Annotated in this window: 54 protein-coding genes (1 of these 54 running past the window's edge); 20 read left to right on the forward strand and 34 right to left on the reverse strand. The window is 57.0% G+C overall.

The genetic code is table 11. The annotated features are described in order from the left end of the window. Positions 1-1,064, forward strand: a 1,064-nt coding sequence (locus G516_RS24870) for a hypothetical protein (protein WP_036535910.1), incomplete at its 5' end; no start/stop codon positions are given. Then, a complete protein-coding gene (locus tag G516_RS0110670) occupies positions 1,061-1,957 on the forward strand; it encodes a hypothetical protein (RefSeq protein ID WP_028293644.1) in 897 nt (298 codons plus the stop codon). The genes G516_RS24870 and G516_RS0110670, both read left to right, overlap by 4 nt. 26 nt (positions 1,958-1,983) lie before the next feature. On the opposite strand, the gene G516_RS0110675 is transcribed toward G516_RS0110670, so the two are convergent. Genes G516_RS0110675 through speB form a run of 7 tightly spaced genes read right to left on the reverse strand, consistent with a single transcriptional unit; the run spans position 1,984 to position 9,118 of the window. Further along, positions 1,984-2,931, reverse strand: a complete 948-nt coding sequence (locus G516_RS0110675) for a 2-hydroxyacid dehydrogenase (protein ID WP_028293645.1) — start codon at positions 2,929-2,931, stop codon at positions 1,984-1,986. Between the two features lie 21 nt (positions 2,932-2,952). Next, on the reverse strand, positions 2,953-3,705 hold the full coding sequence (locus G516_RS0110680) for a class II aldolase/adducin family protein (RefSeq protein WP_028293646.1): 753 nt from the start codon (positions 3,703-3,705) through the stop codon (positions 2,953-2,955). A gap of 4 nt (positions 3,706-3,709) precedes the next feature. Next, the gene (locus tag G516_RS0110685) at positions 3,710-5,260 is read right to left on the reverse strand and encodes an amino acid ABC transporter permease/ATP-binding protein (RefSeq protein ID WP_028293647.1); all 1,551 of its coding nucleotides are present in this window, start codon (positions 5,258-5,260) and stop codon (positions 3,710-3,712) included. A 45-nt stretch (positions 5,261-5,305) separates the two neighbouring features. Continuing rightward, a complete protein-coding gene (locus G516_RS0110690; RefSeq protein ID WP_028293648.1) occupies positions 5,306-6,133 on the reverse strand; it encodes an ABC transporter substrate-binding protein in 828 nt (275 codons plus the stop codon). A 46-nt stretch (positions 6,134-6,179) separates the two neighbouring features. After that, the gene (locus tag G516_RS22050) at positions 6,180-7,292 is read right to left on the reverse strand and encodes an isopenicillin N synthase family dioxygenase (RefSeq protein ID WP_051219294.1); all 1,113 of its coding nucleotides are present in this window, start codon (positions 7,290-7,292) and stop codon (positions 6,180-6,182) included. Beyond that, complete coding sequence (locus G516_RS0110700; RefSeq protein WP_028293649.1) at positions 7,289-8,140, reverse strand: sugar phosphate isomerase/epimerase family protein; 852 nt, start codon at positions 8,138-8,140, stop codon at positions 7,289-7,291. The genes G516_RS22050 and G516_RS0110700 overlap by 4 nt, the downstream gene beginning before the upstream one ends. Positions 8,141-8,167: 27 nt before the next feature. Next, positions 8,168-9,118 carry an agmatinase gene (speB, locus tag G516_RS0110705; RefSeq protein WP_028293650.1) on the reverse strand — a complete coding sequence of 317 codons (951 nt, stop codon included), beginning with the start codon at positions 9,116-9,118 and terminating at the stop codon, positions 8,168-8,170. Positions 9,119-9,280: 162 nt separating this feature from the next. Here speB and G516_RS0110710 point away from each other — a divergent pair, with 162 nt between their 5' ends. Both G516_RS0110710 and G516_RS22055 read left to right on the forward strand, forming a co-directional pair. Next, positions 9,281-10,177, forward strand: coding sequence for a LysR family transcriptional regulator (locus G516_RS0110710; protein ID WP_245582654.1), 897 nt, complete (start codon positions 9,281-9,283; stop codon positions 10,175-10,177). 114 nt (positions 10,178-10,291) lie between these two features. After that, entirely contained in the window at positions 10,292-11,275 is a 984-nt protein-coding gene (locus G516_RS22055; RefSeq protein ID WP_051219271.1) for an MBL fold metallo-hydrolase, read from the forward strand. A 20-nt stretch (positions 11,276-11,295) separates the two neighbouring features. Here the strand turns inward: G516_RS22055 and G516_RS0110720 are convergent, their stop codons facing one another. Continuing rightward, positions 11,296-11,952, reverse strand: a complete 657-nt coding sequence (locus G516_RS0110720) for a glutathione S-transferase family protein (protein ID WP_028293652.1) — start codon at positions 11,950-11,952, stop codon at positions 11,296-11,298. 91 nt (positions 11,953-12,043) lie between these two features. On the opposite strand from G516_RS0110720, the gene G516_RS0110725 reads away from it, so the two are divergent. Beyond that, positions 12,044-12,682, forward strand: a complete 639-nt coding sequence (locus tag G516_RS0110725; protein ID WP_028293653.1) for a TetR/AcrR family transcriptional regulator — start codon at positions 12,044-12,046, stop codon at positions 12,680-12,682. 122 nt (positions 12,683-12,804) lie between these two features. On the opposite strand, the gene ahpF is transcribed toward G516_RS0110725, so the two are convergent. The 7 genes from ahpF to G516_RS0110760 all read right to left on the reverse strand — a co-directional run bounded on the left by ahpF (position 12,805) and on the right by G516_RS0110760 (position 23,691). Then, entirely contained in the window at positions 12,805-14,367 is a 1,563-nt protein-coding gene (gene ahpF / locus G516_RS0110730) for an alkyl hydroperoxide reductase subunit F (RefSeq protein WP_028293654.1), read from the reverse strand. A gap of 771 nt (positions 14,368-15,138) precedes the next feature. Then, entirely contained in the window at positions 15,139-15,696 is a 558-nt protein-coding gene (gene ahpC, locus G516_RS0110735; protein WP_028293655.1) for an alkyl hydroperoxide reductase subunit C, read from the reverse strand. Between the two features lie 379 nt (positions 15,697-16,075). Then, entirely contained in the window at positions 16,076-17,356 is a 1,281-nt protein-coding gene (gene stpA, locus G516_RS0110740) for a glucosylglycerol 3-phosphatase (protein ID WP_028293656.1), read from the reverse strand. Between the two features lie 199 nt (positions 17,357-17,555). Next, positions 17,556-18,716, reverse strand: coding sequence for a mechanosensitive ion channel family protein (locus G516_RS22060; protein ID WP_051219273.1), 1,161 nt, complete (start codon positions 18,714-18,716; stop codon positions 17,556-17,558). Positions 18,717-18,911: 195 nt separating this feature from the next. Beyond that, a complete protein-coding gene (locus G516_RS23935; protein WP_051219275.1) occupies positions 18,912-21,995 on the reverse strand; it encodes an ATP-binding protein in 3,084 nt (1,027 codons plus the stop codon). Further along, complete coding sequence (locus G516_RS0110755) at positions 21,992-23,092, reverse strand: response regulator (protein ID WP_028293657.1); 1,101 nt, start codon at positions 23,090-23,092, stop codon at positions 21,992-21,994. Before G516_RS0110755 ends, G516_RS23935 begins: the two co-directional genes overlap by 4 nt. Beyond that, positions 23,089-23,691, reverse strand: coding sequence for an Hpt domain-containing protein (locus G516_RS0110760; RefSeq protein ID WP_028293658.1), 603 nt, complete (start codon positions 23,689-23,691; stop codon positions 23,089-23,091). Before G516_RS0110760 ends, G516_RS0110755 begins: the two co-directional genes overlap by 4 nt. Before the next feature lie 381 nt (positions 23,692-24,072). Between G516_RS0110760 and G516_RS22070 the strand changes: the two genes are divergently transcribed. After that, on the forward strand, positions 24,073-24,903 hold the full coding sequence (locus G516_RS22070; RefSeq protein ID WP_084644997.1) for a hypothetical protein: 831 nt from the start codon (positions 24,073-24,075) through the stop codon (positions 24,901-24,903). Between the two features lie 71 nt (positions 24,904-24,974). Here the strand turns inward: G516_RS22070 and rlmB are convergent, their stop codons facing one another. The 3 genes from rlmB to G516_RS0110780 all read right to left on the reverse strand — a co-directional run bounded on the left by rlmB (position 24,975) and on the right by G516_RS0110780 (position 29,442). Next, positions 24,975-25,712 (reverse strand): 23S rRNA (guanosine(2251)-2'-O)-methyltransferase RlmB, encoded by a 738-nt coding sequence (gene rlmB / locus G516_RS0110770; protein WP_028293659.1) that lies wholly within the window; start codon positions 25,710-25,712, stop codon positions 24,975-24,977. A gap of 503 nt (positions 25,713-26,215) precedes the next feature. Further along, positions 26,216-28,882, reverse strand: coding sequence for a ribonuclease R (gene rnr / locus G516_RS0110775; protein ID WP_051219277.1), 2,667 nt, complete (start codon positions 28,880-28,882; stop codon positions 26,216-26,218). A gap of 188 nt (positions 28,883-29,070) precedes the next feature. Next, positions 29,071-29,442: a gamma-butyrobetaine hydroxylase-like domain-containing protein gene (locus G516_RS0110780; protein WP_028293661.1), complete on the reverse strand. Its 372-nt coding sequence runs from the start codon at positions 29,440-29,442 to the stop codon at positions 29,071-29,073. 167 nt (positions 29,443-29,609) lie between these two features. Here G516_RS0110780 and G516_RS0110785 point away from each other — a divergent pair, with 167 nt between their 5' ends. Next, positions 29,610-31,250 (forward strand): methyl-accepting chemotaxis protein, encoded by a 1,641-nt coding sequence (locus G516_RS0110785; RefSeq protein WP_028293662.1) that lies wholly within the window; start codon positions 29,610-29,612, stop codon positions 31,248-31,250. A 160-nt stretch (positions 31,251-31,410) separates the two neighbouring features. On the opposite strand, the gene hslU is transcribed toward G516_RS0110785, so the two are convergent. Continuing rightward, positions 31,411-32,751 carry an ATP-dependent protease ATPase subunit HslU gene (gene hslU / locus G516_RS0110790; protein ID WP_028293663.1) on the reverse strand — a complete coding sequence of 447 codons (1,341 nt, stop codon included), beginning with the start codon at positions 32,749-32,751 and terminating at the stop codon, positions 31,411-31,413. Further along, positions 32,748-33,299: an ATP-dependent protease subunit HslV gene (hslV, locus tag G516_RS0110795; RefSeq protein WP_028293664.1), complete on the reverse strand. Its 552-nt coding sequence runs from the start codon at positions 33,297-33,299 to the stop codon at positions 32,748-32,750. Before hslV ends, hslU begins: the two co-directional genes overlap by 4 nt. A gap of 206 nt (positions 33,300-33,505) precedes the next feature. Between hslV and G516_RS0110800 the strand changes: the two genes are divergently transcribed. From G516_RS0110800 to G516_RS0110815, 4 genes are all read left to right on the forward strand, one after another. Then, positions 33,506-33,991, forward strand: a complete 486-nt coding sequence (locus tag G516_RS0110800; protein WP_028293665.1) for an FKBP-type peptidyl-prolyl cis-trans isomerase — start codon at positions 33,506-33,508, stop codon at positions 33,989-33,991. Positions 33,992-34,182: 191 nt separating this feature from the next. After that, complete coding sequence (locus G516_RS0110805; protein ID WP_036535917.1) at positions 34,183-34,758, forward strand: LPP20 family lipoprotein; 576 nt, start codon at positions 34,183-34,185, stop codon at positions 34,756-34,758. A gap of 75 nt (positions 34,759-34,833) precedes the next feature. Continuing rightward, entirely contained in the window at positions 34,834-36,324 is a 1,491-nt protein-coding gene (locus G516_RS0110810; protein ID WP_156879019.1) for a hypothetical protein, read from the forward strand. Positions 36,325-36,468: 144 nt separating this feature from the next. Then, positions 36,469-37,110 carry an MBL fold metallo-hydrolase gene (locus G516_RS0110815; protein ID WP_211225101.1) on the forward strand — a complete coding sequence of 214 codons (642 nt, stop codon included), beginning with the start codon at positions 36,469-36,471 and terminating at the stop codon, positions 37,108-37,110. Positions 37,111-37,278: 168 nt separating this feature from the next. On the opposite strand, the gene rpmE is transcribed toward G516_RS0110815, so the two are convergent. Further along, entirely contained in the window at positions 37,279-37,488 is a 210-nt protein-coding gene (gene rpmE, locus G516_RS0110820) for a 50S ribosomal protein L31 (RefSeq protein WP_028293669.1), read from the reverse strand. Between the two features lie 201 nt (positions 37,489-37,689). On the opposite strand from rpmE, the gene G516_RS0110825 reads away from it, so the two are divergent. From G516_RS0110825 to G516_RS0110835, 3 genes are all read left to right on the forward strand, one after another. Next, complete coding sequence (locus tag G516_RS0110825) at positions 37,690-39,900, forward strand: primosomal protein N' (protein WP_028293670.1); 2,211 nt, start codon at positions 37,690-37,692, stop codon at positions 39,898-39,900. Positions 39,901-39,977: 77 nt separating this feature from the next. Continuing rightward, positions 39,978-40,805 (forward strand): CZB domain-containing protein, encoded by an 828-nt coding sequence (locus G516_RS0110830; protein WP_028293671.1) that lies wholly within the window; start codon positions 39,978-39,980, stop codon positions 40,803-40,805. An 87-nt stretch (positions 40,806-40,892) separates the two neighbouring features. Then, a complete protein-coding gene (locus G516_RS0110835) occupies positions 40,893-41,363 on the forward strand; it encodes a phosphatidylglycerophosphatase A family protein (protein ID WP_036535922.1) in 471 nt (156 codons plus the stop codon). Between the two features lie 36 nt (positions 41,364-41,399). On the opposite strand, the gene G516_RS0110840 is transcribed toward G516_RS0110835, so the two are convergent. Then, positions 41,400-42,077, reverse strand: a complete 678-nt coding sequence (locus G516_RS0110840; RefSeq protein ID WP_028293673.1) for a zinc metallopeptidase — start codon at positions 42,075-42,077, stop codon at positions 41,400-41,402. Between the two features lie 241 nt (positions 42,078-42,318). Here G516_RS0110840 and ribA point away from each other — a divergent pair, with 241 nt between their 5' ends. After that, entirely contained in the window at positions 42,319-42,957 is a 639-nt protein-coding gene (gene ribA, locus G516_RS0110845; RefSeq protein WP_028293674.1) for a GTP cyclohydrolase II, read from the forward strand. Positions 42,958-42,994: 37 nt separating this feature from the next. Here the strand turns inward: ribA and G516_RS0110850 are convergent, their stop codons facing one another. The 5 genes from G516_RS0110850 to G516_RS0110870 form a co-directional block, all read right to left on the reverse strand. Next, entirely contained in the window at positions 42,995-44,326 is a 1,332-nt protein-coding gene (locus tag G516_RS0110850; RefSeq protein WP_051219279.1) for an HD domain-containing phosphohydrolase, read from the reverse strand. Continuing rightward, the gene (locus tag G516_RS0110855) at positions 44,319-45,386 is read right to left on the reverse strand and encodes a sensor histidine kinase (RefSeq protein WP_156879020.1); all 1,068 of its coding nucleotides are present in this window, start codon (positions 45,384-45,386) and stop codon (positions 44,319-44,321) included. The genes G516_RS0110850 and G516_RS0110855 overlap by 8 nt, the downstream gene beginning before the upstream one ends. Before the next feature lie 227 nt (positions 45,387-45,613). Further along, on the reverse strand, positions 45,614-47,497 hold the full coding sequence (gene dxs, locus G516_RS0110860; RefSeq protein WP_028293677.1) for a 1-deoxy-D-xylulose-5-phosphate synthase: 1,884 nt from the start codon (positions 47,495-47,497) through the stop codon (positions 45,614-45,616). Positions 47,498-47,640: 143 nt separating this feature from the next. Then, complete coding sequence (locus G516_RS0110865) at positions 47,641-48,540, reverse strand: polyprenyl synthetase family protein (protein WP_028293678.1); 900 nt, start codon at positions 48,538-48,540, stop codon at positions 47,641-47,643. Further along, a complete protein-coding gene (locus G516_RS0110870; RefSeq protein WP_028293679.1) occupies positions 48,537-48,785 on the reverse strand; it encodes an exodeoxyribonuclease VII small subunit in 249 nt (82 codons plus the stop codon). The genes G516_RS0110865 and G516_RS0110870 overlap by 4 nt, the downstream gene beginning before the upstream one ends. A gap of 146 nt (positions 48,786-48,931) precedes the next feature. Between G516_RS0110870 and pomA the strand changes: the two genes are divergently transcribed. The 4 genes from pomA to G516_RS0110890 are packed head-to-tail and all read left to right on the forward strand — an operon-like array spanning position 48,932 to position 52,077. Then, positions 48,932-49,690, forward strand: coding sequence for a flagellar motor protein PomA (gene pomA, locus G516_RS0110875; protein WP_028293680.1), 759 nt, complete (start codon positions 48,932-48,934; stop codon positions 49,688-49,690). Between the two features lie 5 nt (positions 49,691-49,695). Then, positions 49,696-50,676, forward strand: coding sequence for a flagellar motor protein MotB (locus G516_RS0110880; RefSeq protein ID WP_028293681.1), 981 nt, complete (start codon positions 49,696-49,698; stop codon positions 50,674-50,676). Further along, entirely contained in the window at positions 50,663-51,298 is a 636-nt protein-coding gene (locus G516_RS0110885; protein ID WP_028293682.1) for a PilZ domain-containing protein, read from the forward strand. The genes G516_RS0110880 and G516_RS0110885 overlap by 14 nt, the downstream gene beginning before the upstream one ends. Positions 51,299-51,315: 17 nt before the next feature. Beyond that, complete coding sequence (locus G516_RS0110890) at positions 51,316-52,077, forward strand: 16S rRNA (uracil(1498)-N(3))-methyltransferase (RefSeq protein ID WP_245582655.1); 762 nt, start codon at positions 51,316-51,318, stop codon at positions 52,075-52,077. A gap of 109 nt (positions 52,078-52,186) precedes the next feature. Here G516_RS0110890 and G516_RS0110895 read toward each other — a convergent pair whose 3' ends face one another. Beyond that, positions 52,187-52,882 (reverse strand): Frag1/DRAM/Sfk1 family protein, encoded by a 696-nt coding sequence (locus tag G516_RS0110895; RefSeq protein ID WP_028293684.1) that lies wholly within the window; start codon positions 52,880-52,882, stop codon positions 52,187-52,189. Positions 52,883-52,958: 76 nt separating this feature from the next. Here G516_RS0110895 and radA point away from each other — a divergent pair, with 76 nt between their 5' ends. Next, positions 52,959-54,329: a DNA repair protein RadA gene (radA, locus tag G516_RS0110900; protein ID WP_028293685.1), complete on the forward strand. Its 1,371-nt coding sequence runs from the start codon at positions 52,959-52,961 to the stop codon at positions 54,327-54,329. 8 nt (positions 54,330-54,337) lie between these two features. On the opposite strand, the gene G516_RS0110905 is transcribed toward radA, so the two are convergent. The 6 genes in view from G516_RS0110905 to G516_RS0110930 are tightly spaced (at most 11 nt apart) and all read right to left on the reverse strand, a layout consistent with a single transcriptional unit that may run on beyond the window. Then, complete coding sequence (locus G516_RS0110905) at positions 54,338-54,730, reverse strand: Na+/H+ antiporter subunit G (protein ID WP_028293686.1); 393 nt, start codon at positions 54,728-54,730, stop codon at positions 54,338-54,340. Positions 54,731-54,741: 11 nt separating this feature from the next. Continuing rightward, positions 54,742-55,011, reverse strand: coding sequence for a K+/H+ antiporter subunit F (locus tag G516_RS0110910; protein ID WP_028293687.1), 270 nt, complete (start codon positions 55,009-55,011; stop codon positions 54,742-54,744). Continuing rightward, entirely contained in the window at positions 55,005-55,493 is a 489-nt protein-coding gene (locus tag G516_RS0110915) for a Na+/H+ antiporter subunit E (RefSeq protein WP_051219281.1), read from the reverse strand. The genes G516_RS0110910 and G516_RS0110915 overlap by 7 nt, the downstream gene beginning before the upstream one ends. After that, positions 55,490-56,998 (reverse strand): monovalent cation/H+ antiporter subunit D, encoded by a 1,509-nt coding sequence (locus tag G516_RS0110920; RefSeq protein ID WP_036535929.1) that lies wholly within the window; start codon positions 56,996-56,998, stop codon positions 55,490-55,492. The genes G516_RS0110915 and G516_RS0110920 overlap by 4 nt, the downstream gene beginning before the upstream one ends. After that, positions 56,995-57,381 (reverse strand): Na+/H+ antiporter subunit C, encoded by a 387-nt coding sequence (locus tag G516_RS0110925; protein ID WP_028293690.1) that lies wholly within the window; start codon positions 57,379-57,381, stop codon positions 56,995-56,997. Before G516_RS0110925 ends, G516_RS0110920 begins: the two co-directional genes overlap by 4 nt. Next, positions 57,381-57,671, reverse strand: partial view of a monovalent cation/H+ antiporter subunit A gene (locus G516_RS0110930; protein WP_028293691.1) — the end only. The gene runs 2,505 nt beyond the window's last position; 291 of the gene's 2,796 nt are visible here — the last part of the coding sequence; its start codon lies beyond the right edge, outside the window; it ends in the stop codon at positions 57,381-57,383. The genes G516_RS0110925 and G516_RS0110930 overlap by 1 nt, the downstream gene beginning before the upstream one ends.

Genomic DNA, 57,671 nt, shown 5'->3' on the forward strand with positions numbered 1-57,671 from the left:
CCAGCCGCTACAGCAACCAGGCATTGCCAAGCCTTGAGATGGATCAGGTGCTGGCGCCTTATTGGGACGACTTGATCGATGCTGGCAATGGTAGCTACTCCTACGCCATCACAGGTACGGCACCTGACCGCAAACTGGTCATTAATTACAACAACATCAACTATTTTGGGTCCAGATCCAGCACGGTCACCTTCCAGGTTGTGTTGAACGAGTCCCTGCCCGTTGTCATGTTCAACTACCAGTCGGTGGTGTCCTCAGACAGTCGTGTCAGCAACGGCGCTTCGGCAACCGTCGGCCTTGAGTTTGATGGCTACGGTGAAACCTACAGCCACAACAACCCGCTGCTGCAAGACGAGATGTCGCTGATGGTTGCTGGAGCAGATATTGAATACCCTCAAATCAGCCGCTTTGATTACTCCGGCCTGCCGCGCGTTGGCTATCCAATGACCTTCGTTGCAGAGCTGTCCTCTGACTCACCGGAAAGCAGCTATTTGCTGCTGGACCTGAACGATGGCAACGGTCCACAAGCGTATGAATCCGGTACCGAAGTGACCGTCAGCTACGACGCTGAAGCCATTTATACGCCATCGGTGCAGGCTCTGACCGACAATGCCAGCACCTCTGCCAGCCTGACCATTTCGGTTCTGAACCTGTCCGATGTGGAGCAAGCTCTGATTGACCAGGCTGCGGCAGAGCGTGAAAGCGCCATCATCGCCAGCCCTGGCGATTATGGCCTGGTAACAACCGATGCGCTTGATGAACAAATCAGTGCTGCCGTTCAGGCAGTGCTCGACAACCCGGCAGCCTACGGTCTGGCTGTTGTCATGAACACCTCGGAAGACATTGCCGCTCTGGAAGCCGGTACGCACCTGCTGGGAGCATCAACGGACATTACTGACCTGGACAGTTTCTTTACCGACGTGCGCTTTGTGTGGGTCTATGAAGACGGTGCTTTCAAAGGCTGGTCTCCTGACGCGAACCTGCTAATCCAGCTGCAGAACTCCGGCTACAGCGTGCTCGACAGCATTGAATCCGGTCAAGGCTTCTGGGTGACCAAACAATGAACAAGACCATAAGCAAGAAAGCCATGTTGCCAGCACTGCTGGCAACCATCGGACTGACCGCCTGTGGAGGCGGTTCCGGTGACTCCGGGAACAGCACCGAGAGCCTGCAAGGCAGCGTCAGCAAAGGGCTGGTGGTCGGCGGCCAGGTAGACATCCTGACGTCAGCCAATGGCGAGTTACTGGCGCAAGCCACCACCAACAGCAACGGCGTATTTACCGTCGAACTGGACGCCATGCCGGATGTCATCTTCGTACGCGTTACCGCAGCCTCAGATGGCTCCACCATGATGCAGTGTGACTGGTCAGAATGCGGAGCGACCAATAGCCAGGACGAAGACAGCAACAACAACGGTGTGATCGACTTTGGTGAATGGCAACAGGTCGATGAAAGCTTTGAACTGACAGGCTGGATAACTGCCGAACAGGCACGCCAACAGTCGTTCAGCATCAACCCGTTTACCCATGCTGCCGCCCAGCAGTTCAGCAGTGCACCGTCTGGCAGCGCGCTGGACGATGCCTATGCGGATATCCAGAGCACCTTCTCGCTGTACAGCCGTCCGGACCAGATTCAGGTACAGGACGTGGCAGACTCCAGCCTCGACACGGCTCAACTGCAAGACCAGTTAATGGCCGCCAGTGTATTGAGAGTCTATGCACCGCAGAGCAGCAGTGTCGAGGAAGCCTTGCAGGCTGTCACCGAGAGCAATCAGGCGGTGACGGATATCAGCATGACGGATGTCACCAACATCGTCTTGCAAGCCGTCATGACACAAGCGTCCAACGACGATTATGCCGATATGACAGCCTCCCTGACCGAAGCCAACAACGAAGCGTCAGAACAGGAAAATCGCCTTTCCAACAGCGACCTTCCAATGCTGCCGCCCTTGCAGTAACAGCCAGGGCACCAATAACAAGAGCCTTAATAGCCCTTCGCTGTATCCACCGGATGCAGCAAGGGCTTGCCTTCCAGGATGTGACGACCATTGTCCACCAGCTGGCCAAGAATGGCTTTGCCGGAGGCCGCTGAGGCCATGTGTGGGGTAACCACCACGCCTGCGGTGCTCCACAGCGGGTTGTTTGTATCCAACGGCTCTTGCGGGAACACATCCAGCACTGCGCCACGCAGATGGCCGCTTTCCAGCGCGGTAATCACGTCTGCTTCGTTGAGGTGTTCACCGCGACCACAGTTCATCACCACCGCACCTTGCGGTAGCTGCTGAAACAGCGACTGGTTCAAAATGCCGTCGGTTGCAGGAGTTAATGGCAGCAGGTTCACCAGCAGATCACAGCGTGACAGAAATTCCGGCAGGTCTTCCTCGCCCCAGAGGCAGCTGACCTGATCGACCCGTTTTTCCGAGCGCGACCAGCCCGCCACCGGGTAGCCGAATTTGGCCAACCCTTCGGCAATAAAGCAGCCCAGCTGTCCCATGCCCATCACGCCAATGCGCATCTTGCCCGCACGACGCTGTGGGTGCAGTTTCCAAACCTTGTCGGCCTGTTGCGCCAGTGCCTTGTCGAAGTCGCGCTGGTAATGCAGTACACCCCACAACACGTATTCCAGCATGCCCTGCTTCTGGCCTTCATCGACCACCCGACACACTGGCAATCCGGCTTGCATCAGGCTGGCCGGAATGTGATCCACCCCTGCTGATACCGCTTGCAGCAGTTTCAGATTGGGACAGGTTTGCAACAGGTCTTGTGGTGGATACCAACAGGCGGCAACGTCGGCGTTAACCGCTTCCGGGTCATCCAGACGATAGCAGGTAACGTCGTCGTACCAGCTTTCCATGCGGCTGATCAGCCGGTCGGCAAAGCCGCTGTCGTTGGTGGCGAAAACAATCTTCAGCGGTGTGTGATGGGTTTTCATAGTGAACTCGGTTGCAGGCGCTCAGTGTTTGTAGGAAGGGTCGATACGGTCCAGCTTACGCAACCAGGCCTTCCAGACCAACTGGCGTTCGTGCTCTACCCCACGAAATTGGTCGCAGACATGACGGGCCAATTGCGCTTCGATCGGCTGGACCGGTGTCAGCGCCGCTATTTGCGCCGCTGCCAGTTGAATGTCGCAAGCCTGATTGAGGGTGTACATAATCTGAAAGGCATCGGCGATGGTTGGCCCTACCGACAATAGTCCGTGGCTGCGCAGGATCATGGCAATGTTGCTGCCCAACGACGCCTGAATGCGCTCGCGCTCTTCCAGATTGAACGCCACCCCCTCGTAATCGTGGTAACCAATGCGCTCGTAAAACTCGGCACTGATCTGGTTCATTGGCAGCAGGCCATGCTCACAGGCAGCCACAGCCATGCCCGGCAAGGTGTGGGTGTGAATCACACAATGGGCGTCGCCGCGCGCCATATGTACTGCACTGTGAATGGTAAAACCGGCCGGGTTATAGGCCTGATCACCGTCCACCACTTCACCCTTGAGATTCACAACGACGAGGTCGCTGGCGCAGATTTCCTCGAACAGAAAACCGAACGGATTGATCAAAAACCGGGGCTCTCCACCACCCGGCAAGCGCACCGAGAAGTGGGTATAAATGGTGTCGTCCCAGCCGAACATGGCGGCCAATCGGTATGCGGCAGCCAGCTCTTCGCGCAGTTGCTGCTCGCTTGCCTGTGGGTGTTGAGTTACATCAGACATGAGCTTATCCCTGGTTAGCGGGCTCGGTCACCAATCCCATAAAGTGGCGAATACGTTGCAACTGAGGACTGACAACCGAGCTATCACGAATGGCATCCGGAGCAGCATCAACCTGCACCACACCATGTTCCATCATCATTACCCGGTCAGATACCTGCAGGGCAAACTCCATTTCGTGAGTCACAATCAGCATGGTCAAACCGGCCTTGGCCAGATCCTGCATCACCTTCAGCACCTCACCGACCATTTCCGGGTCCAGTGCCGAGGTGGGCTCATCAAACAGAATGATGTCCGGGTCCAGCGCCAGGGTACGCGCAATGGCCACCCGCTGCTGCTGGCCACCGGACAGCTGATGCGGGTATTTATCGGCGTGGGCCAGCATGCCCACCTGATCAAGCAGATATAACGCCCGTTCGCGAGCCAGCTGTTTCGATTCAATCTGGCCGTGGTAGCGCGGTGCCAGCATGACGTTTTCGGCTACGGTGTAGTGCGGGAACAGGTTAAAGCTCTGGAACACCATGCCAATGCGGCGAATGCCGTTGCGCAAGGTGGTTCTATCGGCGTGTTCTCCACCACGAATATAGCCCTCACCAAACAGCACCACTTCGCCACTGTCGAGGGTCTCAAGCTGGTTGATGGTACGAATCAGGGTGGTTTTGCCCGAGCCTGACGGGCCAATGATGCTGATCACCTCGCCGCTGGCGACGTTCAGGTTGATGTCTTTCAGCACCTGATGGTCACCGTAGGATTTCGACAGGTGCATCAGATTCAGCGCTGGCGGCTCTCCCGCTCGCAGGCTTGTGGGTTTGCTGATCGCCCCCTTGCCTTGCAAGCTGGTGCGCAGCGCTGCCACGGTGCTGTCAGACAAAGTGCCCGGATTGCGGGAAGGAATGTCCATGCGACGCTCCAGCCACTGCAACACCGCGCCGAAGATAGTCACAATCAACACGTAGTACACCGCCACCGCAAACAGGGTTTCCAGCACCAGAAAGTTTTGGGCATACAGCCGTTGGCCCGTCATCAGCAGCTCCGGCAGCGAAATCGCCGACACCAACGAGCTGAGTTTAATGATGGTGACGTACTCGTTGATCATGGTGGGCAGCGAGATGCGGAACGCTTGCGGGATCACAATCAGACGTTGAATACCGGCAAAACCCAGCGCCAGTGCGTGGCCCGCTTCACGCTGCCCTTTGGCAACAGAAATCAGGCCACCGCGGTGGATTTCGGCCATGTAAGCGGCTTCGGTCGCAACCATACTGACCAGACCAGCCACAAACGGAATGCCCAGTACCGAACCGGCCGCCGGAAACAGTTGCGGCAGGTTGTACACAAACACCAGCACCACCAGCAGCGGCACACTGCGGAAAAACCAGATATACACACCCGCCGGTACAGACAACCAGCGGTGCTTCGACATTTTGGCAATCGCCAACAGGAAGCCAAGTACCAGTCCAATGCCCCATGACAAGGTGCTCAGCACCACCACGGTGACACATGCCTGCCAAAACGACGACATGGTGAACAGCGAGAAAAAATAGTCCCAGTCCAGACTCATACTGGCTCCTGTATTACAGCAAATGAAAACGTCAGAACGCGGGGATTATTCCGCCGCCAGCAGGTTGTACTTCTTCAGCAGCTCGGGGTAATCGCCATCGGCGGTGATTTCAGCCAGCGCGCTTTGCAGCGCCTGCTTCAGCTCGGCGTTGCCCTTTTTCACGTAGATACCCAGGGTTTGCGGGTACACCAGATCCGGCGAGCTGATCTCAATGCGGCCACGGGTACGCTCGGCGAACATCATTGCGGCACCGGCAATTTCCAGCTGGGCATCGACGTTACGGGACAGCAGTGCTTGCGAAACTTCCGGTGCCGACGGGAATTCACGAATGGTGATGGCTTCTTTGCCATTCGGCACACAGTAGCTGGCCGACAGCTCCGTCAACTGCTTGACCCAGGCGGTACCCTGCTGCAAACCCACTTCCACGCCACACAGGTCTTCCTTGGTTTTGGGCTGAATAGCGCTGCCCTTGTTCACCATGATGTAGGCACCTGTACGGGCGTAAGGGATGGCTTCGGCCTGTTTCTGACGCTCGTCAGTGACGTACATGCCCGAGATCACCGCATCAAACTTGTTGGCACCCAGACCCAGAATCAGGCTGGTGAATTTGGTATCCACAAAGCTCGCCTCGGCACCCAGTTTGGCGGCCAGCAAGGCCGACATTTCCGGGTCAAAACCAACTACTTTGTCGCCCTCGTAGGATTCGAACGGTGGGTAGCTGATTTCCATGCCCACTTTCATGGTGTCGCCGCTCAGCAGAGGATCGGCAACTACCGGTGAAGACAGCATCGCCGCAGGGGCCAGCACGGCCGCCATGCCCAGCGCCAGCGTCGCCCGACGGAACAGGGATTGGGTTTTATCAGTGTTCAACATGATGACTCTCCTTCATCAAGAGTTTGGTTTTCAAAGTCAGTGGGTTTCAGCGGGTTGATGCAGTGCATTCAGGGTCGAGGCTGTTGGCAGCCTTCTTTTTCATATGGCCAAAGGTGGCCACCCCACGAGCCCGTTGAGGCAGCGATAACTCGCCTGCCGCCACCCGGTCGCGCAAGTAGGAATAGGTTTGCAGGGCCTGACTGTACATATGATCGCCAATACTAAGCGCTTCGTACTCGCTCGCCTCAGCCTCCTGCAAGAACTGTGGCAATGGCTGAATTTGCGTGTGGTAATCGCAGGCAAAGAACAACGGGAATGAGTAACGCTCGTCAGAGACCTTGCGAACCCGGTGCGACGTGGCGACAAACTGGCCGGCGGTCATCACTTCGAGCATGTCGCCAATGTTGATCACAAAGGCTTCTTCGCCCTGCTGTGATACCGGTGGCGCATCGATCCAGTCGCCGTCTTCGTTCAGCACTTCAAGTCCTGGCTGGTCTGCCAGCAACATGGTGAAGCACTCATAGTCGGTATGCGCACCAATACCGGGCGCGTCTTCGGCCGAAGCATCGTATGGATAATGAATCAGCCGCAGCTTTGATGGCGGGCACGTCACCATTGCATCGAAATAGTGCTCATCAAGGCCCAATGCCAGTGCAAATCCACGAAACAAGGTACGACCGAAGGCAAACACATCGTCGTAATAAGCCAATACCGGTTGTTTGAAATCCGCCAGCGGCGGCCATTCGTTGGGGCCAATCAGAGGGGTATTGGCTTGCACCAGTGGATGATCCAGCGATGCCTGAAAGCCGACATCAAAGGCTTCTTTCAGGTCCGGTTTGGCCGAGCCGTAGATTTCCTCTCCCCGTGGCACAAATCCCTTGTGACTGGCCGATGAGCCAATGTAGTAGTCCATCTTGGCTTCAAACGGCTGGGCAAAAAACGCCTTCGCTGCCGCCCGGATACCCGCCATGCGCTGAGCGGAAATACCATGACCCGTGACGTAGAAAAAACCCACCTCACGAGCGGCCTGACCCAGTTGCCCGGCCACCGCCTGACGCTCGTCCAGTGAATCACTGAACAGGCCCGCCACATTGATCACCGGCAGCGCCTGAAACGCGCCTTTGTTCGCTGCACTGCTGTTACTCGTATTTGTGGTCATGCTGATTGGCTCCATTGATCGAATTGCTGGCGCTGACGTTTGGCCATCCAGGCATTGAGCTGCCAAAGATCGGCCACCGGCACATTGGTAAACGGCAAGTGGTGCAAATAGCCATCACGGCCAAATTCCGGCGTCAGGGTTGTCTTGCTGAACCCCCGGGCCTGTTGGCTGGCCCAGACGCGCTGCCAGAAGGCTTCAAAGAAGGCCAGCTCATTGGCATATTCCGGTGCTGCCGGATGAGGCAGCTGCGGCCCCTGTGGATAACCTGCCCGAGCCTGAATGTGGTCAACCCGTTCTATAAATGGCTGCATCGCCTGCCAGTCCAGGGGGTGATCCAGCAGTCGCTCGGCTACCAGCACCCAATGACTGATATCGGCGGTAAAACGCATATCCGGCAGCTGCGCCAACAACTCCAGTGTCAGCCATGGGGAATACAGGGAAGTCGCGCGATGGGTTTCAAACAGACAACGAACTCCGGCCTGCTGCGCCAGCTCCAGCGCCGCACCAAAGAAATCCACTTGCATCGAAAGCGACCAACGGTCGTTGCCCGGCAGAATGTTCACCAGCTCTGGGCTTAATTCGGCCGCTTTCGGCAGCATGTCTCGCAGTCGCTGCAGATGCTGTTGCGGGCCTTCGGACTGATCCGGAATCACGTCGCCACCGCTGAACAAAATAGCGATGTAGCCCAGGTCGTCGCTGCGCAGTCGCTGTTGTAGCTGACGTCGTGCTGCTGCTTCCAGCGGCACCCGGGCTTCAATGCCCACACAACCAGCGGTGCGCAGTTCATCAACCACTTGTGGCCAGTCATCCGTTACGCCCCACAGGGTGCGGTGTATATCCAGTTGCATTTGCCTGTGCCTCCTGACTGACAACCGTTAGCGATAGCTCACACCCGGAAGCACACACAGCATTTCGTACAGCAGGTTGGCCCCCAGCTGAGAGGTGTTGCCGCTGACGTCGTACGGTGGCGACACTTCCACCAGATCACCGCCGATCAGGTTCAGGCCTTTGCACCCGCGAACGATCTCCAGCCCCTGAATAGACGTCAGGCCACCCACTTCCGGAGTGCCGGTGCCCGGCGCCCAGGCCGGATCGATGCCGTCGATATCGAACGACAGATAGACAGGACCATCGCCCATGATTTCACACACTTGCGCCATCAAGGGCTCCAGCGACTTGTGCCAGCACTGCTCGGCGGTGATCAGTTTGAAGCCCTGATCCTCACCCCAGCGAAAATCCTCGGCGGTGTAACCCTGAGCCCGCTGGCCAATCTGCACCACCCGGTTGCAGTCCAGCAGGCCTTCCTCCACCGCCCGGCGAAAAGTAGTGCCATGAGCGATTTTCTCGCCGAACATGTTGTCGTTGGTGTCGGTGTGGGCATCGATATGAATCAACCCAACCGGGCCGTGTTTCTTGGTCAGCGCCCGCAAAATCGGCAGCGTGACCGTGTGGTCACCGCCCATGGTGAGCGGAATCAGGTTGTAGTCGTTGAAGCGGGTGTAGTGTTCTTCGATCAGTTCGACCGACTTCAGCAAGCTGTAGGTATTGATGGCGACATCACCGATATCCGCCACCGACAACGAATCAAACGGCGCAGCACCGGTGGCCATGTTGTAAGGACGGATCATCACGGACTCATTGCGAATCCCGCGCGGGCCATAGCGGGTGCCCGGACGTTGTGACGTGCCCACATCCAGTGGAATGCCCACAAACCCCACATCCAGCCCGCTCAGGTCTTCCACAAGGGGCAAACGCAACATGGTGCCGCGACCGCCAAAGCGTGGCATCTCGTTTCCGCCCTGGGGCTGGTGCAGTACTTTTTCCATCGTTACAAACCTCATATCAACACGATCAGCGCCCAGGCATCGGGCCGCTGCTGAATCATGTGTTCATCCTGAAAGAGCGCCCTTGCGGGTTAAATATCAGAAGCGTGATAATCAGTTCATGAATTGCTGAACTTAAATTTTCCGGGCGGGAGGCATTTGATTTTGGAAAAAGGATTTAATATCAGGCACTTACAGGTTTTTTCGGCGGTCGTTCGGCATCAAAGCTATTCCGGCGCCCAGCAGGAACTGAACCTGACGACCTCCGCCATCAGCAATTACATCAGCGAACTCGAAAGTCGCACCGGCTTTGTGCTGTGCCAGCGTGGCCGAGGGGGTTTTGCGTTAACCGAGAAAGGCCAGCAGTTTCTGCAACAAACCCGCCGAACCCTTGATGAACTGGAGGAACTGGAGCGTCAGACCGAGGCCTTGAAAGACGATATGGGCGGTACTTTTCGCATGGCGATTCTGGATGCCACCAGCTCGGAACCGGCCTTGTCGATGCCCTCGGTGATTGCCCAATTCCGGCAGCAATTCCCCGCGGTGCATTTGAATTTGCAAATTCGCAGCCCCTACGAACAAGTTCATGCCATTCTGAACAATCAACTGGATTTTGCCATTGGCAACTACCCAACCACGGTCAATAACGTCATTACCGACCCCTTGTACCGCGAACAGCACTGGCTGTTTTGCAGCAGCCAACACCCGCTGTACCAGCAATCGCACATTCAGCGCGAAGACATCATGAACGCCGGCATTGTGACCCGCAGCTACTGGAACGCCGCCGACCTGAAGAAACGTGGCTTTCTGTACAGCACCGCCACCGTCGAGAGCATGGAAGCACAACTGATGCTGATTCTGTCCGGGCAATACATTGGCTATTTGCCCGAGCACTACGTTAATCAATGGGCTCACTCCAACCAGCTGCGCTGCTTGCTGCCGAGTGAATTTGGCTATCAGGCGGAGTTTTCGATGTTGTACCGACGTGGCCGCAGCCGCGAGCCCTTTATTCGCAGCATGCGCGAACTGCTGCAAAAGCAGACCGCCGCACAAATGAAATAACGCCTGGCCCTTTTTGTGCCCCTCTTTGGTCGGATTGAGACCCCTTTGCTAACGCGGTCTACTGGACCACATGACTCAGAAAAGACCAATTGCGCCAGGAAAGGACTTCCAGCCATGAGCACTCGCAGCACACCGGAAACCGGCAAATACCCTTGCCCACACAACCACCCACACGGGGTCTGGCAGCTGGATGCCGACTATGTGACCGAGGGCGCGGCGTGTGTCTATCTGATAGAGCAGGGCGACCGGCTGGCCATTGTTGAAACCGGTACTGTTCACAGCGTGCCGCACCTGCTCGACCAGATTCAGGTACTGGGACTCAGCCCGGAACAGGTTGACTATGTGATCCCAACCCACGTGCATCTGGACCATGCCGCCGGTGCAGGTCATTTGATGGCCCACTGCCCCAACGCCCGACTGGTGATTCACCCTCGCGGGCGTGTCCACATGGTCGACCCAGCCAAACTGGAAGCTGGTACCCGGGCGGTGTATGGCGATGACAAATACGAGGCGCTCTACGGCAGCCTGATCCCCGTCGACCCACAACGCATCATTGAAGCCCCCGACCAGTTCTGCATCGACTTCCATGGCCGAACCTTCACCTTTATCGATACCCCCGGCCACGCCAACCACCACTTTTGCGTACACGACAGCGGCAGCAACAGCATTTTCAGCGGCGACACCTTTGGCATTTCCTATCCGGTATTCGACACCCCCGATGGCCGCAACCTGCTGTTCGCCTCCACCACCCCGGTACAGTTCAACCCGGAAGCCTTACTGCAAAGCCTCGACACACTGGCAGCACTGGAGGCCGACTTCGTTTACCTGACTCACTATGGCCAGATTCAACCCAGCCCGGATAACCTGCGCCAGCTGCGTGATTCAATTCACGCCTTCGTCGCCATCAGCAACGCCTTTGAGCAAACCACCACAGGCCGTAAAGACAAGATTGCCGCAGGCCTGAAAACCTGGCTGTTGGAACAAGTGCAGCAGTACTTTCCACACGTCAGCCCCGCACAAGCCAGCCACTGGCTGGCGCAGGACATTGAATTAAACGCCCAGGGGCTGGATGTGTGGTTGAGCAGGCGGGCGAGGTAACCATAGCGCTTCGGCTGCTATCACTTCTGCGTCAGCACCCACGCCGACGACCGTTGGCGCATGGCGTGCAGCCATTGGCCGGTGGCCGAATCGTCGCTGACCAGTTTGCCGTTACCGTCGAGGTCCGGTACTGAGGCGGCGTAGTCTATAAATGGGGTCAGGATGCTGTCGGCGTAGCTGTAATCAGCTGTCGCCAGGCCGCCTTGCTCCTTGCCCTGCTGGGCTTGCAGCTGCTGTTCAATAATCGCCAGAAATGCCCGAGCCTTGGGCAGGTTTTCCACTACCACATCCAATCGCGGTTTGCCGTTCTCCCCTTTCGGAAAAGCCAGCTCCAGCAGTAGCCCTTCCATCACTGCTCGACTGGCGTTACTGGCCACAGCGCCTGCCCACTGGTCGATCAAGGCTTGTTGTTGTGGCTCGGCATTGGCTTTGCCCGCGACGCCATTCAGGTAACGGCAGATAGAAGCCGTCTCGAACAGGTGGAAGTCACCGTCAAACAACACCGGCATTTGCCCAAAAGGGTTCAGCGCCAGATGCTGTGGCGATTTGAATTCAATTTTTTCACCAAACGGCGCCATGCTGCTTTCAAGCTCAATGCCCAGTTCGGCAGCGTACAAACGCACAGCGCGGACGTATGGGCTGAACGGGGCTCCGTAGAGTTTCAGTGAATCGGTCATAACGGCTCCTTGTGGATAACGTGAGGGACTTGACGCACTTTAGATGCCACCACAATATGTTCAATAACATATTTTGAGAGTGAGCAGGGTCATGGCCTGGAGCAAGGATCACAAACAGCAAAGCCGCAGCAGAATCATCAGCGCCGCAGCGCGGCTGTTTACGCAGCAGGGGTTTGATGGTGTAAACATCGATCAGGTGATGGCCGAAGCCGGTATGACCCGGGGGGCGTTTTACAGTCACTTCAAGTCGAAGTCTGATCTTTACTGCGAAGCCATGAAACACGCCGCCCGCAGCCGTTTTCAAATGGCGCTGGAATGCCCGCTTGCTGCCGACGACACATCCCCCGACAACCCGCAGTCCAACAACCCACAGCCCAGCAACCCTCAACCCAGACTTAATGTCGGCAAGCTGATTCGTGGTTACTTGTCCGATATGCACCTGAATACCACCGACAGTGGCTGCCCGCTGGCGTTTCTGGTCACCGATGTGGCACAGCAGGATGACGCCATTCGTAACACCTACACGCGCTTGTTCAGAGGCATGGCAGAGGAATTGGCTGCAGTCAGCCAGGCCGAGCGTGATCAGATATTGCGAAACATGGTGATGATGATTGGCGGTGTGGCCATTGCCCGGGCATTGGCCGATGAAGCGTTACAGCAGGAGGTATTGAGCGCTGTTCGAACGGGTCTGGGCGGGCATAAAAAAACCGCTGTGGGGGCAGCGGTTTAAAGGGATAAGCCGGAAAGATCCAGCCTTTGACTACCGCAGTAGCCAGCCACTGCCAAAGGATGGAAATCTTCGGCAGTCACTTTGTTGGCCTGCCTGTTGGCAAGCCGAATCGGGGGCCTGAATCAGTTACGAATCAGGTAATCGAACGCACCCAGTGCAGCGGTCGCACCAGCACCCATCGAGATGATGATCTGCTTGAACGGTACGGTGGTCACGTCACCGGCAGCAAATACGCCGTCCATACTGGTCTGGCCTTTGGAGTCGATCACAATCTCACCACGGTTGGTCAGTTCCAGCGTGTTCTGCAGGAATTCGCTGTTCGGTACCAGACCGATCTGAACGAAGATGCCAGCAACGTCGAGGTCGTGCATTTCGTCAGTCAGGCGATCCTTGTACTTCAGACCCGTCGCCTTGCTGCCATCACCAACCACTTCAGTGGTCATGGCGTTCTTGATGATGGTGACGTTAGGCAGGGATTCTGCTTTCTTCACCAACACGGCATCGGCACGCAGGGTGTCGCCGAATTCCAGTACGGTCACGTGTTCGACGATACCAGCCAGGTCGATGGCCGCTTCAATACCGGAGTTACCACCACCAATGACCGCGGTTGGCTTGCCTTTGAACAGCGGGCCGTCGCAGTGTGGGCAGAAAGCAACACCCTTGGTCTTGTACTGGTCTTCACCCGGAACGTTCATTTCTCTCCAACGTGCACCGGTGGCCAGAATCACGGCTTTGGTGGTCAGAACCGCGCCATTTTCCAGCTCAACTTCTTTCAGCTTCTTGCCGTCGACTTCGATTTCGCGAATCTCTTTGGCGCGCTGGTTGGTCATCACGTCGATGTCGTAGTCTTTAACGTGTTCTTCCAGACCGGCAACCAGCTTTGGACCCTCGGTGGCTTTGACAGAAATAAAGTTCTCAATCGCCAGTGTATCCATCACCTGACCGCCGAAGCGTTCAGCAACGATACCGGTGCGAATGCCCTTACGTGCGGTGTAAATCGCCGCAGAAGCACCGGCAGGACCACCACCGACAACCAGTACGTCGAACTGTTCCTTAGCAGAGATTTCAGCGGCTTTCTTGGCTTCCGCATCGTCGTCAACCTTGTTGACGATCTCTTCCAAGGTCATACGGCCGTTACCGAATGGTTCGCCGTTCAGCATCAGCGTTGGTACCGCCATGATGCCGACTTCTTCCACTTCTTTCGGGAACACACCGCCGTCAATCATGGTGGCCTGAACATTCGGGTTCAGTACCGCCATCAGGTTGATGGCCTGAACCACGTCCGGACAGTTGTGACAGGACAGCGATACGTAAACTTCGAAGTTCAGCGCCTTGGTCAGGCCTTTCACTTGCTCCAGCAGCTCTGGGGCTGCCTTGCTTGGGTGACCACCGGCTTGCAGCAGTGCCAGCACCAGCGAGGTGAACTCATGGCCCATTGGTACGCCAGCGAAGGTAACACGGGCGGCTTCGCCTTCCGGGCCAACCGTCATACGTGGAGTACGACCGCTGTCGCCAGAAACGATCTTCAGGGACACCTTGGCAGACAAACCGGCAATGTCGTTACCCAGGCTTTCCAGCTCGGCGGATTTGTCATTACCTTCTTTGGTGAAAACAGTCACTTCAATCGGACGCTGGATGTTCTGCAGGTAAGTGCCCAATTGTTGCTTCATTGCTGTATCAAGCATGATGAACTCCCAAATTCGTTAGTTTCACTCGTATCGCCATCGCTGGCAGTGACAAGCGCTTTTGTTCAGATGATGTAAATATATTAGCGCCGCCTTTCTGATTATATAAATCAATCTTTCCTAAGGCCCTGATAGCTATCAGCTAAAAACTTCTAATAGAAGAAAGCTATAAAAATGTCCGCTAACCATCGTGATATCTGCGCTTTACTGGCCTTGCTCTGACCTACGGAGCACCGCCACTGGCGCTTGCCACAAACAAAAACAGCCATATCCGAAGATACAGCTGTTGTATTGACTGCAGGGATTTCGGAGCCCCCTGAAGCTGCCTGGTTGCATTTCCGACACCTGTCTGGAAACCGCAACCTGTTTGGGCGGCCCCGCCACCGATGCATTCGGAGTGACGGTGAATAACATCGGGGCAGAACCATAAAAATCGGTTGTTTGCTTCTGATAACAACAGCCTGGAGGCTGGATAAGAAGCAGGCGGACCCAATAGATCCGCCTTCAAGCTGGTGCCAAACCAAAAGCGTTGGCACCGCTGGCTTGTGGGCAGGGCCCACACTACTCGCGTAAGGTTTCTCACTAAAGCGAAGCGCTAACGCAAGTAGCTTTCAGCAGGTCACCTCATCAAACACCGAAGCGACCAGTCTGACACGGCAGGTGAGATGGAGAACAAGGCGCTTTGACGCGAGGACTCAAGACATACCGCACTGGTAGGCGCAGAGCCGAGCGTCAAAGCAACACCGTTATCCGCTCACATGTGAAGTCAGATTAGATTTTGCCAACCAGATCCAGAGAAGGAGCCAGAGTCGCTTCACCTTCTTTCCACTTGGCTGGGCAAACTTCACCTGGGTGAGAAGCAACGTACTGAGCGGCTTTCACCTTACGCAGCAGGTCCTCTGCGTCACGGCCGATGCCTTCAGCAGTGATTTCCATCGCCTGGATAACACCTTCTGGATCGATCAGGAAGGTAGCGCGGTCTGCCAGGCCAACGCCTTCACGCATTACGCCGAAGTTGTTGGTGATAGTGCCAGTCTGGTCGCCAACCATGTAGTAGTTGATCTTGCCGATGGCTTCGGAAGTGTCGTGCCATGCTTTGTGACAGAAATGGGTGTCGGTAGATACAGAGAATACTTCTACGCCCATTTTCTGCAGTTCTTCGTACTTGTCAGCCAGATCTTCCAGTTCGGTTGGGCACACGAAAGTGAAGTCAGCTGGGTAGAAGAAGAATACGGCCCACTTGCCTTTAACGTCGGCTTCGGTGATGTCTACGAATTCACCGTTTTTGAAAGCGGTAGCTGCAAATGGCTTGATTTCAGTGTTGATCATTGTCGTTCTCCAAATCGTTTGGATCATGGGTTAGGAAACAGGATCTATAGTGCACCCGATCAAGCAATAGCGAAAATTGATGTTTTCAAACACCATGATAGGTTTGCCTGATCAGCCGATTCCATCGGGCTGTAACCGAACATCAGCATTGCACGGTGGCTGCCACTGAGTCACGGGCATCGCCACAGCACATCGCTTCGGCAACCATCATACGCCGACAGTTCCGCCATTCTGTGTGACAAATTGGTGGCGAAATGTCAGCGAATACAGCCGCTGTTATGAGCTTACTCAGAGGCTGGGGACCCTCTGAATAACTCGGTGCCCGCTCTGGATGACAGGGCGAAGCAGGAAGCCAGAGCCGAGAGCTGTGCAGAGTTATTCAGCGGGTCCCAAGATAATGATTGAAGAACTGGGTGTACTGACGGTAACCGTCGGCGGCCACCCAGTTCACCCGCAAGGGGTCGTGTTGGTCGGACAGGCCGGAGACCCCCTGCCAGAAGTTGCTGTCCTGCGGGCCGTATTGTTGCAGGCTGGCGGCATCCACAGAGGGTCGCATCACTTCGCCACCGCTGCTGTCCACCAGCAGCACCACGTTGTCGGATTCAAACGCCAGCCCGAGGTCTTGCACCAGCGTCAGAAAGCCGCGGTCGCTGCCCCCGCGAAGGGTTTGCTCGACGCCTTCGGTTTCAATGGTCGATGAGGTAATGGTGTCGCCAACGCCGATGATTCTGGGCATCAAGTCGGGATCGAAGCGGGCTCTGGCGAGGGTCACCAGATCATCGTGGGAGGCTGGCGCGTTGCGGGCGCTGAAATCCTCACCCAGCGGGTAGTCGCCGGTCTTGCGGAAGTAATAGTCGTTCAGTAATGCCATCACCCCGGCTTCCTTGACCGCACCCCGCAGCATGAACTGAAAATCGGTGGTGCCCCAATGATTGCCGCTGGCGGGTTTGATGCGCTCCACTCCGGTTGACGGGTCACGTCCCAGGTTGGGGGCGTAATGCACGAAGAAGGAATCCTCCATGCCCTGATCACGGGCTTCCTGAAGCAGCTGGTTCATAAAGCGCTGAATATCGGCCTGCAACTGGCTCACCGCCGAGACACTGCCCAATACCGCGCACAGCAGGTTGGCGTTAATGGTGGGCGACACCCGGTTATCCAGCACCACGGTTTCAGCCAGCAACTGAATGTTTTCCTTGGCCAGGTTGTATGGCGGATTGCCCAGCAGGTTGATCAGGAAGTAGCGTGCCTTCACCGGCACCTGGAACAGGAACGCCAGTTCTTGCGATTGAACCCCCGGGTGGCTGACCTTGCCAAACCGGCTTTGCCACTGCACCCCACCGGCCGCCAGCCCAGGCAGATACAAGCCTTCGTGCTTGGCCAAATCGCGGCCACAGGTGCGATCAATAATAGGGTTTACGCCACGTTTTCCCACGTGCTCGCCATTGGTCAGCACGTAGAAGCGGCCGTCCAGCTTTTGCACCGCCCGCACGTAGTCCGGCGCAATGGTGCGGCTGAGTGGATCGTTCACCAGCCCCATGCAGACACCATCGAGATCCTGAATCACCAGAAAGTCCTGCTGTTGCCGCAACTGCTCACCCAGCAGGTTCAGGCGGGTATTCCAGCAATGGGATGACAAGGGAATGGACGATGACTCTGGCATGAAACCTCCGTGACGAATGGACACTGGCTGTGACCAGTGTACGCCGGTTTCGGTTGCAGATTCATCTGCTGATAACCGCAGTAGCAGAAGTGCGGGCTGGCCAGAGCGGCCAATCAGAAAGTAAAAACTCACCGCTACGAGCCATTGGCCGCAGCGGTGTCGAGTGATATTCCAGAGCTGTTACGTTGTTTTGTTGCTGTTATTTCGCAGTCGTCTGAGCCGGTTCTGGCACCGGGGCAGACGGCGGATTGGAGGCCGGCGCCTGCATCGAACGTTGCAGGTTTTCCGGCATGCTTTCCAGGTGCAGGGTACGAGTCGGGAAGGCGCAGTCGGCCCCTTCGTCGTGAATGATGTTGATGATCTGCAACATCACATCCTGCTTCACCTTGTGGAAGGTGGCCCAGTCGGTGGTTTTGGTAAAACAGTAAATAAAGAAGTCGAGACTCGATGCCCCAAAGGCGTTGAAATTCACCATCAGGGTTTGATTGGTGTCGATGTCATCGTGGTTACGCAGCATGTCTTCCACCCGGCTCAGCACCGTCGCCATACGATGGCTGTCTTCATAACGCACGCCAATGGTTTCGTTGATACGACGGTTCAGCATCCGCGACGGGTTCTCTACCGCAATGCTGGTAAACACCGAATTGGGTACGTACAACGGCCGTTTGTCGAAGGTGCGAATGCAGGTTACCCGGAAGCCAATGCTCTCGACCGTGCCTTCAATATTGCGGTCTGGCGAACGAATCCAGTCGCCAACACGGAACGGGCGGTCCATATACACCACCAGCGATCCAAAGAAGTTGGCCAGCAAATCCTTGGCCGCCAAACCGACCACCAGACCGCCCATACCACCAAACGCCAACAGGCCCGAAATGGTGATGCCCAACGCCTGCAAAATCGGCAGCACCATCAAAACAATCACCACCACCCGGGCAATTTTCCCCACCAGCTCGATGGTGGTCGGGTCGGCACCGCGGCTGATCTGACGATGTTCCACCCGGTTGATCAGACGCCAGATGGCCCAGGCCACCAGCACAATCAGCGACAGCTGACGCGCCAGCGGGATGCTGGTCATCATATCCAGATCGAAATTGCGGGCGGTGATGTCCGCAATCCAGCTGGCACCCACCGCCAGAATGATCCAGTTAACCGGCACACCGACCGCTTCCACCACCACATCGTCCCATTGGTTATTGGTGCGGGTGACCAGTTTCAACAAGCGTCGACGGGCAAAACGCCAGACAAACCCCACCACCAGGGTGAGAGTCAGGGCAATGGAAACGTCCCAGAACCAGTCGTAATTCTGGTTCAGCAAATCCTGCCACCAGGCAGGCAGACTGGTGATATCGATATTCAGCATGGTGGTCCTTGCACGTCGTCAGATGAAGCGCCGTTGGCTGCGGCAGCGTATCAAATTAACGCGGTTGGACAAGTGACACAGGCGCAGAATTCCGACGCCAATTTTGGGGAATAGGTAGTGATGTGGGAGGCAGCTTGCTGCCGATGGCTTCGACTTATCGAGAGCAAGCTCTCTCCCACAAGCACGCCCGACAGATTACACATCACCACCCAGTTGGTTACGAATCGCTTCGCGGGTTTGCCGCCATACGCCTTTTGCAGGCTGGCAATCCACCTCAGGCTGCTGTTCCAGCGCAGTTGCCAGTGCCGCAAGACTCTCGGACAGCCTCAGCAGTTGCACGTGAGCGGCGGCTTTGCCAATCCGTTGCAGGTCGGCTTGTAAGCCTTCAAAGATCACCGACTGTTCTTCCGCAAACCAGACGTCAAGGGTTGGCCCAAAGCGGCTGGCGAATTTTTCCAGAAAGTTGGCGTAGCGTTCCTCGCTGCCCCAGCTGGCCAGAGCAGCCGAGCTGTCCAGCAGCGGTGTCTCTTTGGCCGCCGTCGATTTGGAAGAAGCATCCGCCTCGGCCTGGATGCCGGGTACACAGCTGACCATTTGCTGGCGCAACTGCTGTTGGGTAAAGGGTTTTGGCAGGAAGCCGCACAAACCTGACTCTTGTGCCTGCTCCCGCTGTGACTGAGTCACTCCGGCGGAGCAGGCCAGTACCGGCAGTTCGGCCCAGGCGTCCAGCTGATGAATTTCCCGAGTGGTCTGGAAGCCGTCCATATCTGGCATTTGCAGGTCCATCAGCACCAGATCCACCTCGGGTGGCGGCGTTTGCGACAGGTAAGCCAATACCTCCTGGCCCCCTTCAAAGGTATGCACAGAGCAGCCCCACAAACGCAGGAATTCCTCTGCGACTTCGCGGTTAAAAGCGTTGTCGTCCACCACCAGCAAGTGTTTGCCCGACAAATCCAGCGTTTGTTCAAGGTTGCTGTCTGTTGTACCCGCGGTGCGTTCCTGCGTATCAACCACCAGCTCAAACCAGAAGGTACTGCCCTTGCCTTCAGCGCTGGTGACGCTGAGCTCACCGCCCATGCATTGCACCAGCTCCCGAGAGATCGACAGCCCCAGCCCGGTACCGCCAAAGCGACGAGTGACCGAGTTATCGGCCTGATTAAAGGCGCTGAAGATGTTCTTGCTTTGCTCTTCGGTCATGCCGATGCCGGTATCGCTGACGCGAAACGCCAGCTGCCATTGCTCACCTTGTATGAGCTGGGCTTCGATCTCCAATGCAACTTCACCTTGCTCGGTAAACTTGATGGCATTGCCCAACAGGTTAATCAGCACCTGCTCCAATCGGGCTCGATCGCCCACCAGCAGCAGCTCTGCTTGCAGGGTGTGGTGCAGTTTCAGCTGCAGCCCTTTTTTCTCAACCGTCAGATCAAAAATGCTATGCAGTTTGCTGATGACATCATCAAGCGCAAAAGGGGCTTGCTCCAGCGTCAGCTTGCCCGCTTCAATCTTGGAGTAATCCAGTACGTCGTTGATGATGGTCAGCAGGTTGCTGCCGGCCTGATTAATCTTGCCGATGGTGTCCCGGTCCTTGCCGAACAGGGTCTTGCTGTGGGCCAGAATCTCGCTCATGCCGATGATGGCGTTCAGCGGGGTACGGATCTCGTGGCTCATGTTGGCCAGAAAATCGCTTTTCAAACGGGCGGTTTCGATGGCCTGCTGACGGGCCAGGTCGAGCTGATACATTTTTTCCTGCTGCAAGGTGGCCGCCAGTTCTTCGGCTTCAACCCGGGCGGTCACGTCGTCCATGCGGGCAATGATGTGGGGCTCGTCCCACAAAACGAACTGATTCAGCAGCACTTCGGTGTGGAAGACCGAACCATCCTTGCGCACGGCCAACACCCGGTTCGCATCCGCCAGCGCTGCCGCGGGCTCCGGCTCGTCGTCTCTGGACGTTGCCACATACACCCCGGAGTGCATGGCCGAAGGAGCCAGTTGCTCCAGCTCCATGCCTTCAATTTCGGTGCGACTGTAACCAAACATCTGACAAGCCGGATCACTGGCCATCACCACAATGCCGGATTTATTCACCACGATCATGCCGCCTGCGGTGGCGTTAAAGACGCTGCGAAAGCGCTGCTCATCGTCATTGAACTGCTGCAATTTGCGCTGGAATTCTTCGCTTTTCTGGCGCGCCAGACTGGCATTACGCTGGCCCCGAACCCACCCTCGGTAAAACTCCAGCAGTACAAACAGCACCACGCCCAACAGCGTAAAGAAGCCGAACACCGACAACCGGTACAGTCGTTTGGCCGCCGCAATTTCCTGATCCGACAGGCGATGCACCAATATACCCATGGCGTTCGTATCCGCCGCCAAACTGGTGCGTTCAGGAGGCAGCACCGAGCCCCACACCCAGTATTCGGCACGGTCGACCGTGCCGCCGACCCGATGATCTGTTAATTGCAGCTTTTTCGACAAAACATCGTCTTCGACCGGGAAATTAGCCGGTGGGCCGTACTGCCAGGGGCTATCGCCGCTTTGTTTGTGCAGCCAGATGCCAGAGGAGAAATAAAAGGCGGTCACGCCGGGGTCGCGCAGTGTCCACTCGCCAATCAGGTTCAGCGCCCGCTGCATCGAAATATTCACCACCACAAACGCGGTGGTATCTCCCGAGCTGCTGCGCAGGCGTGTACCAAGCCGAACGGTCAGCAACAGTGGCAATTCCACGGCGTCATTTTCAATATTGAAGTCGACCGGGCTGACGTATATACCACCGTCCCACATCATATTGAGGTCATTGATGTAATAGCGGCCAGCCTTGTTCTGGGTCTCTTTCAGCTCCACTCCCGACTGACCCAAAACATCCACACTGCTTTCCCTCTCAAGGGGTTGTTCCAGCCGGATCAGCTCCTGGCCGTCGGATCGAATCAGCCGAATCTGGTAGTAGTCCGGGTTGCGTTGCAGCAAGGTAACCAACGACTCCACCCGCTCTGGTTGCAAGCCCGATTCGATCTTGTCGAGGTAGTCGATGATTGAGGTTTCATGGGCCAGGCTGTCGATGTGTTCCAGATCTTCGTTGAGCTGGATACGGAACATCGAGGCTTCGGCTTCCAGCTGCACCACCTTGCTTTCCAGCAGCTTGCTGATGGTGCGCTCCGCCAGCCATTCAGACCACAGCCAGCCAAGCAACATCACCGGAACCAACCCCAGTAACAGCATCAAGCGACCGTACTTTACCAGCCAGTCGGGCACGGACATGCCATGCGAAGTGTCGTGGCTCATTGGATTTTATTGACCGCTTCAAGGATCGATTTCAGATCGTGCTCCATCGACGCGCCAACATCCTGCTGATCCATCATTTCATCGAGTCCGGCCTCCACCAGCCCGAGCAGGCGAGTCTCCTGCTCGTCATCAAGCCCCATGGTCAAAAACGATTCCTGCAGGTCGCTGACCACTTTATCGAGGATTCTGCGGCAGCTGTCCTGATGGTTCTGGTTGGCAATTTCAAAACGCTGCAGGGCGTCCTGGCACACACCGATCAGAATCTTGTTGCGCTCGCGGGCCAGCAGCGCCTCCAACTTGGGTACGGTGCCTTCCAGCAAGGTCGGCACATGGTCACGGTAACGGCCGCGCAAGTCGTCATCGTCGGGCATGTTTTTCACCAGCAACGACAGATTGCGGAAGTTGAAAATGGAGCGCTGGCCACGCTCGACAATACGGCCGCCGTCCTTCAGCTGGGTCAGCAGCTCCCGTTCCAGACCGGAAACATCACCGCTGGATGAATAGTGGCGTAGCTCGTTGCCATCACGAATCTGGAACACGCTGCTGCAACCAAAACGGCCAACGCACTGAACCACCAAAGCTCCCAGCGCGTCGAGGTCTTCGGTGGCATTCAACGCCCGCATAAACTCCAGCACAATGCCCAGTTCACCGGCATTGGTGAGCGCCGTCATCGCCGTTTGAAAGGCTTGCTGCTTTTCCGCCGCCAGAGCCTGACGCTGGTGCTGCTGCTGAATGCAGTAACGAATCTTGCTGCGCAGTATTTCACTGTCGAAGGGCTTGGTGATGTAGTCCACCGCACCGGCTTCCATCCCCAGCAGCTTTTCTTCCGTGGTGTCGTTGGCCGACAGGAAAATCACATCAATGGCGCGCAGGCGCTCGTCGCTGCGCATTCGCTGACAGGTTTCATAGCCATCCATTTCCGGCATCGAAATATCCATGATAACGATATCCGGCAGGTCGTCAGCGGCCAGCTTTTCCAGGCACGCGGCACCACTGCGAACAGCATTCACCCGGTACTCGTCCTTCAGCTTGTTCATCAACAGCATCAGGTCATTGGGGTTATCGTCGACCAGCAAAATATGGGGTAACTCGCTCATGCGCCCTCCAGGTGATCAATCAGTTGGCGCACAGCCTGTTGGCTGGCTTCGGCATCGAATTCGAACAGGGTATCGAGGGTTTGGTTGGCCAGCGTCTCGCCAGCGGTGCCCGCCAGTTGCGGCACTAGTGCTTCAAAGCACTGCATGGCAGCGCCATAGTCGCTTTCCAGCAACGACAACACCTCAGCCAGCTGTTGGTTCAGCTCGGCCGTGCCCGTTGGCTCCCCTGCACATTCGGCCTGACTTTCCGAGCGACTGGCCAGCGCCGCTGAGCAATGAGCCGAGAGCTGTTCAATTGCTTGCAGCAACTGGCGCTTGTGGTCATCCGTCAGGGCATCACCCTGCTTCAGGATTTGCTCGCAGTCGCTGGCCATGGCTTGAAGGCTGGCAGCCGACATATTGCCGCTGTTGCCCTTGAGCTGATGCAACCAGGATTGCAGCTCGTCGCCCTGCAAGGATTGCAAGCTGGCTGGCGCAGTCACCAGCATGTCGTTAAAACCGGCCAGCAAACGCCAGAACAGGTCTTCGTGACCGTTCATGCGTTGCAGCGCATTGGCGATGTCGATTCCAACAATATTGGGGATGGCAGATGTGGCCATAGAAGGCCTCGCTATTCCGGATACTCTCTACAGAATAGACACGAAAATCAGCGCCTCTGACGCGGGCGCCAGTGATGGGATAAATGGCAGCCGGAATGTCCCGCTGTGTTCACAACCCGCCGCGCGGGACAAGAAAAGCTCTCTTGCTATTTACACTGAATAGCCTGAATTTATTGTTCCATTTTTGAAGTCTTTTTAAATAAAACAAATCCGATAGTCTCGCTGTCCTTTCTTAAAGCGCTGCTATGTCCCGAAATAACACCTAGGCCCCGAAATAACACTCAGGTCCCGGAATAACACCCAGGTGTTGTAACGGCTAGCGCAACCGTGACACCCCAGCGACATCCTCTCGTCGCCCCATAAAAGAACTACAGGCTTTTCATGTACTCACGCTCCCTTCGCTCTTTTGGACTGCTGGCTTCCAGCGCTGTTGTTTTCCTTGGTATGGCCAACCCAGCCAGTGCCGCCATGCGCCAACAAGGCCAGTTTTACGGCTATTGGGGCTGGAACAACGCCACCTACTCCGACAGCGATATTCACTTCAAAGGCGATGACTACGATTACACCCTGCACAACGTCAGTGCCAGTGACCGCCAGACGCCGTTCAGCATCGCCCAGATTTTTCACAGCTACCTCAATCCGGGCCGCTTGACGATCCCCCAATACAACTGGCGCGTTGGTTATTTTGTTGCCGACAACTGGTCGGTATCGCTGGGCTGGGACCACATGAAGTACGTGATGGACCAGGGCCAGACCGTCACCATGACCGGCACCAATGAGCGCGAAGGCTTCGAGAAAAGTGATCCGGCGGCTGAAGACAAAGTGCTCAGCAGCGACTTTCTGACCTACGAACACACCGACGGCTTTAACCAGATTTCATTGGAAACCGAAGCCTACTTGCCGGTGTGGCAGTTCAGTGAGGAGCGGGATATCGCGCTGTTTGCTGGTGTTGGTGCCGGGGTGTTGTACCCGAAAAGTAACGTCACCCTGATGGGCGGCGACCGCAACGACGAATGGCACGTGGCCGGCTACAGCACGCTGGTAAAAGTGGGCGTTGAAGCCAACCTCTGGAAAGGCCTGTTTGTGCGCTTTATTGGCAAATACGGCTACGCCGATATGGACGATGTCCTTACCAGCAAATACAGCAGCGACCGCGCCAGCCAGACCTTCTATTACGACGAGTACATTGGCGCGATCGGCTACCGGTTCTGATTACCGGGCAAACACCAATAAAAAAGCGAGCCTTGGCTCGCTTTCAGGGTTCCGCTATTCAATAACAGCCATTACAAACCGCGCTGACGTACCGCTTCAAACAGGCAGATACCGGTGGCGACGGAAACGTTCACCGAGCTGACTTCACCGGCCATCGGGATATTGATCAGGCCGTCGCAGTGTTCACGGGTCAGGCGACGCATGCCAGCGCCTTCGGCTCCCATCACCAGCGCCAGCGGGCCTTTGAGGTCTTGCTGATAAACAGACGAAGTAGCTTCACCGGCGGTGCCGATGATCCAGACACCGCGTTCTTGTAAGTCTTTCATGGTGCGCGCCAGATTGGTCACTTGCACGTAAGGCACCACTTCGGCTGCGCCACAGGCAACTTTGGCGGCGGTGGCGTTCAATGGCGCCGATTTGTCTTTCGGCGCAATCACCAGATGCACACCGGCGGCGTCGGCAGTACGAATACAGGCACCGAGGTTATGTGGGTCGGTCACACCGTCCAGAATCAGGATAAACGGCGTGCCTTCGATCTTTTCCAGAATATCCGGCAGGTTGCGTTCAGAGGCTTGCTGAATGGGCTTGCGGAATGCGATCACACCCTGATGGTTACCTTCGACCTTCTGGTTCAGCAGGCCTTTGTCGGCTTCACGCACGGCGATGCCAAGCTTCATGGCTTCGTCCAACACCCGCTCCATCCGTTTGTCGAGGCGGCCTTTCTGCACCCAGACTTCAGTTACCTGATCCGGGCTGCGTTGCAGCAAGGTGGTAACGGCGTGGAGTCCATAGACAGCTTCGAGTTTCATACGGTGATTTCTCTGATGGTTCGGTGTTAAGTGGTATTAAGCAAAGCGCGGCCAGAAATCAGGCCGCGCTTTGGGTTTTGCTGTTTCTAAGTGCTGTGCGTCTGACATCCAGGCTGTAGGTTGGGCCCCGCCCAACTTTTGCTGGGCGAGGCCCAGCCTACAAGCTGCCTGGGATCGGGAATAAATTCCCTCCTACAAAGACCCAAGGCGGCCAGTTCAACGCCAGACGCCCAGCCTTGGGATGCAGCCTTCGGTGCGCAGTGCACACCCTACGCTTTTACAAGCTTCCGACAGTAGATTGGGCCCCGCCCAACTTTTGCTGGGCGAGGCCCAGCCTACAAGCTGCCTGGGATCGGGAATAAATTCCCTCCTACAAGTACCCAGGGCGGCCCGTTCGACGCCAGAGCCTGCGCGGCCCGCTCAACGCCAGACTCCAGACTCCAGACTCCAGACTCCAGACTCCAGACTCCAGACTCCAGACTCCAGACTCCAGACTCCAGACGTTAAGCCTTCTTCGCCTTCTTGGCGGCTTTTTTCTTGGCGTTCTTTTTGGCGTTCAGCTTCTGGCGTTTGCTGGGCTTTTTCTTGTCGGATTTTGGTGCCGACTCACTGCTTTCAGCATTGCCTGAAGGCTTCTTGCCAAATGGCTTTTTGCCGCCTTTTTTGGCCGGTTTGCGTTTGCCAGAGCCGGATTTTTTCGGTCCAAACGGACGGTCTTCCGCCGGTACCACATCGACCAGTTCACCGGTCATTGGGTCAACGGCTTTGCCAACATCGGCGTTCAGACGCGGTTTTTTGGTGCGATTTTTCGGCTTGTTTCCAACCTTCAATGGCTGCTCTTCAACGCCCTTGGCGGTCGCTACGCGCTTGCGTGGTACTCGCGCTGGTTCCGGCATTGACTGACGGCCGCTGTTGGTTGGCGCTGTTGCCAGTTCAAAGTCGATCTTGCGTTCGTCGAGGTCGACCGCGGTCACCATCACCCAAAGGCTGTCGCCGAGGCGGAAGCTGCGACGGGTGCGCTCGCCGGTCATGCGGTGTTTGACGGCATCGAAGTGGTAGTAGTCGTTGCCCAGTGAGGACACATGCACCAGACCTTCAACGTAAACGTCTTTCAGCTCAACGAACAAACCGAAGCCGGTGACGGCGGAAATCACGCCTTCAAACACTTCACCCACGCGATCGCGAATGTACTCACACTTGAGAAAGTCGGTCACGTCGCGGGTGGCGTCGTCGGCACGGCGTTCGGTCATTGAGCAGTGTTCACCCAGCTCGATGATTTTGGCCATGTCGTACGGGTAAATTTCCGACTTCGGCAGCGGCTTGGCCGTTTCCACCCGCACGCAGTTGCGGCATTCCTGTTCGGAGCGAATCACGCTGCGAATGGCACGGTGCACCAGCAAATCCGGGTAACGACGAATCGGCGAGGTAAAGTGGGTGTAGGCCTTGTAAGCCAGACCAAAGTGGCCTTCGTTGTCCGGCTGATACACCGCCTGACTCAGCGAGCGCAGCAGTACGGTCTGGATCAGATGAGAATCCGGACGGTCGGCAATTTGCTCCAGCAGAATCTGGTAGTCCTTCGGATGCGGATCACGCTTGCCGGTGTTCACCGACAGGCCCATTTCGCCAAGGAAAGCCCGCAGGTTTTCCAGCTTGTCGGCACTTGGGCCGGCGTGCACGCGGTACAGGCACGGCACTTCGTATTTTTGCAGGAAGTTGGCGGTACAGACGTTGGCCGCCAGCATGCACTCTTCGATCAGCATGTGGGCGTCGTTGCGCTCGGTCGGCACTATTTCCTGAATCTTGCGCTCGGCGTCAAACTGGATGCGGGTCTCGACCGAGTCGAAGTCCATCGCGCCGCGCTCTTCGCGCTTGCTGCGCAGCAGTTTGAACAGCTCGTACAGGTTGTCGATGTAGCTCACCAACTCACCGTAGTGATCGCGCCATTCCTGACCGGCGTCGGTGATTGGCGTCTGGATCATCGACCAGACCTTGTTGTAGGTCAGGCGGGCATGGGAGTGAATAATGCCTTCCTGGAACTTGTAGCCGGAGATGTTACCGGCCTTGGAGATGGTCATTTCACACACCATCACCAGACGATCAACATTCGGGTTCAGCGAGCACAAACCGTTGGACAGCTTCTCTGGCAGCATCGGCACCACAAAGCCCGGGAAGTACACCGAGTTACCCCGCTTGTGGCCTTCTTTGTCCAGCTCGGAACCGGCTTTTACGTAATGGGATACGTCGGCAATGGCGACGTACAAACGCCAGCCACCGGTGCTCTTGTTCTTTTCGCAGTACACCGCGTCATCGAAGTCACGGGCGTCTTCGCCATCGATGGTCACGAACGGCAGGTGACGCAGGTCGATGCGATTCACCTTGTCGGCTTCCGCCACTTCAAACGGAATGGCGTCGGTTTCTTCCTGAACGCCTTCACCCCATTCGTTGGGAATGTCGTGGCTGCGAATCGCCACTTCAATTTCCATCCCCGGCGCCAGGTGTTCGCCCAGCACTTCCACCACCCGACCCAGCGGCATGCTGCCCGGGTTCGGCTGTTGGGTAATGTCCACCACCACAAACTGGCCGTGTTCTGCCTTATTGCGGTTTTCCGGCGCAATCAGCACTTCCAGCGGAATACGCTTGTTGTCTGGCTGCACCACGCCCATGCCGGATTGGTCGTAATAACGACCGACAATCTGGCGGGTGTTGCGCTCAATCACCTGAACGATCTTGCCTTCCGGCCGACCACGACGGTCGTGACCCATGATCTGCACCGCGACCTTATCGCCGTGGAAGACCTTACGCATCTGGCGGTTGGACAGAAAAATATCGTCATCGCCGTCGCGCAGCACAAAGCCAAAGCCGTCTTTATGGCCCATCACCTTGCCAACAATCAGGTCGGCTTTTTCGAGTGGGAAAAACTGGTTGCGACGATTGCTCATCAGCTGGCCGTCACGGCACATGGCGATCAGGCGACGACGCAGGGCTTCAACCCGCTCTTCGTCGGTTTCAGCCAACGCCTGGCACACTTCCTCGTGGGTCATCGGCCGGTCGGCTTGGTCCAGAAAAGCAAGTAGCGCTTCCCGGCTTGGCACCGGATTGTCGTACTTCTGCGCTTCCTGCGCGGCATTGGGATCGTTGATGACCGGGGTTTTGGAAGGGGAATCCGCCAAGGGTCGGCTCCTTATGTTGATGCTTGTAAGGGGCACCGGGGCTTGCCATCGATTCGGTTGCGGCACGGCCTGCGGTGTTCAGCCGGTGTTCGGAAGCACCGGCAGATTGGTAGTATTGGCACAGTATACCGAAAGCAGGCCTGACGCGCCTGCTTTCGGGGTCAGCTATTTTTCAGGCTGATTTCAGGTTACAGCGCCTTGAAATTAATATTGAGACTGTCGCGGCTGGCACCGGCTTGCTCAAGCTGGTCGAGGTATTCCTGCCACATGCTGTCGTGATTCAGGCACACATGACGCAGATAGTTCCAGTCGTAGAGGCCGGAATCGTGACCATCATCAAACACCAGTTTGAGAGCGTAATTGCCCGCCGGTTCAATGCGCAGCAGGCCAACGTTTTTCTTGCCGGTTTGCAGCACACCATTACCGGTGCCGTGCCCGCGCACCTCAGCCGAGGGTGACCACACCCGCAGGAATTCAAAGCTCAGTGCATACACTTGCTCACCGTAGCGCAGTTCAACGCAGCGACTGTTCTTTCTGACTTTTATGCCATCTGGCTTCACTCATGCCACCTTTCTGACGATAACCATTGCAAGTCTGAAATATAACCTAGACTCAAAAGACCATCTATGAAATCCGCCCGCAGGCGGACGATGGTCGACCCACACTATCGCCCTTGCCGGACGCAAGGCGTGACCGACAAGAATGAGAGCAATACAGGTACCCGGGAATGAATTCACTGCGCCAATTGAGTATCAAAACCCGCTTGTGGATGCTGCTGGCTGCCACCATCGTGTGCGTTGCCGTCATCGTACTGCAAGGCTTGAACCAGACCTACGAGTCGACTCTGGCAGCCAAGAAGGCCTTCACCAAGAATCTGGTGGACGACACCTACAGCATCGTCCAGCACTACGCCGAACACGCGCGTGAAGGCCTGACCACCACAGAGCAGGCCCAGAAAGACGCCATGAAAGTGCTGATGGCCAAGCGTTACGACGATGGCAAGGGCTACTATTTCATTACCTCGCCACAGAACGTGATGGTCGGCCACCCGATCAAACCCCAGCTGATCGGCAAGGACCTGACCAACAATCAGGACGCCAACGGCAAATACCATTTCCGTGAGATGAGCAAGGTGACCGCCGAGAATCCGGCCGGTGGCTTCGTGTCCTATTTCTGGGAACACCCGGAACAGAAGCAACCAATGGAGAAGGTCAGCTACGTGCGCCTGTTCAAGGAGTGGGGCTGGATCATAGGCACCGGCGTGCATCTGGATGATGTGGCCGCCGCCAGCCGCGATGCCGGTATCACCATGATGACCACCTCGGTAATCTTTGTTGGCCTGCTGGTTGCCGTGATTCTGATGATTTCCCGCAGCATCGGCCAGCCGCTGTCGAACCTCAACAACGCCATGTCGAACATTGCCCAGGGCGAAGGTGACCTGACACAGCGACTGCCCGCCCGTGGCGACGATGAAATCACCGCCATTGCCCAGAATTTCAACCTGTTTGTGGAAACCATCCAGAATCTGGTGCGCGAGAGCCAATCAACAGCGCGTAACCTGTCAGGCCTGACCAGTGAGATCACCGGCCTTGGCAACGAAACCCGCCAGATGGCCGACAGCCAGCTGCAACAAACCGATCAGGCCGCCACTGGCTCCCAGCAAATGAGCCTGACCATTCAGGAAGTGGCCGGTAATGCCGAACGTGCGGCAGCCGCCGCCCGTGACGCCGATGACAACGCCCAGCGCGGCTTGCAGACCATGAAGCAAACCCGCGAACGCATTATGGAGCTGGCCTCCAATATTGATGAATCCAGCAATGTGATCCGTGGCCTGCAATCCGAAACCGACGCCATTGGCTCGGTGCTGGATGTGATTCGTGGCATCGCCGAACAAACCAACCTGCTGGCACTGAACGCCGCCATTGAGGCCGCCCGTGCCGGTGAGCAAGGTCGTGGCTTTGCGGTGGTCGCCGACGAAGTGCGGACCCTGGCGTCGCGTACCCAGGAATCCACCGAAGAAATCAACAAGATGATTTCCCGACTGCAGAATCAGGCTGCCCAGGCGGTCAGTTCCATGGAAGAAAACGCCCGCCATTCGGAAGCCACCTCCGAAATGTCGCGCTACGCCAGCGAAGCCATTTCAACCATTTCCGACGCGGTCAGCACCATTTCTGAAATGAACCTGAGCATCGCCGGTGCTGTGGAACAGCAAAGCGCGGCGGCCAACGAAATCAGCGGTAACGTCAACGAAGTGGCCGAAGCATCGCGCCGCATTGCCGACAACATGGGCCGCACCGAAGCTACCGCCAAAACCCTGGCCAGCAGCACCCAATCCCTGAGTTCGCTGATTGCCCGTTTCCGGGCCTGACGCCATCCATGTTTGACTGACGCTCTCTACTCGACGACGCCATTGGCGTCCTTGCCCGCTCCTCCCCGGAAGCGGGCTTTTTTATGGCCGCAAAACGCCCATAAAAAAACCGGCGGTGCGATGCACGGCCGGTTTCTTCATTTTTCTTCAATGACAGATATCAGAGAATAAACTGGCTGAGATCCTGGTTCTTGGCCACTGCACCCAGTTGTTCGTCCACATAAGCGGCGTCGATCACAACGGCTTCGGTCAGGTCTGTGGCTTCAAACGAGACTTTTTCCAGCAAACGCTCCAACAGGGTGTGCAGACGACGGGCACCGATGTTTTCGGTGGTTTCGTTAACGTCGTAGGCGATTTCTGCGATGCGCTTGATGGCGTCTTCGCGGAATTCCAGATCTACCCCTTCGGTTTTCAGCAACGCACGGTACTGTTCGGTCAGTGATGCACTTGGCTCGGTCAGGATGCGCTCGAAATCGTTCGGCGTCAGCGCCTGCAATTCAACCCGAATCGGCAAACGGCCTTGCAGTTCAGGAATCAGATCAGACGGCTTGGCCAGATGGAACGCGCCGGACGCCACAAACAGGATGTGGTCAGTCTTGACCATGCCGTGCTTGGTGGAAACCGTGCAACCTTCAATCAATGGCAGCAGGTCACGCTGAACCCCTTCACGGCTGACGTCACCGCCAGAGCCGCTTTCGCCGCGCTTGGCAACCTTGTCAATTTCGTCGATGAAGACAATACCGTTCTGTTCCACCAGCTCGACCGCACGAACCTTCAGATCTTCCATGTTCACCAGCTTGGCGGCTTCTTCGTCACGAATCAGCTTCATGGCATCGGCGATCTTCATCTTGCGAGAGGTTTTCTTCTCGTTGCCAAGATTGGAGAACATGTTTTGCAGCTGGCTGGTCATTTCTTCCATGCCCGGCGGCGTCATGATCTCAACACCCATTGGCGCCTGCGCCACTTCGATGTCGATTTCCTTGTCGTCCAGTTCGCCCTGACGCAATTTCTTGCGGAATACCTGGCGGGTAGAAGAATCTTCGCGCTTCGGCTCGGTGGTGGTATCCCAGTCAGAAGCCGGACGGGCTGGCGGCAGCAGGGCATCCAGAATACGCTCTTCAGCGGCTTCTTCGGCCTTGTTGCCGACCTTCTTCATTTCCTGCTCGCGCAGCAGCTTGATGCCGGTTTCGACCAGATCACGAATGATGGATTCAACGTCCTTACCAACGTAACCCACTTCGGTGAACTTGGTGGCTTCCACCTTGATGAACGGCGCGTTGGCCAGCTTGGCCAAACGACGGGCGATCTCGGTTTTACCCACACCGGTCGGGCCAATCATCAGAATATTCTTTGGGGTCACTTCGTCGCGCAGCTCAGGGTTCAGCTGCATCCGACGCCAGCGGTTACGCAGGGCAATCGCCACCGCACGCTTGGCATCGTGCTGGCCGACAATATGGCGGTCCAGCTCGTGAACAATTTCTCTTGGAGTCATCTGGCTCATACGTTTTCTCCGCCGTTGACGTCTGCGCCTTCCAGACATTCAATGGTCATATTGTCGTTGGTGAAGACACAAATTTCACCGGCAATGGCGAGGCTCTTCTCGGCAATGTCGCGGGCGTTCATATCGGTGTTACGCAACAACGCCCGGGCAGACGCCAGCGCAAAATGACCGCCGGACCCCACACCAATCAAATCTTCTTCCGGCTGCACCACATCACCGTTGCCCGTAATAATCAGGGAAGCGGTATGGTCAGCCACGGCCAGAATGGCTTCCAGCTTGCGCAGTGCGCGGTCGGAACGCCACTCTTTCGCCAGTTCCACCGCCGCACGGGTCAGCTGACCGTGGTGCTGCTGCAACTGGGCTTCGAATTTCTCGAACAAGGTGAATGCATCCGCCGTGCTGCCTGCGAATCCGGCCAGCACCTTGTTGTTGTACAAGCGACGAACCTTGCGGGCGTTGCCTTTCATCACGGTATTGCCCAGGGAAACCTGGCCGTCACCGGCAATCACCACCTGGTCGCCACGGCGTACGGATACAATCGTTGTCATACGTTTTTCCTGTCGGCTTTCGGTTAAAGGAGAGAAATGGGGGCAACAATTTTGAAATCAAGGGGCTGACAGCGCAGACCAGAATTGTTCTCAAACAGACTATTGCCAAGCCGCCCGCCGGTGTAGACACTGCGCAGCCAGAGACACGCTTCGCCCGGACACACACCGTGACCGCAAGCGCGCCACACCCAGACAAGAGACCCACCATGATTACCAAAAATTCCGTCGTTGAACTGCATTACGAACTGTCTGAAAAAGGCGGTGAGCTGATTGAATCCACCCGTGCCGCCAACAGCGACCCGATTTTGTACCTGCACGGCCACAACCAAATGCTGGCCGCCTTTGAAGCCGCCATCGAAGGCCATCAGGCTGGCGACACCTTCGACATGGAACTGAGCCCGGAACAGGCCTACGGCCAACCGAAGCCAGACGCCACCATGCGCATTCCGGTCAAGCACCTGCAAGGGGCCAAAAAATGGAAGGCTGGCATGCTGGCCGATGTACAAACCGAGCACGGCCCTCGCAAGGTACGGGTGATCAAGCCAGGTCGTTTTATGGTCGAAGTTGACACCAACCACCCATTGGCCGGCAAAAGCCTGAAATTCGCAGTAGAGGTGATCAGCGTGCGTGAAGCCACCGCCGAAGAACTGGCCCACGGCCATGCTCACGCTGGCGGTCACTGCCACAGCTAAACAGCCCGCAAAACGGTCACATGGATGGTCGAAAATCTGACCTGCAACCTGTATCCGGCCATCCCGTTGCTGGCATACTGTTCTCTACCCAAAAGGGCATCGCAGTATGGCAGCGGCGTGATAAGCTGCCAACACGATGCATTTGACCGTCACAGCCTTCTGGCTTTGCCTCCCCTATCAAGGAGAAGATGATGAAGATTCGTACTACCCTGGTCATGCTGGCTGCTGCCGCAACCCTGGCCGCCTGTGGTGAAACCAAGCCCCAGGCCGTCGATTGTCCTTACCCGGGCACCAACCAACCGGCACCTGCCTGGGTGTGTGGTGAAGCCCCTGAAGGCGCTGGTTTGACCGCCGTTGGTTTTGCCGACAAGTCCGGTGCTGGCATGAACTTCATGAAGCAAATGGCTTCTGCGGCAGCCCGTGCGGAACTGGCCACCACCATGAAGGTGGAAGTGTCCAACATGATCAAGCAGTACGCCGAAACCACCGGCGCTGGCGACGATGAAACCGTCGATCTGGTGAACACCTCGGTCACCAAGCAGATCACCTCGGAAACCCTGATTGGCACCCGCATTCTGAAGCAGGTTTCGATGCCAAATGGCGGTCTGGCGGTACTGATTGGTCTGAACCCGGAAGGCGTCAGTGAAATTGCCGAGCAGGCACTGAAGACCTCTATGGCCAACGATCGCGCTTTGTGGCAGAAATTCCAGTCTGAAAAAGCGTTCGATGAAATGGCAGAAGACATTGCTGCCATGAAAGGCGAGTAACCGACTCGCCAGACGATAAAGCCGGCGTCTGCCGGCTTTGTTGTTTCTGACACTGTATTCGTTGTGAGGGCCGATATGGCTCATTGTTCTGTGATGACCTTGTCCACCAGATTGCTGGCCGGTGCGCTGGCGCTACTGCCACTCAGCAGCCTCGCCAATTCCGAATACCAGCAATGGCTACAACAAACCCGCAAGGAATATCAGGCCTACCTGGATGCCAACGACAAGGCATTTCTGGGATTCCTGCAACAGCAGTGGGAGGTCGTGGATATCTCCGCGCCGGAACAGCGCGATAACACCCCCAAGCCCGTCGATCTGCCGCAAGCACCAGAGCCGGAGCCGGTCATTGAAGACGACACGCCGCTGGTGACCCTGCCGCCTGTACTGCCAGAAGCACCGAACAAGCCGACACCACGACCAAAAGACGCAGATACAGATTCAGATACAACAGCCACACCATCCGCACCGAAAAACCAGCGGAAGGCACAGCTGGATTTCTTTGGCGACCGCATCACCATTCACTACCCGAAAACCTTTCGCCAGCAACGCTTCTTCCGTCGCGTCAGCAGCGACGGCATCGCCAAGGCCTGGCAAACCCTCGCTGAAACCCCGCATCAGGCATTGGTGAGCGAGCTACAGCAAACCGTCCAGCAGCTGCAACTGAACGACTGGGGGGCCGCATTGCTGTTCGACCAATTTGTTCGCAGCCTCAATATTTCCGAACATAGCCGGGTGCTCACCAGCTGGTTCCTGCTGGTCAAGGCTGGCTACGATGCCCGCGTCGCCTATGACGACAAGCAGGTTTACCTGTTAATCGCGACCTCCGAGCAGCTTTACGGTGTCACCTTCTTTACGCTCAACGGCAAGCGCTATTATTCGGTCAACCTCAACGGCGACAACCTGACCGCCAGCTCGGTGTACACCTACGACGGCCAACACGACCTTGGCAAAGCACCGATCCGCTTCGATCAACCCAACCGTTTTGTCGCCGGCGGCAATACCGAACGCCGTACCCTTGAATTCAACTACGACGGCCACCCCTGGTCGGTGCAGCTGGACTTGCCACAAGGCTACGTCGGTTACTACGCCCAATACCCGCAACTGGCATTAGCCAGCTATTTCCGAGCAGGCGTACCCACCGCCATTGGCCAGCAATTGCTGCAACAGTTGCAGCCACTGGTAAAAGATCAAACCGAACTGGAAGCCGCCAACCGCCTGATTCGCTTTGTGCAAACAGCATTCGCCTACGAAACCGACGAACAGCAGTTCCAGCAGGAGAACTACCTGTTTGCGGCCGAGACCCTGTATTACCCCTACTCCGACTGCGAAGACCGCGCCATTCTCTATTCCTGGCTGGTCAACGAGCTGTTGGGACTGGACACCGTGATCATGTCGTTTCCGGGCCATGTTGCAACGGCGATCAACTTTCGCGGCCACGTGGAGGGGACTGGCTGGCAGCAAAACGGTAAACGTTACGTCATTGCCGACCCGACCTTTGTGAACGCCAACGTCGGCATGGTGATGCCACAGTACAGCAAACTGACGCCCACGCTGACCGGCTTCTGATCCGAGCTATTTCTGAGATGGGCTGCCTCTGAGTCGGGCTGTGTGCCAAACAGCAGCCCCTCGATGCGCAGGACGGGAGTTTGATACACTGCCAGTCGCAACCACCATTCACGATAACAACAGCGAAGGGCCAACACAGTGGCACTGATCTACCGGGTCATTCCCGTTACTGCCTTTGCGCAGAACTGCACCATCTTCATGTGCGAAGACACCAAAAAAGCCGCCATCATTGACCCCGGTGGCGACGTCGCAAAGATCGAAGCAGCGCTGGCCGAGATGGGTGCTGTAGCGGAAAAAATCCTGCTGACCCACGGTCACCTGGATCACGTTGGCGGCACCGCCGAACTGGCCAGCAAACATCAGCTGCCGATCATTGGCCCGCACAAAGACGATGGCTTCTGGATTGACGCACTGGCCCAACAAGTACAGATGTTCGGCTTTGCGCCGGTGGAAGGATTCGCGCCCGATCAGTGGCTTAACGACGGCGACACAGTGCAGGTAGGCAACGTGGAGTTGAACGTGATCCATGCCCCTGGCCACACCCCGGGACACGTTATCTTTTACCAGCCAGAGCAACAGCTGGCGCAAGTGGGCGACGTACTCTTCAATGGCTCCATTGGCCGCACTGACTTCCCCAAAGGCAACCACGACGACCTGATTCACTCCATCCGTGAAAAACTCTTCCCATTGGGCGATGAGGTACGCTTTATTCCCGGCCACGGCCCGGAATCCACCTTCGGACAAGAGCGCCGCAGCAACCCGTTTGTGTCAGATCACAGGGGCTGAGGAGTCGGATGTCGGATGTCGATAAAACGATCGTAGGCTGGGCCCCGCCCAGCAATCGTTGGGCATGGCCCAACCTACAAGACTCTTCCGCAACGTTGCCCAAACGACAGCCACAAAAAAGCCCGCACAATGGCGGGCTTTTTTGTGAGCGTTGGTGTGGCAGTAAAATTACTTGCCGAAACCACCAAAACGCTTCTTGAAGCGGTCGATACGACCACCAGTGTCTACCACTTTCTGCTTACCAGTGTAGAAAGGGTGACATGCAGAGCACACGTCCAGGTACATTTCGCCTGGCTTGGCGGATTTAGTGTTGATCACGTTACCGCAAGAACAGGTTGCAGTCAGTTCAGCGTATGCTGGATGAATACCGTCTTTCATGGAACACCTCGAAATCTTCACGCCGCTAACACCTTGTGGGATGCCACCGCGCTACTGTTATTGACCTGATTAACAGGCTACCAAGTTAAAGTTGCCTCGGCTTTATATGGCTGGCTTGGCTATTTTCAAGCGATCCAGCCCCTTGCGGAGACAATAAGGACGCGCATAATACCAGACACTTTTCAACCAGCAAGTTTTTTCATGTCTTTTTACGTTGTACGGGTTGCCGTGCCAGTGCCGTTACGGCGCAGCTTTGATTACCTGCCTACCGAGGGCAGCCAACGCAGTGACTGGCAGGCCGGACAGCGGGTACGGGTGCAGTTTGGTCAGCAGTTGTTGACCGCCATTGTACTGTCGACCGAAACCGACACCGACGTGCCTGAAAAAAAGCTCAAACCCTTGCTGGAACGACTCGACAATGAGCCGGTGCTAAGCGCTGAACAGCTGCAACTGGGCCAGTGGCTGAGCCGCTATTACCACCACAGCATTGGCGAAGTGCTGGAACTGATGCTGCCCGCGCTGTTGCGTAAGGGCAGCTCACTGGACGAAGCCCTGGAAGACGGCTGGCAACGCCGCCCCCATGAACAGGAACCCAGCCTGCGTGGCAGTCAGCAACAGGCGCTATGGGCCTGCTTTCAGCAGCAACCCAAATGGGCCCACAAGGCACTCACCAGCCAGGGCTTTGGCGCTGCGCAAATGCGCCGCCTGGAGGAGCTCGGCCTGATTGAGGCCACTCGTACCCTGCCAGTGCCCGAGCTCGAAACCGAGCTGCGCGAAGCGCTGCCCTTAAACAGCGAACAGCAAAAGGCCCTCGATGCCCTGCTGCCGCTGTTGGGCAGTTTCAAACCGGCACTGCTGGAAGGTGTGACCGGCTCGGGCAAAACCGAAGTGTATTTGCAGCTGATTGCAGCGGCTCTGGAGCGCGGTGAACAGGTCATGGTGCTGGTGCCGGAAATTGGCCTGACACCGCAAACCGTACAGCGTTTCAGGGAACGCTTTAGTGTACCGATTGTGTCGGTACATTCCGGCCTCAATGACCGTGAACGCCTGCAAGCCTGGAGCCTGTGCCGCAATGGCACGGCCCGCATTCTGATTGGCACCCGATCCGCCGTGTTCACGCCGATGCCAGAGCTTGGCCTGATCGTACTGGACGAAGAACACGACGGCTCGTTCAAGCAACAGGATGGGGTGCGCTACTCCGCCCGCGACTTTGCGCTGGTGCGGGCACAAAAAGCCAGTGTGCCCGTGCTGCTGGGCTCGGCAACGCCGGCACTGGAAACCCTCCACAATGCCCTCAGCGGCCGCTACCTGCATCTGAAGTTGACCCAGCGTGCGGGCAACGCCCGGCCACCGGGCATGAAGCTGCACAGCATTTTGCATCAACCACTGACCTTCGGACTGGCCCAGCCGGTGCTGGCCAATATCCAGAAACACGTGGAAGCCGGTCGTCAGGTGCTGATTTTCATCAACCGCCGGGGCTATGCGCCGCTGTTTGCCTGCCCCGACTGTGGCTGGCTGGCGGAATGCCAGCATTGCGATGCCCGCATGACGCTGCACCAGTCACCGTTGCGGCTGCACTGCCATCATTGCGACCACCAGCACGGTGTACCGGCCTTCTGCCCCAAGTGTCACAGCGACAAGGTCACCGCATTGGGTCAGGGCACCGAACGACTGGCCGAAGATTTGGCGGTGCTGTTTCCGTACATTCCCATCACCCGGGTCGACCGTGATACCGCTCGCACCCGCAACGCCTTTGAAGAACTGCTGGAGCAGGTTCACGAACCCGGCCCACGGATTCTGATTGGCACCCAGATGCTGGCCAAGGGCCATCATTTCCCGGCCGTCACCATGGTGGTGATTCTGGATGCCGATGCCGGTTTGTTCAGCGCCGATTTCCGCGGTATGGAGCACACTGCCCAGTTGGTGCTGCAAGTCGCTGGCCGAGCTGGCCGGGCCGAGCACCCGGGTGAAGTCTGGATTCAGACCCTCTACGCCGACCATCCACAGCTGAATCTGCTGATCAACGACGGTTATCACGCCCTGGCCCAAACCCTGCTGAAGGAGCGCCTGCACCAGCAGTTGCCACCGCATGGCTATATGGCGATTTTGCGGGCCGAGTCGCCCCAGAAGCATCTGGCCGAGCAGCTTCTGCATCAGGCCCGCGGCTTCCTGCAACAGATATCCACACCCATTCAGGTCAGCGACGGCCCGGCACCGCTGGTGCTGGTTGGCCCGTTTCCGGCCATTATGGAACGTCGCGCCGGTCGCTTCCGCCAGCAGTTGCAGCTGTTCAGCCCGGAACGTGGCGGCTTGCACAGCAAGCTCGATCCCCTGATTGATTACCTGCAAAGTCTGAAAGGCTTCCATCAGGTGCGCTGGCACCTGGACATTGACCCCACAGATACCATTTGAGCCCCGTCCGGCAAAACCGTCAGCCTTGACTATACTGAGGGCAACCGCGAAAACGCCTATCAGCATCAGGTTTTGCCATGGAATATCTCAGCTTTTCACACGATGACAATCACTACGCCGTGTCATTGAATCGGGTCCGCTACATCGCCGCCGACAACAGCTTGCCGGAAACGCCGATCGCCCAGAGCGGCAAAAAGATGATCAACACGGTGCAGTTTGAAAAGCAGGTGTGCCAGCTATTGGGCATGGAAGAACTGCTGGGGGCGGCGTCCAAACGCCACGAAATTCAGGATTTGACCCAGCAGCTGAAAGACCATGAGCAGGACCACCTGCAATGGATGGACGCCCTGGAACAAGCCATTCGTAACAACAAGGAATTTGCGCTCAGCCGCGATCCCGACACCTGCAAGCTGGGCCGTTGGTACAACGATTTCCACAGCGATGACCAGAACCTGACCCACCTGCTGAAAAAATTCGACCAGCCCCACCGTCGTATCCATCAGCTGGCCGGTGAATTGCTGACACTGGCCGCCGACGGCCACCAACAACAGGCGCTGAAAGAACTGCAACACCACCGTGAAACCACCCTGCAACGACTACGTGACCTGTTTGCCGACGCCCGCGAACTGGTGTCTGGCAGCTTGCGCCCCACCATCATCATGCTGCAAAAAAACGACACCAGCATGGTTGGCCTGAAAGTCGAAACCATCGGAGAAGTGTTTTCGACCAGCGAGCCCCAGCGGGACTCCAGCTCCGATGGTTTCCTGCCGTCGTTTGCCTGCGGCTGGCTCAAACACGTCAAACTGGTGGAGGGTGTGCGGCCAACCATTATGGTGATTGACCCGGCCCGACTCGGCGTTGAAGACGTGCCGCAGCAACCGCTGGCCAGCGCTCAATCCGCCTGATCCGAACTCCGCGGCTGGTCAATAGTTTTTGTATTCGGCGGCCGCTGCCTTATCATCCCCGACCTTGTTTCTTGCGGGGGAATCACCTTGGCCACCAACACACTCACGCGCTGGCAGCACTGGCTGGCATTCGGACTGGGCTCGGGCCTGGCACCCAAAGCACCGGGTACCTGGGGCACCCTGGCGGCCGTTCCGGTTTGGTGGTTGCTGTTACAAGACCTGCCGATGACCGCGTATCTGGTGATGCTGGTAGCCACCAGTGTGCTGGGTATTTATCTGTGTGGAAAAACCGCCCATGACATGAATCTGCACGATCATCCGGGCATTGTCTGGGACGAGTGGGTCGGTTTCTGGATTACCTGCATCGCCCTGCCTGCGGGCTGGCCATGGATCGTGGCCGCCTTTGTGCTGTTCCGCTTCTTCGACATTCTCAAGCCCTGGCCAATCCGTTGGCTCGACGATCAGGTGCACGGCGGCTTTGGCATTATGGTGGACGATATTCTCGCGGGTTTGATGGCTTTGGGGATTATTCAGCTGGCCGCCTGGTGGCTTGGCTAACCTCGCAAATAACGCAACCAATGCCACACACTGGCGTCAGCGCCGTAGAAAGCGCAACCAACGCCACACATTCAGCAGGCTCATCAACGAGCCTGCCACATAGGTAAAGGCCGCCGCCCGCAGAATCGTCCTTGCCTTGGCCATATCACGGGCATCCAGATACTCCCCTTGCTGCAACATCGGCAGCGCCTTGCCAAAGCTGGCATCCAATTCCACCGGCAGGGTTACCAGATGCACCAATGTGCTGATGAGCATGGCTCCCAGTGCAATCAGGATTGACCAACGACTGACCGCCGGATTCACAAACGCCAACAGCGGCGTTGCCAGCAGCGCCACCGGAGCCAACCGTTGCACCCAGGCTGAAAATACCGCCAGCCGCCCCCGGGTCAGGAACATCGGCTCCTGACGATGATGCTGCAATGCATGACCCACCTCATGGGCGGCAACCACCACGGCAGTCAGGCTGCGCCCCGCAAATTTGTCCTGGGTCAGCCGCACCGCTCGTTTTGATGCATCGTAGTGATCCCCCAGCTCCGTACTTTCTACCACCACGCCGTCGATGCCATGACGGGCAATCAGATGGCGCGCCATGTCGGCGCCGTCGCCGGGAAAATCCTTGCGCACCTTGCTGTGTTTGCGCAGCACATGCTGCACCCAGAGATTGGGCAGCAACACGATGGCCAACAAAATCAGCACTGACATCACGATCAACATAAAAAGCGCACCTGCATGAATGAAACACAGTGTTGGCGGGGGTTAACCACAGAGCACAGTTTAACGACGATTCAGCTCATATTTGTGCCGATTTTGGCCGTTTCTGCGCCCCTGCTCCCATGTAACGGCTGCCAGTGCCAACAAACGACAGCCGATGACGCCTGACCATTGTAACCCGTACTTTGGTGAACACTGCGACTGCTGGTAGACTACGCCGCCTGTTTCATCGGAGGTGGAAGCCTTGACCATTCAGTACATCGCATCATCCAAATTGCCGACGCCCTTCGGTGTCTTCACCATGCACGGCTTTGAAGACACGATTACCGGCAAAGAGCACGTCGCTCTGACGATGGGTGATGTGGCCAATGGTGAACCGGTACTGGCTCGCGCGCACTCAGAGTGCCTGACCGGCGATGCCTTGTTCAGCATGCGTTGTGACTGTGGTTATCAGCTGGAAACTGCTCTGCGTTCCGTGTCCGAAGCTGGCCACGGCGTGGTGTTGTACCTGCGTCAGGAAGGTCGTGGTATTGGTTTGCTGAACAAGATTCGCGCCTACAACCTGCAAGATCAGGGCGCTGACACAGTAGAAGCCAATGAACAGTTGGGCTTTGGTGCGGATATGCGTGAATACAGCATGTGTGAGCCGATGCTGAGCCATCTGGGCATTCATTCCATCCGTTTGATGACCAACAACCCGCGCAAGGTAAAAGCCCTCAGCGATGCCGGTGTGAACGTGGTGGAGCGAGTAGCGATTGAAGTGGGCCGCAACCCTCATAACGACGGTTACCTGAACACCAAGGCCAGCAAACTGGGCCATATGATGACCGCTCAGGCAGCGCCTGCGGCCGAGATCACTCATCAGGACGACCACGCCAGCTGATACCTTCAGCTGGCTATTAGCTCTGCCTTATCTGGTTTTAATCTGTCCCTTCTTTCACCGTCAGCAAGATCTTGTGACCTTCGTACTGGCGCGCCAGCGCGGCCATTTTGATCACATGACGGTCTGTCAGCTTGGTACCTTCTGACAACAGCACCACACCTGCGGGGCTGACCAGACTGGACGCCAGCACCATGCCGGCGCGCGCTTCTTCCACTGGCACCTTATCCAGATTCGACGCTACCCCTTCGCCAAAGTCGTCCAGCACTTCCATAAACAGGTCGACCAGCTCCCGGTCATAACGGCTGCCTGCGGATTTCAACAAAAAGGCGCGGGCATCGGCGTCCTTCATTTTTTCACCCAAAAAGTTGTGCTCCCGCTGCAGGTCGGCAAAGTCGGTGACAATGCGCAGCAGGCGAGCTGGCAACGGAATGGCCTTGCCTTCCAGCTTGTCGGGGAAGCCCTTGCCGTTGAACAGCTCCATGTGCGAGCGAATGATGTTGGCGGAGTTGTGCAAAGGTTCCAGCAGCATCAGGGTGGTTTGACCGTTCACCGGAAAGCGCGAGTACTCTTTCTTCTCGACCAGATTCATATCGGTCAGTGACTTCACCAGCACCACATCTGGCAGTGGCACCTTGCCGATGTTTTTCAACAAGGCGGCGTAATACAGGTCCTGAATTTCCTGCCCCACCAGACCGGCAAATTCACCAAACAACTTCGACAAGCGCGCCAGCCTCTCGCTGCTGCCCGGCTCTTCACCAATGCGCTGCTCAACGATGCCCACCAGCAGATGCACCATGCTGTTGAATTCCTGTACCAGGCTGCGATAGGCGGTATCCAGCTTGGCCTCGGCGGCACCGGCTTCGGAGGATTTGACCTCAACCTGACTCGACAGCTCCTTGTTCAAGCGTGCCAGCTCGGCGTTCTGATCAACGATGCGGGCCTGCAAGCGTTGGTTGGCGTCTTTCAGCACCGCGGTTTGCAGGGCATCGGCAATGATGCCGCGCAGCTCCTGGTTGTCCCAGGGCTTGTTGACGTAGCGGAAGATGTTGCCTTCGTTAACCGCCTTGATGGTCGATTCAATGTCGGAATAACCGGTCAGCAGCACCCGCACCATGTCCGGGTAACGCTCGTAACAGGTTTTCAGCAACACATCGCCGGTCATGCCGGGCATCCGCATGTCCGAAATGATCAGATCGAATTCTTCGTCTTCCAGAATTTGCAGTGCGGCTTCACCACCTTCTGCGGTTACCACTTCGTATTGGCGATACAGCAGTCGCTTCAGCGCCTGCAATACCGCCGGTTCGTCGTCGACCAGAAGAATCCGACCGGACTTTTCATTGGTGTCTTCAACCACGAAATCATCAAACATTGCCGCTCTCCTCTTCCCGGGGCAAAGGCAGGAAAATCCTGAATGTGGTGCCCTTGCCAGTCTCACTCTCCACTTCGATGCGCCCGTTGTGTTCGCGCACCAACTGCATACTCAGGGACAACCCCATACCGGTTCCGTCGTCGTCACCCTTGGTGGTAAAAAAGGGATCAAATATTTTTTCCCGAACCTCGTCGGTCATGCCCGGGCCGTTATCTTCAATCACCAGTTCCAGCTCACGCTCGTGCAGTCGTTCCAGCAAGCGGATATGGCCAGACTCCGGGTCTACTGCCTGAATGGCGTTAACCAGAATATTCAGCACCACCTGACCAATCTGGGAGGCGTTGCACAGCAGCGTCGGGCTGACGTCCAGCAGCTCGGCGTGCAGGGACAAGCCGCCCTTGAGACGGGTTTTGGCGATGTTAACGATGGCTTGCAGCTCTTCATTGATAACGCACGGCACCTTGGGACCGTGACCGCCCTTCACCAACCGCTTCATGTCACGGACGATCTGGCCAATGCGCTCAATGCCATTCACCGCATCTTCCAGACGGTCAGGCAAGAACTCGAGCACTTCGGGAATGCGATTCTGGCGGTAAGCCGCGATCATGTGCTGGGTGGCAGGATGATCCCGGCCGATGAGGTCGGCGGCGCCATCCATCGATTTGATGAAACCACGCAGGCTGTCGAAGTCCTCCTGCAACTCACGCAGGTTACTGTCGACGTACGCCACCGGGTTGTTGATTTCATGGGCAATGCCCGCCGATAACTGGCCCAACGCCGCCAGTCGCTCGGTTTGTTCAATTTGCTGCAAGCGTTCGAAAGAAATGACCAGACCCGCGCCAATATCGGTTGCCGCCGCAGGCGCTTCAGGCTCTGGCTGCAAACCGGCTTCAGACGGCTCAGCCTCTGGCAGCGCAGCGTCAGACGACGCAGTGTCAGACCGCGGCAAAGACCGGAAAACCCACGCCGTTGCCGCCATGGCGACAACCACCCAGGCAACGGTACTGGTCGGCGCAAACCACAAGGCTGCGGCCAGAATCAAGGCTGGTAAAACGAGCAAGCGATTGACGACCACCGCTACCCCCCTAACGTACAGTGTTACCAGTAAGTTAAGCAGTTTTTCGGGAAAACGCAGGGCGGCTTTGTAACCCCGAATAACAACGCGGGTTACGGAGTGTGTTTGAGGGGATCAGACGGGTATCCGATGATTGATAGATGGTTGATAAACCGGGCTGCTGTGGCCATATGCTGCCATACAGCAGTCCTTGTCTATGAATCAGAAGCCGCTCAGATGCGGCTCAGACGTTGCTCAATGGCGGCCAGAAGCTGTTCGGTATCCAGCTGAATGTCCTGCCACTGACGGGCTGGACTGGCGTGTTCAATGTAGCGATCCGGAATACCGCGTAACAGCACCGGACAGGCAATGCCCTGCTCGGCCATGGATTCCAGCACGGCGCTGCCAGCACCGCCCATGGTGGCGTTTTCTTCCAACGTCACCAGCAGGTCATGGTTGGCTGCCAGCTCGGCAATCAGCTGATGGTCGATCGGTTTTACAAAGCGCATGTCGGCAACGCTGGCATCCAGCGATTCCGCCACTTGCAGCGCATTGGCCAGAGGCGCACCGAACGCCAGAATGGCAACTCGTTTACCCGCTTCCGCCGCCGATTCACGCATCATACGGCCTTTGCCCATTGGCAAGGATCGCATGGTGTTTTCTGGCACCGCACCGGTACCACTGCCACGTGGATAACGCACCGCCGCCGGGCCTTCAAACTGATAGCCGGTGTACAGCATCTGACGGCATTCGTTTTCATCGGATGGTGTCATCACCACCAGATTCGGAATGCAGCGCAGGTAACTGAGATCGTAGGCGCCGTGGTGGGTTGGGCCATCTTCGCCGACCAGACCAGCACGGTCGATGGCAAACAGCACATCCAGATTTTGCAGCGCAACATCGTGAATCAGCTGATCGTAGGCCCGTTGCAGGAAGGTGGAGTAAATCGCCACCACCGGCTTGCTGCCTTCACAGGCCAGGCCCGCCGCCAGCGTCACAGCGTGCTGTTCAGCAATCGCCACATCGTAGTAGCGATCCGGGTATTCATGGGAAAAACGAATCAGGTCAGAGCCTTCACGCATGGCTGGAGTAATGCCCGCCAAACGCTGGTCGGCAGCGGCCATGTCGCACAGCCACTCACCAAACACATTCGAATAGGTCGGTTTCGACTTACCCGCACTGGCACTGCTGGCGACCGGCTTGAGCGCGTGATAACCGATAGGGTCCTGCTCTGCTGGCAGGAAGCCCTTGCCCTTGCGCGTCACAATGTGCAGGAAGCGCGGGCCCTTGAGTTCGGACAGGTTACGCAGGGTTTTCACCAGCTCTTCAATGTCGTGGCCATCCACCGGGCCAAAATAATTGAAGCCGAATTCTTCAAACAGGGTGCCCGGAGCCACCATGCCTTTCATATGTTCTTCGGTGCGGCGAGCAAATTCCCACGCCGCCGGAATCTTCTCCAGTACCTTTTTGCTGCCTGCGCGCATGGCAGAGTAGGTTTTGCTGGACCAGATTCGGGTCAGGTATTTGTTCAGAGCGCCAACGTTGTTGGAGATCGACATGTCGTTATCGTTGAGGATAACCAGCATGTCGGCCTTTTCGTGGCCGGCGTGGTTGAGGGCTTCAAACGCCATACCGGCGGTAATCGCACCGTCACCAATAACCGCCACGGTGTCTTGCTCGCGGCCTTGTTGGCGATGTGCCAAAGCCATGCCCAGCGCCGCACTGATGGAGGTGCTGGAATGCCCCACGCCAAAGGTGTCGTAGTCGGATTCGTCACGCGTCGGAAATGCCGCCGGGCCGTCTTCACGGCGGATTTTGGTCATTTGCTCGCGGCGGCCAGTCAGCACCTTGTGCGGATACGCCTGATGGCCCACGTCCCACACCAGTTGGTCGTCCGGAGTGCTGAACACGTAATGCAGGGCCACGGTCAATTCGACCACGCCCAGACCGGCAGCAAAGTGCCCGCCCGACTGGCCAACGCTGTAGAGCAGGAATTCGCGCAGTTGTCGGCAAACTTCCTGCAACTGCTCTGGCGGCAATTCTCGCAGGTCGGCAGGGCTGTTTATTGCGTCCAGTAACGGTGTTTCCGGGCGCAAACTCGGTATTTCGGTAAACATCACGGTCGAGTTTCCGGTCAATCAACCCGGACGTCGGCGTCTGAGCTGATGCGGGTTTGGCAAAAAAGGGCGACCATTCTAACGATTGTGGCCGTCAAAGAGTAGGCCAACCGTTGCTGACCCGTTATTCAGGGGGATTGTAGTCAATGATCCCGTTCGATGACGTAACGCGCCAACTGCTCCAGCAGGCGGGTTTCGCCCCCCTGCTGACGCAGGCAATCCAACGCTTCCAGCGCCTGTTCGACCAGTTCCCGGGCTTTCAAACGGGCTTCGTCCATTCCCAGCAAGGCCGGGTAGGTTGGCTTGTTGAGTGCCATGTCAGCACCTGCCTGCTTGCCCAGCGTGGCGGTATCGCCTTCAACATCGAGAATGTCGTCCTGCACCTGAAACGCCAAACCAATGGCTTCAGCGTAGGTTGTCAGCGCCTGTTGGCTGCTGTCAGGCAGCGGCCATTGCACCGCCATCGCACCCAGTTGCACCGACGCCAGAATCAAAGCACCGGTTTTGCCACGGTGCATGGCTTCCAGCTGCTGCAGGGTCATGGCTTTGCCAACATGGCCAAGGTCGATCGACTGACCACCAACCATACCAGCGGCACCCGCGGCACGCGCCAGCAAGCGGGTCATGGCAACCTGTTGCCCCGGCTGCAAGGAGGCATCTTCCAGCAGAATTTCGAACGCGCCGGTCAACAAGCCATCACCGGCCAGAATGGCGGTGGCTTCGTCGTAAGCGATGTGGGTGGTGGGTTTGCCACGGCGCAGATCGTCGTCGTCCATGGCTGGCAGATCATCGTGAATCAGGCTGTAGCTGTGGATCATTTCCATCGCCACAGCCGCAGAATGGGCTTGCTCGCTCTGGCCACCTACGGCCTCTGCGGCGGCCATGGCCAGCAGCGGGCGCAGGCGTTTGCCACCATTCAACAGGCCATAGTTCATGGCCTCGGCAAGGCGGGCGTCGAGGCTGCCAAGCTGGTCTACAGCCTGTTGCAGCAGGCCGTCCATTTGTTGCTGTACCTGACCCAGACGGGCTTTCAGATCGGTCATTCAAAGCCGCCTTGCTGTGGCGGTGTAAAGGCTTGCTCAACACTCTGGCCGTTCTGTTCAGTCAGCAGCCGTACTTTTTGCTCAGCGTCGGCCAATGCTTGCTGGCAGGCGCGGGTCAAACGCACCCCTTGCTCAAACGCACCCAGCGATTGCTCCAGTGTCATTTCGCCGCTTTCCAGCTGTTCCACCAGGCCCTCCAGTTGGGCCAACGACTGCTCAAAATCAAAATTCTGTTGTTCAGACATATCTGCACCTGTGTTCCATGGCGCAACAGTAGCGGTTGCGCCCCGCTTCAACAAGTCAGCGGGACGGATTTTGACCACTCGGAGGAAGAAACCAAATGTTTGTCTAAACTCATTTCAGGGTTCTGTGAATTCAAAAAGGAGCCGTTGTGGATCTCGCGACGCTGGTAGGAATTATTGGTGCATTCGCCATCGTGGTCATGGCGATGGTGATGGGTGGTGATATCGGTATGTTCATCAACGTACCCTCCATCCTGATCGTATTTGTCGGCAGCTTTTTTGCCGTAATGATCAAATACGAACTCGGCCAGGTGCTCGGTTTGGGCAAGGTGATGGGCAAGAGCTTTTCGTTCAAGCTCAGCAAGCCGGAAGTCATCATTGAAGAAGTGGTTGAACTGGCGGGCCTGGCTCGTAAGGGCGGCCTGCTGTCGCTGGAGGGCAAGGAAGTCAGTGATGATTTTCTGTCAAAAGGCATTCAGCTACTGGTCGATGGCCACGACCCGGACGTGGTGCGCACTATTCTGTCGAAAGAAGCCAAGCTGGCCAGCGATCGTCATGACGTTGGCTCGTCTATTTTCGCCGCCCTCGGTGATACCGGCCCGGCGATGGGGATGATCGGTACCCTGATTGGTCTGGTGGCCATGCTGGCCAACATGGACGACCCCAAAACCATTGGCCCGGCGATGGCCGTGGCACTGCTGACCACGCTCTATGGCGCCATGTTGGCGACCATGTTCTCACTGCCAATTGCCGACAAGCTCAAGCTGCGTAAGGACGAGGAAGACCGTTTACGCGCCATGATCATCGATGCCCTGCTGGCCATTCAGGCCGGACAGAACCCGCGTGTGATTGAATCCATGCTGCAGGCCTACATTGCCGAAGGCAAACGCGCACCTTCAGGAGAATAAGCCGTATGTCTGCTGAAGAAGAACAGGATTGCCCCCCCTGCCCCGCGGGGCTACCCGGCTGGGTAGCGACCTTCGCCGACTTGATGTCGCTGTTGATGTGCTTTTTCGTACTGTTGCTGTCGTTCTCGGAAATGGACGCACTGAAGTTCAAGCGACTGGCCGGTGAGCTGCGTAATGCCTTCGGTGTGCAAACCGTCGTTAACGCCGATGATCCGCCCAAAGGCACCAGTGTGATTGCCCGCCATTTCAGTCCATCGATTCCGGAACCGACCCCGATCAACGAGGTACGGCAAAAAACCAGCGACATCACCAAAAGCTCGCTGGAGGTGATGTGTCAGGACGAAATCACCCAGCAGGAAGAAGCCCAGAACGACATGGGCGAACAAACCCGCACCATCACCCAGCCGGAGCCGTCGGAAAGCAACGAGGCGACCGAGGAAAACGCCTTGCAGGTGGCCAACCTGCTGGAAGAGGAAATTGCCCAGGGTCAGATTGAAATTGAGACCGTCGGCCAGAAGATCATTATCCGGATTCAGCAACGGGGCACGTTTGCCTCTGGCTCCGACTACATTGCCGACCGCTTTCTGCCGGTGATCGACAAGATCCGGGCTGCGCTGGTGACCATTCCCGGCATGATTTCGGTGGAAGGCCATACCGACGACATCCCGGTCAGTGGCGGCCGTTTCCGCTCCAACTGGGCGCTGTCGGCAGCCCGGGCAGTGGCGTTTGCAGAAGAGCTGTTTATTGCCCCGGAACTGGATGAAAACCGTTTCCAGATCGTCGGTCATGGCTCGGCACGGCCACTGGTGCCAAATGAGGATACCCTCTCCCGGGCTCGTAACCGTCGGGTCGAAATCATTATCCTGCGTACCCGCCCCAACTCCGACGACGACGAGCCGGAAATCGAACCGGATATGGACAGAATCAACGATGCGGTGAATGCTGCACCAGAAGACTTTGAGTTGAGACCAAATGAAATCTTCTGATTCCAACACGCCATGGGATGGCGTCGAACGACGTGAATACTTTCGCCTGGACGACCGCGCCCTGCTGGGGCTCGAGATCATCGAACGGCTGGAAGACGTTGCCCCGGAAATCGGTTCCCTGCAACAACTGGAACAGCAGATTTCCACCCTGCTGTATCGGGTGGAATCCAAGCACCCGGACATTGCCCAGCTGTTGCAGTTAATGAACCAGAAGCTAAACCGGGTCGCCGGTCTGGATCAGGACCCCAATGTGTCGATCCCGGACAAACCGGTCGACATCAACCTGAGTGCTTGCGGCATCCGTTTTGAAACCTCGGTAGACCTTGAAGCGGCCCGCTTTATCCGGCTGCACCTGACCTTGTTACCGGATCATATGAATCTGGTGCTGACCTCCCGCATTGTGGCGCTGGAAGCCGGTTCAGCGGCGGGTATGACGCTGGTGCGAGCAGCCTTCGAGCCGGTTGATGAAAACAATCTTGAAGTGCTGGTTCAGCATATGATGCAGCTGCAACGGCGGCAGGTAAAAGCCACCCTTGATGCCAAGGCGCTGGCCGCTGTTGCCAACACGGCCCCTGAAGCAGCCACGGAAAAAGCCAACCCGCCCCTAGATCAGCCAGACTGACCACGACCGGCTTTGGTATGATGCAGGCTCCGACATTCGAGTTTGCTGACACCATGGCCGCCCCACGCATTTACACCCCGGAACCCCTTACCGTCGACGCCACCATCAGTCTGGAAGAACAAGCCAGCATCCACCTGCTCAGGGTGCTGCGCATGGCCGTTGGCGACCCGATTCGGCTGTTTAACGGCGACGGTAACGAGTATCAGGCAGAGATTGTTCAGGCCGGCAAAAAGCAAGCTGACGTTCGTGTACGCGGCATCAATCAAAGCGATGAAGAGCTGCCGCTGAACATTCAATTGGGACAGGTGATTTCGAAAGGCGACAAGATGGACTTCACCATCCAGAAAGCCACCGAATTAGGGGTTTCTGCCATCACCCCACTGATCAGTGAGCGCTGTGACGTGCGCCTTAAAGGCGACCGCATGGACAAGAAGCTGGAGCACTGGCGCAAGGTGGCCATTTCGGCCTGTGAACAGAGCGGCCGCAACCGCATCCCCGAGATTCTGCCAGTGCAGCAGATGAGTGACTGGGTGCAGGACTGCGATGCCAACCTGAAACTGATTCTGCACCCGCACAACCAGAAACCTCTGGCTACCCTCGACAAGCCCTACAGCATTGCGCTGATGGTCGGTCCGGAAGGCGGCTTTACCGAAGCCGAAGTAGCGCAGGCCCAACAGGCAGAATTTTCCGGCCTGATTTTGGGCCCACGTATTTTACGTACCGAAACCGCGGCATTGGCGGCGGTGTCAGTATTGCAGTACGTCTGGGGCGATTTTTAATCAGAACAGCAAACGACAAACCCCGAGGTTTGTCAGCTGCTCGGGTTTGCAAATGGCCAGTTTTACAAATGACTGAATAGGATGGGCACTTGTGCCCATCACAGCCCCGCTACTCCTGCCCGATACTGATGCGCACGTCCTTCCAGTCCCACCAGCTACTGATAAAGTAAAAACCGATAAACAGCGTCGCCCACCATTCGATGATGCGCTTGCCGTTGGTCATTTCAACGCCGATGGTGACGCCCGCAAAAGCAATAAACTGGAACCACAGCAACGCGATCAACACGGTTTTAAACCAGAAAGACGGCACCTGAAAACCGCTGCGACGAGCGCGGAAAATCAGCACATAGTTAATGGTCAAAGCGATCAGCATGCCCTGGAAAAACAGGTTGGCGCCCTTCACATGCACGGTCCAGTTAGTGTCGGCTTTTTCCGGCAACAACACCGCCGTCCCGGCCAGCAAACCAACCGCCGCCAGCACCCCAAAAAAGCTCATAAAGCCACGACTGACCTTGCCCGCCACCGGTGCCAGCCACACTGACATCAGCATCCACCAGACCACAAAATACACACAGGCCGCGACCATACCGCCACGGAAAATAAAACCGCCGTCGCCCTTCATGCCGGTGTGGGTAATGTCGGTACAGCCTTCAATAAAGGGGTTACAGATTTCTGCCGTGCCCTGTAGCGCCGCTACCCAGTAGGTAACCGCGATGGTGCCCATCGACAGCAAAAAACTCATCAAGGCGATATGACGACCAAACGACATGTCAGCTCCCGTAGTGAAATTCAAATCGGTGGCCATTATGCCCGCCCCACTGCCCTTGTGCAGCGTGTTATTCTGCATTCCATCGAGATAGCAGGGTGTAGAGTTCAACGACATGGCCAAGAAAAAAACCGCCTACGTTTGCAATGACTGTGGCACAGACCACTCCAAATGGCAGGGCCAATGTACCGGCTGTGGTGCCTGGAACACCTTGCAGGAATTTGTGGTGTCGTCGTCCAAAACCGCCGCCCGCAGCCAGAACTTTGGAGGCTACGCCGGTGCTGCCGGACAAGCGGGAATCCAGACGCTGGCCAGCGTCGACCTGGCTGAACGGCCGCGCTTCAGCTCCGGCATGCAGGAATTCGACCGAGTGTTGGGTGGTGGTCTGGTGCCGGGTTCAGCGATTCTGATTGGCGGTCATCCGGGTGCAGGTAAGTCCACACTACTGCTGCAAACCATGTGTCATCTGGCGGCTCAAATGCCTGCCCTCTATGTGACCGGTGAAGAAAGCCTGCAACAGGTGGCGCTGCGTGCCCATCGACTGGGACTGCCCACCGACAAGCTCAGCATGCTCAGCGAAACCAGCGTCGAACAGCTGATCAATACCTTGCAGCAGCACAAACCGTCGATTGTGGTAATCGACTCGATTCAGGTGATGCACGTCGAGGGGGTGGAGTCCGCCCCGGGTTCGGTGTCCCAGGTACGCGAAAGTGCCGCCATGCTGACCCGCTTTGCCAAGCAAACCAACACCGTGCTGTTACTGGTGGGCCACGTAACCAAAGACGGCACACTGGCGGGCCCGAAAGTGCTCGAACACATGATCGACTGCTCCATCATGCTGGAAGGCTCTGGCGACAGTCGTTACCGCACTCTGCGAGGCATCAAGAACCGTTTTGGCGCCATTAACGAACTTGGCGTATTTGCGATGCTGGACACCGGCCTGCGGGAAGTAAAAAACCCCAGCTCAATCTTCCTCAGCCGCGACGACAACCCGTCGCCGGGCAGTGTGGTGATGGTGATCTGGGAAGGCACCCGGCCCTTGCTGGTCGAGATTCAGGCCTTGGTCGACGACAGCCATTTTGGTCATCCAAAACGGGTGGCCGTCGGTCTCGATCAGAACCGTCTGAACCTGCTGCTGGCGGCGCTGCACCGCCACGGCGGTATCGCCCTCGGCGATCAGGATGTCTATATCAACGTCGTGGGTGGTGTGAAGGTAACCGAAACCAGTGCCGACCTGGCCTTGCTGATTGCCGCCCTGTCGAGCTTCCGCGACAGCGCCATTCCACAGGATACGATTGTGTTTGGTGAGGTGGGATTATCGGGTGAAATTCGCCCGGTGCCGTCCGGTCAGGAACGTATTCGGGAAGCCGCCAAACATGGCTTCAAGCGCGCCATTGTGCCCAAGGCCAATATGCCGAAACAGTCTCCGGAAGGTATGACGGTGATTGGGGTTGAGCGCCTGCAACAGGCGCTCGAAGCGATCTGATCGGACGATCAGTGCTCTGCGGGACGCTGTTCATCCGTGGTCGGCTGCTCTGGCGCTTTACGATCACGGACTTTTTCAGCCAGCTCGCTGTTGGCCGTGCCTTTCAACATCGACACCCGACGGTGCAGTGATGCCTTGGCAATCATATAGGCCGACACCGGCGCGGTGATAAACAGGAACAGGCTGATGACCATTTCCTGAATACTCAGGCCACGGCCCTCGGCCACGTGCAAACACATGGAAGCAATCAGGATACAGCCAATCCCCAGCGTGGTGGTTTTGGTCGGCGCGTGCAAGCGGGTGTAAACATCCGGCAGTTTGACCATGCCGACCGCACCGATCAGCACAAACAAACCACCCAATACCAGCAAAAACGACGCAACCCATTCAAGTACGGTCACTGCACTTTCTCCTACTCAATGATGTCGCCGCGCAACAGGTATTTGGACAACGCCGAGGTACTCACAAAGCCCAACATGGCAATCAGCAACGCTGCTTCGTAGTACAACGCGGTCTGGAAATAGATACCCAGTAACACAATCAGCGCGATGCAGTTAATGTACATGGTATCCAGCGCCAGAATGCGGTCGGTCACGGTAGGACCAATGATCAGACGCCAGGCATTCAGCACCAGCGCCAGACCCACCAGCACGGCAACGCCAAGCAGTACGGTTGCTAGCATGAGAAAATCTCCTTCAGTGGCGTTTCATAGCGCTGCTTGATCGACTGAATCACATCGTCCTCGGTCTTCATGTGCAGCACATGCACGTACAGCCACTTCATGTCTTCGGAAAAATCGACACTGACGGTGCCCGGTGTCAGTGAAATGGTGCTGGCCAGCACTGCCAGCGGGAATTCCCCTTCCAGATCCAGCGGCAAAGCCACCAGACCAGGGCGCAGGCTGGAGTTCGGGGACAATACCCGGATCGCCACTTCAAAGTTGGACAGCAGAATGTCCCACAGCACCATCAGGAAGTATTTCAGCGCCTTGAACGGCTTCTGTACCTTCGGATGGTCGTCACTCATAGGCGCTACCAACAGGCAGATACCAATGCTGAGCATCAAGCCCAGCACCAGATGACCGGTGCTGAAATCGTTCAGAAACAGCCACACCAACGTCAGCATGACGGCATGCAGCGGCATAGGGAAAAGACGTTTGATCATTTCGATACACCTCCCGCCAGAACCGAGGTATCAATGCCCTCAAACAAATCGGCCGCGGCACGTTCGCTGAATTCGCTCATCCAGCCAGCACCAACCACCAGCGCCAACAAAGCCACCAGCAAGACCGCGATGCCTGCCCATTGCAACGGGTGCACCTCAGCCGTACCCGGCTTGCCCTCACGGGTACGCCAGAACAAGGTACTGCCAGTACGCGACAACATTACCAGAGCCGCCAGACTGGAAATCAACAGCGGTGGCCAGATCCAACCGGCCTCACCTGCGTCCAGTGTGGCCTGCATCATCAGCGCCTTGCCAATAAAGCCGGACAGCGGTGGCATGCCAATCAGCGCCAGCGCCGCAATAAAGAACACGGTGCCGATCAATGCCGCCTGCGGCATCGCACGCGCCGATACCAAACGGTCTTCGGCCTTGCCGCGCTGGTTCACCACCAGTCCGGCCACCAGGAAGATCAGCGCCGTTGCCAGCGTGCTGTGGACCAGATAGTACAAACCGGCACTGGTTGCCGTTTCAGTAGCGGTGGCCACCATCAACAGCAGACTACCGACCGACACCATCACCAGATTGGCAGCCAAATGACGCAGGGTTTCACTGGCCAGCACCGAGATAATCCCCACCACCAGCGTCAACCATGCCAATGGCCAGATCCATGGCAGTGCCAGATCCGCAAGACCACCGGCTTCAGGGCCAAAGATACCCAGATGCACCCGCCAGAGGCTGTAGATGCCCACCTTGGTCATGATGGCAAACAAGGCCGCGACAGGCGCAGGAGCAGCGCTGTAGCCTTTTGGCAGCCAAAACTGCAACGGCAGCATGGCCGACTTCAAGCCAAACACCACCACCAGCAACAAGGCACCGCTCTTGGCCAGCGTCAGGTTACCGCCTTCAATGGTCGGTGCTACACGGGCCATATCGGCCATGTTCAGCGTACCGAAGGTGCCGTAGAGGATGCCCAGCGCAATCAGGAACAAGGCCGAGCCGGCCAGGTTAAGAATCACGTAGTGGACGTTGGCAGCGGTCTTCTGTTTGCCGCCGCCGTGCACCAGCAAACCATAGGAGGCGATCAGCAGCACTTCGAAGAATACAAACAGGTTGAAGATGTCGCCGGTCAGAAACGCGCCCTGAATACCCATTACCTGGAACATCAGCAGCGGCTGGAAGAAACGGCCGTGGCCATCTTCACCTGAGCTGGCAAACAGCTGCACCGACAACGTCAGCACACTGGTCAACACCAGCAGAATGGCCGACAAACGATCGACCACCATCAGGATGCCGAATGGCGGCTGCCATTCACCCACGGCGTACAAATGAGTACCGCTGGTATCCACTTCCACCAACAACAGAATCGAGATCATCAGCATCAACACGGATGCCAGAGCACCCAGTGTGCGCTGCACCGCATTCACCTGATTAAACGGCGGGATCAGCATCAAGGCGCCAATCACCATTGGAATCAGGATCGGCAAGACCGGCAAATGCGTCATCATCGCTTGGCCTCCTTGACGTCCTTACGGTATTTGCGATCCAGCAACTCACCGTTGGTCAGTGAGGACTCACGTCCGTCGACCTGGTCATTGCCAAGGTCGGTACGGGCACGAATGGCCAGAATGATCACAAAGGCCGTCATCGCAAAACCGATCACGATGGCCGTTAACACCAGAGCTTGCGGCAGTGGGTCAGAGTACGCATCGGCAGTGCCCAGAATCGCGGCACCATCGATCATCAGTCGACCGCTGGCAAACAGGAACAGGTTGACGGCATACGACAGCAAGGTCAGACCCAGAATCACCGGGAACGTCTGGCCACGTAGCATCAGGAACACACCGGCGCCGGCCAGAAAGCCGACACCCAGAGCAAAACTGAACTCCATTATTCCTGACCTCCCCGCAAGCGCTCGGACGTCGTCATCTTGCCGAGGTTGGCCAGAATCAGCAGGGTTGCACCAATCACGGTCAAATACACTCCCAGATCAAACACCATGGCACTGGCAAGTTCGAACTTGCCGATGCCTGGCAGGTAGAAATAGTCGTACCAGGTCTTGAGGAAGTTGTGGCCAAAGAACCAGCTACCCACCCCGGACAAAATGGCAATACACAGGCCACTGGCAATCAGTCCCTGATAGTTGATCGGCATACGCTGCTTCATCCACTCAACACCGTG

This window comes from Oceanobacter kriegii DSM 6294, assembly GCF_000422845.1.
Taxonomy (GTDB): domain Bacteria; phylum Pseudomonadota; class Gammaproteobacteria; order Pseudomonadales; family Oceanobacteraceae; genus Oceanobacter; species Oceanobacter kriegii.

Excerpts from the sequence above, each read along its gene's own strand:
- G516_RS0110670 (WP_028293644.1), top strand. The coding sequence starts at position 1,061 with ATGAACAAGACCATAAGCAAGAAAGCCATGTTGCCAGCACTGCTGGCA.
- G516_RS0110675 (WP_028293645.1), bottom strand. The coding sequence starts at position 2,931 with ATGAAAACCCATCACACACCGCTGAAGATTGTTTTCGCCACCAACGAC.
- G516_RS0110680 (WP_028293646.1), bottom strand. The coding sequence starts at position 3,705 with ATGTCTGATGTAACTCAACACCCACAGGCAAGCGAGCAGCAACTGCGC.
- G516_RS0110685 (WP_028293647.1), bottom strand. The coding sequence starts at position 5,260 with ATGAGTCTGGACTGGGACTATTTTTTCTCGCTGTTCACCATGTCGTCG.
- G516_RS0110690 (WP_028293648.1), bottom strand. The coding sequence starts at position 6,133 with ATGTTGAACACTGATAAAACCCAATCCCTGTTCCGTCGGGCGACGCTG.
- G516_RS22050 (WP_051219294.1), bottom strand. The coding sequence starts at position 7,292 with ATGACCACAAATACGAGTAACAGCAGTGCAGCGAACAAAGGCGCGTTT.
- G516_RS0110700 (WP_028293649.1), bottom strand. The coding sequence starts at position 8,140 with ATGCAACTGGATATACACCGCACCCTGTGGGGCGTAACGGATGACTGG.
- speB (WP_028293650.1), bottom strand. The coding sequence starts at position 9,118 with ATGGAAAAAGTACTGCACCAGCCCCAGGGCGGAAACGAGATGCCACGC.
- G516_RS22055 (WP_051219271.1), top strand. The coding sequence starts at position 10,292 with ATGAGCACTCGCAGCACACCGGAAACCGGCAAATACCCTTGCCCACAC.
- G516_RS0110720 (WP_028293652.1), bottom strand. The coding sequence starts at position 11,952 with ATGACCGATTCACTGAAACTCTACGGAGCCCCGTTCAGCCCATACGTC.
- G516_RS0110725 (WP_028293653.1), top strand. The coding sequence starts at position 12,044 with ATGGCCTGGAGCAAGGATCACAAACAGCAAAGCCGCAGCAGAATCATC.
- ahpF (WP_028293654.1), bottom strand. The coding sequence starts at position 14,367 with ATGCTTGATACAGCAATGAAGCAACAATTGGGCACTTACCTGCAGAAC.
- ahpC (WP_028293655.1), bottom strand. The coding sequence starts at position 15,696 with ATGATCAACACTGAAATCAAGCCATTTGCAGCTACCGCTTTCAAAAAC.
- stpA (WP_028293656.1), bottom strand. The coding sequence starts at position 17,356 with ATGCCAGAGTCATCGTCCATTCCCTTGTCATCCCATTGCTGGAATACC.
- G516_RS22060 (WP_051219273.1), bottom strand. The coding sequence starts at position 18,716 with ATGCTGAATATCGATATCACCAGTCTGCCTGCCTGGTGGCAGGATTTG.
- G516_RS23935 (WP_051219275.1), bottom strand. The coding sequence starts at position 21,995 with ATGAGCCACGACACTTCGCATGGCATGTCCGTGCCCGACTGGCTGGTA.
- G516_RS0110755 (WP_028293657.1), bottom strand. The coding sequence starts at position 23,092 with ATGAGCGAGTTACCCCATATTTTGCTGGTCGACGATAACCCCAATGAC.
- G516_RS0110760 (WP_028293658.1), bottom strand. The coding sequence starts at position 23,691 with ATGGCCACATCTGCCATCCCCAATATTGTTGGAATCGACATCGCCAAT.
- G516_RS22070 (WP_084644997.1), top strand. The coding sequence starts at position 24,073 with ATGTACTCACGCTCCCTTCGCTCTTTTGGACTGCTGGCTTCCAGCGCT.
- rlmB (WP_028293659.1), bottom strand. The coding sequence starts at position 25,712 with ATGAAACTCGAAGCTGTCTATGGACTCCACGCCGTTACCACCTTGCTG.
- G516_RS0110785 (WP_028293662.1), top strand. The coding sequence starts at position 29,610 with ATGAATTCACTGCGCCAATTGAGTATCAAAACCCGCTTGTGGATGCTG.
- hslU (WP_028293663.1), bottom strand. The coding sequence starts at position 32,751 with ATGAGCCAGATGACTCCAAGAGAAATTGTTCACGAGCTGGACCGCCAT.
- hslV (WP_028293664.1), bottom strand. The coding sequence starts at position 33,299 with ATGACAACGATTGTATCCGTACGCCGTGGCGACCAGGTGGTGATTGCC.
- G516_RS0110800 (WP_028293665.1), top strand. The coding sequence starts at position 33,506 with ATGATTACCAAAAATTCCGTCGTTGAACTGCATTACGAACTGTCTGAA.
- G516_RS0110805 (WP_036535917.1), top strand. The coding sequence starts at position 34,183 with ATGAAGATTCGTACTACCCTGGTCATGCTGGCTGCTGCCGCAACCCTG.
- G516_RS0110810 (WP_156879019.1), top strand. The coding sequence starts at position 34,834 with ATGGCTCATTGTTCTGTGATGACCTTGTCCACCAGATTGCTGGCCGGT.
- rpmE (WP_028293669.1), bottom strand. The coding sequence starts at position 37,488 with ATGAAAGACGGTATTCATCCAGCATACGCTGAACTGACTGCAACCTGT.
- G516_RS0110825 (WP_028293670.1), top strand. The coding sequence starts at position 37,690 with ATGTCTTTTTACGTTGTACGGGTTGCCGTGCCAGTGCCGTTACGGCGC.
- G516_RS0110830 (WP_028293671.1), top strand. The coding sequence starts at position 39,978 with ATGGAATATCTCAGCTTTTCACACGATGACAATCACTACGCCGTGTCA.
- G516_RS0110840 (WP_028293673.1), bottom strand. The coding sequence starts at position 42,077 with ATGTTGATCGTGATGTCAGTGCTGATTTTGTTGGCCATCGTGTTGCTG.
- G516_RS0110850 (WP_051219279.1), bottom strand. The coding sequence starts at position 44,326 with ATGTTTGATGATTTCGTGGTTGAAGACACCAATGAAAAGTCCGGTCGG.
- dxs (WP_028293677.1), bottom strand. The coding sequence starts at position 47,497 with ATGTTTACCGAAATACCGAGTTTGCGCCCGGAAACACCGTTACTGGAC.
- G516_RS0110865 (WP_028293678.1), bottom strand. The coding sequence starts at position 48,540 with ATGACCGATCTGAAAGCCCGTCTGGGTCAGGTACAGCAACAAATGGAC.
- G516_RS0110870 (WP_028293679.1), bottom strand. The coding sequence starts at position 48,785 with ATGTCTGAACAACAGAATTTTGATTTTGAGCAGTCGTTGGCCCAACTG.
- G516_RS0110880 (WP_028293681.1), top strand. The coding sequence starts at position 49,696 with ATGTCTGCTGAAGAAGAACAGGATTGCCCCCCCTGCCCCGCGGGGCTA.
- G516_RS0110885 (WP_028293682.1), top strand. The coding sequence starts at position 50,663 with ATGAAATCTTCTGATTCCAACACGCCATGGGATGGCGTCGAACGACGT.
- G516_RS0110890 (WP_245582655.1), top strand. The coding sequence starts at position 51,316 with ATGATGCAGGCTCCGACATTCGAGTTTGCTGACACCATGGCCGCCCCA.
- G516_RS0110895 (WP_028293684.1), bottom strand. The coding sequence starts at position 52,882 with ATGGCCACCGATTTGAATTTCACTACGGGAGCTGACATGTCGTTTGGT.
- radA (WP_028293685.1), top strand. The coding sequence starts at position 52,959 with ATGGCCAAGAAAAAAACCGCCTACGTTTGCAATGACTGTGGCACAGAC.
- G516_RS0110910 (WP_028293687.1), bottom strand. The coding sequence starts at position 55,011 with ATGCTAGCAACCGTACTGCTTGGCGTTGCCGTGCTGGTGGGTCTGGCG.
- G516_RS0110915 (WP_051219281.1), bottom strand. The coding sequence starts at position 55,493 with ATGATCAAACGTCTTTTCCCTATGCCGCTGCATGCCGTCATGCTGACG.
- G516_RS0110920 (WP_036535929.1), bottom strand. The coding sequence starts at position 56,998 with ATGATGACGCATTTGCCGGTCTTGCCGATCCTGATTCCAATGGTGATT.
- G516_RS0110925 (WP_028293690.1), bottom strand. The coding sequence starts at position 57,381 with ATGGAGTTCAGTTTTGCTCTGGGTGTCGGCTTTCTGGCCGGCGCCGGT.